We start from the raw sequence: 46895 nt of genomic DNA, 5'->3' as shown, positions 1-46895 counted from the left end.
GGAAAAGCAAATCTGTAGCGCCGCAGATTTAATCATTCAGGCAACTGAAGCAATGCAGCCTATGGCACAGCAGCACGGCATAACTCTGATCGCACAGCCCGAATCAATTGAGATTTGTGTAGATCCCGACTATATCGTGCAAGCACTCACAAATCTCATCAGTAATGCGATCAAGTTTTCATTGCCTAGCGGTAAGGTCTGGTTGACGGTGGAGTCGCTGTCATCTTCAGAAGTTTTATTCCGCGTTCGCGATCGGGGACAGGGTATTCCTGCCGATAAACTCGAAAGCATTTTTGAACGGTTCTATCAGGTTGACTCGTCCGATTCGCGCAAGAAAGGCGGAACTGGGCTAGGGCTTGCGATCTGTCGCAAAATTATCGAGCAACATGAGGGTAAAATCTGGGCAGAAAGTACTCTTGGCAAAGGCAGTACTTTCTCGTTTACGTTGCCAGGTTGACCCATTAAGAGGCATATTTGCATGTCTAGCAAGCGAGTTTTAATTATTGACGACGAAGAAAGCATTCAAACAGTCGTGCAATTTGGCATTCGCATGGCAGCAGGCTGGGATGTACTGGTAGCTAGTTCTGGACCTCAGGGTATTCAAACTGCTCAAACTGAACGACCTGATGTGATTTTGTTGGATGTGATGATGCCTGATATGGATGGCATTGCTACGTTTAAGATATTGCAATCCGACCCGGTCACAGAGCAAATTCCCGTGATCTTTCTCACGGCTAAGGCTCAGACATCCGAGAAGCGGCAATTTCAAGACTTAGGCGTTAGTGGCGTGATTACTAAGCCATTTAATGCATTAGAGCTACCCGAGCAAATTACCAAGATTCTACACTGGTGAGCTTCACGCAGCGACATAATCGAACAGCATGGTAGTCATGTAGCGTTCTGTCCATTCTGGCCCAAAGGATTTTTCCAGAACTCGCCGAGTTTTATCGTTTTGCTGCTGTTTAGTGCAGTAATATTGATGCCCTGCCATCACATTGGCAATCTCCAGATGTGAGGTTAGAGGCTCTGTGCTGGTGGCAATCTGGCAATGGACGGTGAGAAATTCCCGCACGCGCTGGACGAAGGCATTTTCTTCTTCGGCATTGCTGGGGCGCACGAACACGCAAAATTCTGAAAAGATATCGCCCCATTCTGGCAAATCGCGCGTCTGCGAGAAATCCGGCAACGGCAGATCGGCTAAAGCGTCCCAATATTTTTTCGGCAGCGATCGCTCTCGGTTGGCAGGCGATAGGTCGGCGATCGCGGCGCTAATACCACCGCGTCCTCCCACCAGATCCGCGCCAAAAATTGGGATGGCATAGGCGGGATTGGGGAACATGACGCAGTGCAGAATATCGAGCGCAGTGCCGACTTGTGCCAGTTCCAGGTGGAGCTTGCGAAATTGGGGTGTTTGATAGCAGCGATTTTCAATGGTGAGGCGTTCCCCTTCCAACGCGCCTTCGATATAGCCCAGATCCTCTGGCACCTGATAGGGAGACAGATCCAGGTACTCCTGCCAAATCCCTTCAATGCAGTCAGCTAGTTTGTGAATGAGTGGGTGCTGCTGCGATCGCAGTGAAGTTTGTGTGGAATGATTCATGGCCATGCCATTCAGGGTAAGGGACTAATTACCAGTTTGGCTCATCAAGTGTGCAAAATCCGTGCAGGAAGCTTGTGGGGGGGAGCGATCTCGATTATCGAGCCGTTTCTAGCTGTCTTTCGAGATCGAATAAAAAGCCGTGAATGTATTCTTCAGTCCATTCAGAGCCGTAGAAGCGGGTAAACATGCCCCGTGCCGGATCTTTCTCAGCGCGATAACGGAGGTAGCGCAACTGTGCTTGCTCGATCTCTGCTAATGACTGAGAGGCTGTGACGGGAGTAGCAGCATCCACAAAATCTAGATAGGCATTGAGATAATCTTTAAATGCGGCAAATACGCGAGTCTCAACTGCTTCATTTTCCTTGGGACGAGTCCAGAGAAATGCGGGAGAGAAGAAGGGACGAGCCTCTTCTGGGAAATCACCACCCCAGGGGAGATGCTGCTGATATGACTCAAAAATGGGCAGAATGGGCTGAGTATATTTTGCCTGGTAAACCGGATCGTCGCGGAACAGGGGCTGCATGTCCAGAGCAATCAGGTGTCCTCCTGGCAGCGTGACTAAATCCGCCCCAAAAAAAGGCAGGTCGTAGTTGAGGTGTGGAAAAATGACGAAATTTAACACCTGGAGGGCATCGCCACCCTGCACGTGGGCAGCGCGAATTTGCCGCAGTTTGGCAGACTGGTAGGCATGGCTAGTCGTCAAGACCTCTGACTGATTCTTGCCTTTACCCACGATCGCCGATTTAGACTCAAAGCCTGCCGGAATTGGGTAAGGTTGCAAGTCCAGGCGTTCGTGCAAGCGGGCGATCGCATAGTCTAAAAAAGGTTGATATAAAGTCATAGGGATTAACCTGGGCTTACCTCATCGCTTTTCCAGTGGCTAGCGGTACGGCATCGGAAAATAGAAATTCGTATAAAAAGCGCTCTGCCCATGCATGTCCAAAGTAGCTGCTGAATAAACCCGAGGCGGGGTCGCGATCGGCACTGTACTGATCGTAATTCTTTTGGGCTTTGACAATCCGTCGCACGTCCTCTGGATCGCTAGATGGAGTGGCGGTATCCAACATGCGCCAGTAGAGAGTGAGATAATCCTTAAAGGCATCGAATACTCGCGTTTTCACGGTTTCCGAGTCGGTTTTGGCAAATAACAAATATTTGGAGAAGTACTGGTTGGCATCGTAAAACTTCATTTCCAAGTCCTGAGCCAGGTCTGGATATTTATCGTGCAATTCCTTGAGGGGGCGAATGTATTTGTTTAGGTAGGATTCGTCTTGGAATAATGGCTGAAAGTCCATCACGATCAGGTTTTTGACCTGTCCGAACGAAAGAAAATCTATGCCCAGTAGAGGCAATTCATAGTGATGGCTGGGATAAATGACGCTATTAAAGATCTGGGCACTGGCACCCGCATCAATGTAGGTGTAGCGAATTTTCCGCAGTTCGGGACAGCGGTAGTGCCAACTGCGAATAGTTGCGGGATTCTTGCCGCGATCGCTCACCTGGTGCTCTAATCCTGCCGGAATTGGACAGGTCTGTAAATCAAATTTTTGGAATAGCGATTGTTCCAGATGCTCGAGAAACGGCTTATACATAAATTATTTTTTATAACGGATATGGAAATTCCCATCCTCTAGACCTTGAGAATAGGAAATTCCCAGCCAGATGTAACGAATATAAAAAAGTAAGCAACAATCCTTAATGTTAGTGCTAGCCTTCTGCACGTGCTAAGTTATTTTTCAGCATTTGTGCAAGCATCGACTCGGAGATGCAGCGCCGCTCCGAACAATAGGTCATGAGGTACACCCCATTCATCATGCGTACGGTGCTGACCCGCACGCGAAAATCATCGGTAATAAACCAGCACCGCTCCTGACCCTGGTTTTTGTCATATTCCGTATCGATGGTTAGAATGCCGTCTTGCCCAAACCAATAGCGGCTCACCACTGGAATTTTTTCGACATAACCCCGATCGCGCAGTAGCTTTCCCGATCGCCCCGTCTCGTCATCGGGCAAATCGATCAATACCGCTGCATTGTCGGGGTTGGGCGTTTCCGTATCTTCGTTAGCTTGCCACATAAAACTTGCGCCCCCCATTGCCCTGGCTGGGTCGATGCCCTGTTGCTCGCACACTGCTTTTGTGCGCGGATCGTCTTTCGCCACCACAGATACAAACAGGTTAGATTCGCCCGACTCGTCCCCCGCAGAGTCGAAGTGGTGAACCGATCGCTGCGTAAACCAGACCCCCTCACTCTTGCGAAAGAAGTCCATCATAGTTGTGGGGAAGGTAGCGTGCATTCAGTGTTTAACAGAGAAATAATTTAGAGAAATAATTTGGACAACTTATAGTTCGGGCGTAATGAAGCGATCTGCTCGGTCGAACAGCATGGTAGTCATGTAACGTTCCGTCCATTCCGAGCCAAAGGACTTTTCCAACACTCGGCGGGTTTTGTCGTTCTGTTGTTGCTTCGTGCAGTAGTATTCTTGCCCTGCTAAAACTCTGTCAATTTCCACCTGCGAAGTTAAAGGTGTAGCTGTACTGGCAATTTGACAATGCAGGGTTAAAAATTCCTTGACGCGATCGAGAAATGCATTTTCTTCTGCCGGACTGGCTGGGCGCACAAACAGGCAGAATTCCGAAAAGATATCGCCCCATTCCGGCAAAGCGCGAGGATGCGAAAACTCTGGCATGGGTAAATCCTGCAAATATGCTTGATATTGGCTGGGCAGCGATCGATCTCGATTGATGGGTGACAGATCGACAACTGCGGCACTGATACCGCTGCGCCCTCCCACCAGATCCGTCCCAAAAATTGGCAGGGCGTAGTCGGGATTCGGAAACATGACGCAGTGGAGGATATCGAGCGATTTCCCGATCTGAGCCAGTTCCAGGTGCAATTTGCGAAATTGGGGCGTTTGGTAGCAATGATTTTCAATTGCGAGCCTTTCCCCTTCAAGAGAGCCTTCCACGTAACCTAAATCTTCTGGTACCTGGTAGGGAGACAAATCCAAATATTCTTGCCAAACCGCTTCAATGCAGTTCGCTAGTTGGCGAACTAAAGGATACTGCTGTTCTCGTAATGATGTTTGCATCGACTGCATCGCGATCTACCTTTGTTTCATACTATTCACCTGTTCCAATCGCGATAGAGCGCTAACTGCCGTTTCTCGTACGTAGGGATCGGCAGATTCGTCGTCGATCAATCCGGTGAGGGTTGCAGCGGCGCGATCGCCGCCAATAGAGGCCAGAGCGTTGGCGATCGATACGGCTAATGCTACATTATCAGTGGTTTGGAGTGAATCGAGCAATATATCGAGCGCAGGTTCGCCAATCTCGCCCAATGCCATCACGGCGGCGATATGCACGACGGGGTTCAGGTCATCGAGAGCGGTTTTTAAGCCCTGCATTCCCACAGCGGGAAACGGACCTTCGGGATAGTTGAGCGCCACCTGTGCCAATGCCTTCGCCGCACTACCGCGCACCGTGACATTATCGCTGTTGAGCAAGGCATCCACTAAGGGCGGTACGGTATCTGCACCAATTACGCCCAGGGCTTTTACGGCTGCTCTTCGATAGACAACATCTTCGTCGCCCAAAACGCTCATCAAATTGGGAATAGTCGTGTCGTCGCGATTTTCCGCAATTTCCACCATCGCCCGTTCCCGCATGTAAGGGTTGGGATGCTTGAGTTGTTGAAATAGTTCGTTTTGAGACATAGAGTTCTATCTTTGATGTATTAGATTACGATTTAATCGCCTTTATCTTTTCTCGTACAAGCCAATCGCTATCCTCTGCTATGCGATCGCGATCGCTCGTATCGCCCAATTTCTCTAATGCTAATAGTGCCGCATATTGCAAATCCCAGATTCTGGTATCCAAACAAGCTTTAATCTGAGGAATCGCACGCTCATCGCCGATCTCTGCCAGGGCGATCGCAGCGGCAGCGCGGGATTTTTGATACTGGGGCTGCGGATTGTGTAGAGCTTCGATCAGGAGGTCGTAAGCGGGGGCATGTTTGAGCCAGCCGAATAGTTTCACTACGTGAAAATGCGCGCCATAGTCGTTGCATGCTTCCGCTGCATAGGTATCAAATAGGGCGGCTGGAGCCTCATCAGCATAGTATTCCAGGATGGTTTTGGTTGCCAAATAGCAGCGCCCAAAGTCGGTCTCGTACAGTTCCCTCATGAGAAATGGCAGATCCGGCGGTAGATCGTAGGCATGTACTAAATCCAGATCCTCGGGACGATCGCGCAATGACTGCTCTAAATACGGTTGCACTTCAGCAAAGCTCAGTTCTCCAGATGGAATACCTGATTCTGCCAGCAGTCGAATTCCTCGCAATCGAAATACCAGCGATACGGGACAGCGGGCGATTGCCGGAATCGCTCGATAATATTTCGCATCGATCAAATCCTGGATCGATAGCCGTCGCGTAAACACCTCGCGGTGTTGCAACATTGCCACCACTTTATCCATCTGGCTGTAGTCTCGGGCAAATCGACAGACCGCCGCGATCGCCGCACTAGCGATCGGCCCATCCGTGCTATCGACAAATCGCCGAATCCGATCTAGCGCTGGCTGGTAATCCAGTTTAGTTAAGGTATGGATGATGACGCGGTAGGTTTGGCCGGGTTTATCGAGCAACTGGGCGACTTCTTCTAGTAAATCCCCATCCTGCGTGCCAATTTCCCCGATCGCCCACACCGCATTTTCCACCGTGTAGCAGTCCTCTTCGGCCAAACAACTGCGAATTAAGGGGAGAGCCTGCTTTGCTTCTAGCCGACCTAGAGTTTCCACCGCCTTGCGGCGCACAATGCGATTATCGAGGGCTGGGTCAGTTTGTTGTATCGCTCGCATTAAAGCTGCGATCGACTTCTCGGTCGGGAAATTCACCAGATGGGAAGCTGCAATGTATCGAGAATCATCTTCGCTCACTCGATCTGGCGGTGTATCTAAGATTGCGATCGCTTCATCCTCAGTGAGATTGAAGAAATTGAAAAAGCGCTTATCCATAGTTTGAAACAAATGGTCCCACAAACTAGCCCACAAACAAAGGGACTCTAGAAATGTACTTAACCTATCTCAGGCAAAGCAACAACCTAGAATCCCTATTGAGAACGGATTTTATTCAGCCACTAATTACTGTGTTACTGATACGCTCTACGACAGCGAGTTAATCGCATAGTCCAACAGCGCGTTGTATTCCACCAATGCCTGTGCTGACATATCCCGAGGCGAGCAGCCGCGATTGCGGGCAAATGATAGCGCTTCTACATACGGAGCCGTAGGCAAGCCCAAGGCACGATAGACTTCGCGCTGCCCTGCAATGCCCCACTCGTCAAGAGGGCCAGTGCCGCCCACAACCAGGCTGTACTGGATCAAGCGCAGGTAGTGCTTGATGTCGCGCGCGCACTTCGCCTTGTACGTGTCGGTGGAGTTGGCTTCGCCAGCGTTGTTCAGGTAGGGATACTTCTTGATGCAAGCATCATAAGCTTCTCTAGCCACGTTGTCGATGTTGTTGGCAAGCTTCTCTGCTGCTTCTAAACGGGCGGCGGCGCGTTGGATGCTACCTTGCACTGATTCCAGATCAGAGCTGCTGGGGAAACGGCCAGCCGCATCTGCTGCCGAAATTACCGTTGTTACTACTGATTTCATGCTTCTTTCTCCGATGGGATTTTCTTAGAACGTCTTTTACGATCTGTTTGGAATGGTTTAATTTAAAAGTTCTCAATCTTGACAATCGTGTCTGAAGACTGCAGCACGCGCTAGCTCAGCGCTGCGATCACGCGGTCGAAGTAGCTCGATGCTTCTGCTACCAAGCTGGCACATCTGTCTTCTACTACTGGCGAACCCATCTTGCGCAGCTTCGCTCCGGCTCTGGCTTCGCTTGGCGTGTCTTGAATGTGTGCTGCTGCTTGTGCCTTCATGATTTGCACGGCACGCACGGTTGAGGTCGTCGGTACGCCCAAGGCGGCATAGGTCTCTTTCAAACCGTTCAAGCAGCGATCGTCTAATACGGATGAATCTCCAGCTAGCAGAGCGTAGGTAACATAGCGCAGGATGATTTCGGCATCTCTCAAGCAAGCGGCCATGCGGCGGTTGGGATAGCAGTTGCCACCGGCTTGGATCAAGCCCTGGTTTTCGCAAATCATACCGGCGACGGCATCAGAAACCATGCAGCTAGCATTGCTGGCGATCGCGTTGACAGCATCCAGACGACGGTTGCCGGATGCCACGAAGGCCTTGAGCGCGTTGATATCGCTTACGGGTGACGTGCTGGCATCGGCTGCGACTACAGCTCTAGAAAAAGCATCAAGCATCGAGCTCTCCTTATTCTTCTTAAACTTTTTATTCTCTAAATATTGGCTGTGCTTGGGAATTAATTACCCTCGCTCAAGCTGTTTTTGAACATAGAAGATGACGGGGACGGTCGTCCCACTTTTGGAAAACTAAGTAACAATCCTTAATATTTGTGCGCCTGGTTTCTTTAAGTTGTGTAATTTTTTATTAGACTAATCCGAATGATGCATCCATTGCCTACTATGATTAAGGATATTTTGTAAGATTTCTTAAGAAAAGGGAGTTTCTCTAGGCATGGCTATTCCTCTTTTACAATATGCCCCATCTAGCCGCAATCATCGCGTAACTGGCTACGAAATTCCTGGCGACGATCGCCCCAGGATCTTTTCCACTGATAACTTGTTGTCAGGAACTGACATGACCGATCTGATCGAAGCAGCTTATCGTCAGATTTTTTTCCATGCGTTTGCACGCGATCGCGAAGTATTTTTGGAATCTCAATTGCGTAGCGGTCAAATTACGGTACGCGACTTCATTCGAGGTCTTTTACTTTCTGATACTTACAGACGCAGTTTCTACGACCTCAACAGCAACTATCGCTTTGTCGAACAGACCGTACAACGGGTTCTCGGTCGCGATGTCTATAGCGATCGAGAAAAAATTGCCTGGTCGATTGTAGTGGCGACGAAGGGCATTCAAGGCTTTATTGACGAGCTACTCAACAGCGACGAATACCTCGAAGCATTTGGTTACAGTACCGTGCCTTATCAACGGCGGCGCGTTCTACCCGGTCGCGAAGCTGGCGAAATCCCGTTTAATATTCTCTCGCCGCGCTACAACGAGTACTATCGCGCTAAGCTGGGCTTCCCTCAAGTTGCTTGGCAAGCTAACGCACGCAGGTACTCCGCAGCTAACATGAGAGTTGGCGATCCTGCCGAGTTCCTCAACATGGCTCGCAGTATTGGTGCTAGAGGTAATGCACCTCAACGCATCTCTGCTTTGAATATTAATATCCAGGCTTCTCTTCCTCGTAGATAAAGCTTGTGAGGGTGATTTCAGCAGTTTAAACCTCAAATCCGAGCTATTAATAGCTCGGATTTGAGCTAAGCGCCGACAGCCCCACGCCGTCCTCAAAGGCGGCGATGAGAGGATGTGGCGTTTTGCGATTGTATAGCCGACAGATCTGTTAGGACAGCGAGTGTGGGGGCTGCGCCCCCACGCAGGGGTTTTACCCCTGCACCCCGACCTAAGCCTGTTGGCTATAGATATCAGTCGATCTGCAAATATTTTTTTGGTACGAGCTTTTGCACAAAGAAATTACAGAATTTTAGGAATCTCATATGTCCGACAACTCAGAACTTAACTCGCCACCCCAAGACACTCCCGAAGAATTAGCGGAGGTGATTGCGGAGCTAGAGCAATATCGCGAGCGGCTGGTAAATGACACGACGACCATGGCACAAAAAGCCAAGATTCTAAAGGCTAAGATGATGGCTAACCTCGACCCCGACCTCCAAAAAATTGATGCGGCGTTGCAAGAACTGCGCGATCGCTATGCTGCCGTAACCGCCAAGAATTAAACTGTCTTTCCTGCTATAGCAATCCGAAATGATTCGTGCAAGTTAGCGGTCAGCGATCGGCGAAGAAATTTTACAACTCAGATAGGAGTGCTATATGACTGACTCAACTACGTCTAGCGACGATCGCCTGCTGGCGGCTCAAGCCGAGACGGATGCACTGATGGCAATGGTAACCGATCGCATCACGCTCGAAACCTTTGACCCCAACGATCGGCAACTAATGCGACGCATGGTGTTTGAGGGGTTGGGCGATGCGCGAGGACTGGTCAGACTCCGATTTGCCGAGACCTTAGGTGAAATTGGGGAAGTAGCAACCCCAATACTGCTAGAAGCCTTAGCAGATAAATCAAACGTAGTCCTGCGTCGCGCTGCTACCAAGACATTAACGATTATTGCCGACCCCAGAGCCGTGCCAGCTTTATTAGATGCCTTCTTGCACGATGAGGATACTGTGGTGAATGGATCGGCGGCTGGTGCGCTTGCCAGGACGGGCGAGACCGCCGTACCAGCCCTGCTCGATATCCTGGCATCACCGGAATATGCCGAAAGCACTAAAGGTCATGCGGCGTGGGCATTAGCGTTCATTGGTGCCGAAGCTGCCGAACACCTGTACAAAGCTATGGGCTCTGACTCTGTGGACGTTCGTTGCGCCGCGATCGCCGCGATCGCTCAGGTAGCTCAAACCAACTCGGACGAGCGAGCCTGCAACATCTTGATCGCCGCCCTCACCGATGCCGCCGTTGCGATTCGCAATGAAGCCGCCGCCACGCTGGGACAGGTCAACTACCCTCCCGCCATACCGCATCTGATTTTGGCGCTGCGAGATAGCGATGTGGACGTGCGTAAAGCTGCCGTCAGTTCATTGGGCAAGGTAGGCGATACAACCGCACTAGAACCACTGCGAGCCGCTCTCGATGACGAAGAAGAACCCATTCGCCTCCTGGCTAAACTGGCGATCTCTAAACTAGAACGCCGCCTGGCAGAAGGCGATGACGAGTGACATCCTCCCCGCTGCAAGCGGACGGGGCATCCTAACCTCACGATTAGACATTTCTGCCCAACGCCACTGATCTAGAGCCGCCTCATGACGTACTCCCCGACAGACCGACTTGACAGACTGTTTCCCTTCCCCAGAGTCCCTGGGTACAATACAATTCCCGAACTTTGGAGGTTCCGGCAATGCCTGACTTTCACTCTCAATCGGTGGGCTGCGAACCACAACAATTTTATCACGCCCCAAGGGGCGGGGAATTCGACCCTTAGCGATTAAAACTCCCCAGCAGTAAGAAATATGGAATTGAGCGCAAAAGTTAGAGATTTAATTCAAAAAGCTCGAATTGTCAGTTTTTCTACCTGGCAAAATACGCATCCCTCTGCATCGATCGCGCTATTGCAAGCAGCCGACGATGGGGGGCGCTACCTTAGCGATGGAGATTTGCAGCAGATTCAGGCACTCGCCCCAGCATCCACGGCTTTGATACCCGTAGCGACGATGCTGCGCGATCGCGCCACCGACATTGTCGATGCAGCCAGATCCGAAGTGCTGGCAAAATTTCCCGCAATTACAGAGCCTGGTGGCGGTTTGCATCCGCCCGCACGAGCCGAAGCCTGCTGGCGGGATTTCTGGCACTTTCTGCGTTGTATTACCTACGGTATTGTGGGACAGCATACCGACTACACCAGCGCTGAAGGTTTGCACTACATGCAACTGCTCTATCAAGAGTTGCATGTTCCTTTAGATGCAATGGTAGTAGGACTGGAAGGAGTTAAAGCTGCCAGTCTCAAGCACGTAGAACCAGATCGGCAAGCCGCGATCGCCCCTTATTTCGATCGCCTGATCGATGAGTTAAAAAAATTCCGCTAATCCTCCAATATGCAAAGGGAGTGGCGATCGCCACTCCCTTTGAGGAGATTCAAGATGTTACTTGACTAGCTGAGAGCGTTGATGGCGTAGTCGATGTAGGAGTTGGCTTCTGCTGCTCCGTCGCCACTCAAACCATGATTGGCTTTGATGTGCTTCAAGGCTTCAACAAACCAGCTGGGAGACAAATCGAACGTGCGATTGATTTCAGCAATTCCGCTCAATAGATAGTCATCCAATGGACCGGTGCCGCCTACGATTAGGCAGTAGGTCACCATGCGCAGGTAGTAGCCGATGTCTCTGACGCACTTGTCTTTGCCGGTTGGCGTAGAGGCATAGTTAGGGCCACTCATGGTAGTGGTGTAGGGGAACTTTTGGTATACGGCATTAGCTGCTGCGTTAGCCAGACTAGAAGCATTGGCGCTTAATGACTTAGCTGCTTGCAAGCCGGATGATGCTTGACGGAAACGACCGAATGCTACTTGCAGCTCGGTAGAGCTGAGGAAGCGTCCTTGAGAATCGGCGGCGGCGACTGCTTCGGTTAAAGGAGTTTTCATACTGGTAAATTTACCTCTTTAATAGTTTTGTAAAGTTGAGTCAATTACTTCGATGTAGCGATTAGCCAACTGCAGCGGCAGCTCTGTCAAAGTAGCCACCCAATTCTGAAATTAAGCTGGAGCAGTCACCACGGGTTATACCATTCGGATCGTTAGCAATCGCGATCGCGGCATCCTTCATCTTGCCGATACCTACTGCAACGGAAGCACCTGGTGTACCCAAAGCCAGATAGGTTTCGCGCAGTCCATTCAAGCAGCGATCGTCTAGCGCGCTGGAGTCACCTGAGAAGATGGCATAGGTGATGTAGCGCAGGACGATTTCCATGTCGCGCAAGCAGGCGGCCATCCGACGGCTGGTGTAGGCATTGCCACCAGGAGCGGTCAATTGGGGCTGCTCTGCAAACAAAGAGCGTGCAGCATTTGCCACGATTGTAGAAGAGTTGCTCGTAATGCGGTTGACGATATCAATACGCTTGTTGCCATCAGCTACCATTGCGCTAAGGGCATCAATTTGGTCGCCGCTTAGGTATTGGCCCCGTGCGTCAGCTTGAGAGACCACCTTTGCAAATGCGTCTAACATAAACTCAATCTCCTATATTGTTGTTTTGATTAGGATTTAAGGTCAAAAAAAATTTGTTTAAGTTTTGTGCAATCCCTGCACAACCGCAAAGACAACCAAAGTAACAGACAAGCCTGTACGGAACTCTTTGCTTTACTGTACTTTTTTATACTATGTCGTTGGATCGTTATTTGTTACGAATTGTCAACAAAATCTCAACAAACTCCAAAATCTTACTGTCGCGCCAGCAATGAAGCAGCCATTACCAGAAGTTTTAGATGCCCTTAAATCAGGAATTGCCCTTAGTCGGGATTGGTATAAATTTGACCTGCACAAATTGGATTTGCAGAATGTCAACCTCAGCCACGCTCAGTTAATAGGTGCAAATTTGAGCGATACGAACTGCAGTCGTGCAAGTTTACAAAACGCTGACTTGCGAGGGGCGAATTTAAGCGATGCTAACCTGGATGGGGCTAATTTGGAGTCAGCCTGCTTATACCGAGCTGACCTGCGCGGGCTGAACCTGCATGGAGCCAATTTAACAGATGCCAAACTTCAGAGGGCGCTCTTCGACGATCGCACAATTTGGCCAGAAGGATTTGCTTACAAATCGGTGGGAGCGATCGGCCCTGGCGCTAATCTCAACGGTGCCGACCTGAATACGGCAAACCTGCGCTATGTCGATTTACGAGGTGCCAATTTGCTTGGAGCTTACCTGGGCGGAGCAGATCTCACCGGAGCTAACTTACAGGGCGTGCGGCTCAGTAGTGCCGATCTGCGCAGGGCTTATTTAACAGGCGCATCCTTGCGGAAAGCTCGTTTGAATGGGGTAAATTTGGCAGGTGCCGATCTGCGCGCAGCGGACTTAACTGATGTTGAGTTCGATCGCTTTGAAAGTATTGCTGGTGCAGATTTTTCCCACGTACAGGGGCTGACCGCAGCACAGCGATCGCAACTGCTAGGTCACTCCAGTCAAGAATTAGACACCTGGAACTCATTCACGCGACGCACCACGCGGGCGAGCTTAGAAAATGCTAGGGCAGTAAATCTTCCATAGCGGCTCCCACAACTCTGAGATCTGAGTCTTGCCGTAGTTGCAGCATGGCAGCTTTGGCTTCAGGCTCGTCAAAGTGCTTAAGGGCATAGGCCGCCTGTACGCGCAGGCGCGGTGACTCAGCATCCTTAAAACTCAAAAGTTTAGATAAGCTAGCCGTATGTTGAGGCGAGTTGGCAAGACTCCCCAGGGCATTGACAGCAGCTTCTCGCAATGGCTCGTCTTCTCCAATTAAAGCCAGCATGCAGATCTCAAACAACTCGGCGTGGCACTCCAAATCCATAAGTGCCGTCATAATACTGCGCCGCACCAGCCAGTGATCGTCAGTGGTAAATATCTGCACTAAATGCGACGCAGAGATTTTGCCAAACATGGAAATCGAGTTAGCTGCTTCCGCCCTCACGTTGGGCGTACTATCCAATTTCACGATCTGTAGCAAGGCCGCAAAAGATTCCTGCGTGCGATGATTGCCCAATTCCCTTGCCACAAAAGTGCGTACCAGAAATTCTGGATCCTGGGTATGCTGGCTCAGCAGTGGTATAGCTACCTCGGACGGATAATCTTTGAGTGCCGCGATCGCTTTGAGGCGATATTGAAAATCCTGTTGTTGCAGGTCGGTTTCGATTTGATGCAGTTCCATGAGCAAAATTTCAAGCGTTCTATAGCTATAGCCAATAGCCTTAGGACGGGGTGCAGGGGTTCCACCCCTGCGTGGGGGCGCAGCCCCCACACCCCCTGTCCTAAGAGATCTGTCTACGGCTATAACATTAAATTAAACTGAATCCGTGCGGCGATCGCGAGACAAAATTTTGCCTCGATCGTACAGAACAAGGATTACCGAAATATTATTTAGTTTTAGAATTAGAAACTAAAGAAATTAGGTTGCTAATAAACTTAATTAATTTTTGCGAGTATTGAGGTGGAAGTAGTCTTAAGATCGTTATTTTTATAAATAAGCGATGCGTTGTTGTTTGCAATAAAATTTTTGGATATATCTTGACTGCTTGTATCAGTTTTTGATTGGCTTGTTTGAGATCCTCTTTACTAGTTAAATTATTTAAGAAATACAAGTCGCTTAAATACTGATAAGTGATTCCCAAGCTGAGATTTTTGAGAGATTGAAGGTGCTCTGGAGCTGATGCAAAGGAGCGATTGAGGACAGTTAAGATACTCTTTTCCATTAACTCAATATTAGATGACATCGCTTGAGATGACTTGCGATAAAGAACTTGATATTGAGGTACTAGAGCAAAATGACATCGCGCCGCTAGGCGAAGATAATAGTCCCAATCTGCAGTCGCATTTACAGCAGGGTCAAACTCACCGACCAAATCGATATAGTGCCGACGCACCATGATATTTGAGCCACTAGAAATAAAGTTGCTAACTAGAAGGTGGGGATACACATCTCCTTCCAAGTACACGGGAGGTTGCAAAAATAGTAGGTTACTATGCTCGTCGATAAACTGAGTCCAGCTATAAACTACGCCAGCATCGGGATTTTTTTGTAATGCGGCAACTTGTAACTCCAATTTATCTTGTGTCCATAGATCGTCAGCATCTAAAAAACTAATGAATTCTCCAATGGCATTGCTTATGCCTCGATTGCGAGCGACAGATAACCCCCCATTTTCATACGAAAAAACTTTTAAACGAGGATCTGAGATTGTAGAGAGCAAACTTAAAGTATTATCTCGCGAACCATCATTAATGACAATTATTTCAAAATTAGAAACAGTTTGATTAAGAACTGAATGAATAGTTTCTAAAATAGTTTTTTGAGCATTATAAGCAGGAATCACCACAGAAATAAGTGGAAGCATAATCGTTATTTAAAAATGCACAAAGCAGGTGTTCAGATGCTACTACACGTCTGAACACCTGCCTTTTGCGGGATGCTAACTTTATCTGCGAGGCAAAGAAGCTTCGATATTAATGTTGGCAGTAGAAACGCGCGGCGGAGTTCCAGCACCAGACTTGATGCTGCGCGCCATCTTGAGGAATTGGACAGGGTCACCAGTCTTGGGTTTCCTGTCAACGGCAACATAGGAGCCGACCACTGACTGCCAAATGGTTTGCGGGAAGCCGAGCAGATCGCGATGGTACGCATCGTAACGAGGAGATTTGATATTAAAGCGCACCTCGCCTTCAGAACGACCGGCAGTTATGCGTCTTCTTTGATAAGGCACGACATTGTAGCCAAAAGCATCGAGGTATTCGTCGCTATTGAGCAATTCGTTCACAAACCCTGCCACGCCTTTGGTCATAACTACGGCAGACCAGGCAATCTTCTCGCGCTCGCTGTAAACGCGACGACCGAGGGCTTTTTCAATGCAGTGCTCGACAAAGCGATAGTTACTATTTTTGTCGTAGAAGCTTTCGATAAAAGTTTTAGACAGCATTAAGCCGCGCACAAAGTCGCGCACGGTAATTTGGCCGTTGCGCAGTTGCGATTCCAGCACGCGCTCGCGATTGCAGTCAAAGGCATGGAAGAAAATCTGACGATAGGCAGCATCGATGAGGTTGCCCATGTCGTTGTCTGAGAGGATGTTGTCGGTGGAAAAGACTCTGAATTGCTCGTCACCAGGAATATCAAAGTCAACAACGCGCGGGTTTTGACTAGAGGGGGGATATTGTAAAAGAGGAATGGCCATGCTTAAAAAAGCTCCGTTTTCTTAAGAAATCTTGCAAAATACTTTTAATGATAGTAGGCAATGGAGGTATTATTCGCTTTAGTCTAATAAAAATTACATAACTTAAAACATAGGGCGATCCGAAATGATTTGTTTAAGTTATAGCGGTTTTCAGATCGGAAAGAGTAGGGGGGTGGGGGCAACGCCCTCATGACGGGGTAGAATCCCTTCACCCCGTCAATAAAACCTGTTCTCAATTGAAAAACGCTATAGCGATCGACAGTCAGCAGTCAGCGAAGAAATTTTACAATTCAGATAGGGGTGCTACAGATCTACTCGGATGCGCGTACAAAGCATCCGAACAGGTTCACAACTGACTATTTAGCAAGTTACTCAGAAAGTATACTTGTTACAAGCGGTAACTTCTTATTTAAATTGCTAGAGCGCGGCTGAACAGGTAGGTTTTCAAGTCTGGAACCAAAGTCCTGGGTTGGTAAGTTAATTTCCCATCTCCACTTATGAAAATACTGCTTGTAGAAGATGACGAAGCATTAATTACGGTTCTGACTAAGAGCCTGACCACCCGTCATAATTGCATCGTCGATGTGGTCAAAGATGGCGAAGCGGGCTGGAACTATGGCTCAACCTTTGAGTACGACCTCATCTTGCTAGATATCCAGTTGCCTAAGTTAGATGGTATTAGTTTGTGTCAGCGCTTGCGTAGTGAGGGCTACACTACACCGATCGTTTTACTTACAACCCAAAATACAAGTACTGCAAAAGTGCAGGGCCTGGATGCTGGTGCCGATGATTATGTGGTCAAGCCGTTTGATGTGGCAGAATTGAGCGCCCGCATCCGCGCTCTGTTGCGCCGCAGCAGCGGTACTCCTTTTCCTTTAATGTCTTGGGGCGACTTACTGCTCAATCCCAGCACCTGTGATGTTAGTTATAACAGCAAGCACATCACGCTTACAACCAAAGAATATCGCTTGTTAGAAATTTTGCTGTCTGACAGCCAGCACGTGTTTAGTACCGAAGAAATCCTCGATCGCCTGTGGTCGTCTGAGGATTTTCCAGCCGAGTCAACGGTGCGATCGCATATCCGCCGCCTGCGTCATAAGCTTATGGAGGCGGGTGCGCCTGCCGATTTTATTGCCACCATCCACGGTAGAGGCTATTACCTGAAGGCTCCGGATCGCGATGCTGTAGAGGTACGCTACCGTAATATGCCGCTTGAGAAGCCGACTGCGCGGTTAGAGAGCACTTTAGGACTAGGGCAAAGCATTACAGAGAAAACTGACCGGGCAATAGAACAGCAAGCAGCATATTTGGCCTTCCTGAACGAGACCTGGGTTGCTAGCAAGCCTCAGAGTTTGGAGCAGTTGGTCGTATTTTCTCAAGTAGTGCAAGCATTACAGTCGGGTACTCTGACAGAGCAATTGCAGACGCAGGCAAACCAGACAGCGCACAAATTAGCAGGCACTCTAGGTACATTTGGACTCAACCAGGGTATGCAACTGGCGCGGCAATTAGAGAGTTTACTAGATGGCTCTCTTAATTTGGGATTTCAAAATATACCGCTGTTGAAAACTCTCGTGCTCGATTTGCAACAGGAAATTCAAAATACTATCTCAATTGAAAATTTCCCGTTAACTTCACAGGACTTGCCTGTTATATCGTTCGATCGCTCGCAAGATTTACATAACTTACCACTGCTGTTGGTAATTTCTGGGGATTCGCAATTTGCACAAGCTTTAGAACGGGCAGCGCTCAGTAGTGGACTGCGTACTGCGATCGCACCAACTCGAGAAATTGCCCAAGCATGGCTGGATTCTAAGTCCTTTCCCGGTAAGAGCGATCGACTACCCAGAGCCATTTTGTGGCAGATTACCTCCGAGCGCGCTCGCGATTTAGAGCCGATGAATTGGTTGCAAACACTGGCGCTGTCTTACCCTGACCTGCCGATCCTGGTCATCGGCGATCGCAACGAATTGACCGTTCGTTTGGAAGTAGTGCGTCGGGGCGGCACGGTTTTTCTAGAACCGTTCACCTCGCCAGAGCAGGCGATCGATGCCGTCAGGCACCTACTGAGTCAGAGCCACGGTCGCAACGATCCAGAACTGAAGGTGATGATTGTCGATGACGATCGCGACTGGTTGCGGATTTTGCCGACCTCGCTCGCCCCCTGGGGGTTAAAAGTGACGACTCTGGAATATCCACAGGAGTTCTGGACGATCCTGCAAGCCGTCATGCCCGATGTCCTGGTGCTGGATGTCAACATGCCTGAAATTGATGGCTTTGAACTCTGCCAGGTGGTACGCAGCGACCCGCGCTGGCAAAAGTTACCCATTCTATTTCTGAGCGGACTGAGCGATCGTCAGACCCAGAATCGCGCCTTTACCGTCGGTGCCGACGACTATTTATGCAAGCCCGTCGTAGGTGCAGATCTAGCCCATCGCATTCTCAATCGCATGCAGCGCTTGTCAGTTGCATGCAGCGCTTGAGAGCTTGGACACATGCTAGGGAGAAATAAGTTCGCACTTTGAGCGGTTAATTCAGGATTAACTCCTGGACTCGGATTTCTTTGGACTCTTTAATTGTTAGGGCGATCGCATTCAGTAAAAGTTGACATACTCACCGTCCTAAAGGAGCGGTGATTCTTGACGCTTCACTGACTGACGCTACCGAGGTAGTCTTACTCTGTCTCTGCATCCGTTTAGAGTCGTGGCAATGCCCTGTCCCGACTTGGTTTATATTCTTGGCTGCGTTCTCGTCTCGGTCGTGCTCAGCGTTGCAATTCAAGCATTGAACCGTCCGAATTTTTAGATCGAGTTTGCCCCACTTGAAACCGCAATCTGAGCAAACTTGGCTAGTGGGTTCCCATCGATTAATGACGTGAAACTCTCGACCAAACTTCTCAGATTTAGCCTCACACAGCATTCTAAACTCTCTCCAACCTTGCAAACTGATCGATCTAGCCAGCTTGCGATTCTTTACCATTCCCGACACATTCAAGTCTTCTAAAACGATAGCTTGGTTTTCACTCACGATTTTGGTAGACAATTTGTGCAAGAAATCCTTGCGAGTGTCCGCAATTTGATTGTGCAGTTTGGCAATTTGGAGACGAGTTTTGCGCCTGCGATTTGAGCCTTTTTGCTGCCGTGCCAACTGCTTCTGAAGCTTGCGAATTTTACGATCTTGCTTTGAGTAGCTAGGACTCTCAACCTTAGACCCATCAGACATCACAGCAAAAGTTTTAATTCCCAAATCAATCCCGATACTTTGGTTTTCAGCATCGACTTGAACAGGTTCAACTTCTACCACAAAGCTCAGAAAATAGCGGTTAGCTGCATCCTTGATCGCCGTGACAGATGACGGTGCGGCAGGAAGCTCTCTAGACCAAATCGGCTTTAAGCCTCCAATCTTAGCCAGATAAACAATTCCATCAAAAACCTTAAAAGCTGTGCTTGCAAAAGTTGCAGACTGCTGATTCGATTTCTTTTTGAAGGTAGGAGAACCCATCTTTTTACCTTTTCTTTTTCCATTTCTGGAGTTGAAAAAGTTCTTGTAGGCAACGTCTAACTGCCTTAGTGCTTGCTGCAACGGAACCGACGAAACAGAACCTAACCATTCTCTAGCTTCAGTCTTCTTGGCTTGGGTCAACATTGCAGAAAGCTGGTTATACCCTGGAAGCGCTTCAGACTGCTTGCAAATTGCCAAGGCATCATTCCAAACGACCCGCACACAACCAAACAACTGAGCTAAACTCTGTCGCTGTTGGTCAGTTGGGTAGAAACGGTATGAGTATCTTGCTTTCATTGCTTGTGCTAAAATTGGTCTGCAAATGTATTCTAACTTGGTCTGCAAGAAATGACAAGCCAATTACGCAAAGAAAGACACAGTATTTCTAGCCTTAAAATACATTTGGTCTGCGTTACAAAATACCGTAGGGCTGTATTCACTGCTGAAAGTCTTGAACTAATTGAAAAATCGTTCAAGGAAGTCGCTAAAAAGATGGATTTTCAAATTCTCGAATTCAATGGAGAGTCTGACCATATTCACGCGCTGATTGAGTATCCGCCTAAGCTTTCAATCTCTCAGATGGTCAACGCTCTAAAAGGAGTGTCTAGCCGTCGATATGGTCAAGCTGGACACCCAAAACCTTACGGGAAAGATGCTCTCTGGAGTCCTAGCTACTTTGTTAGCTCTGTTGGCGGCGCACCGATTGAAGTGCTGAAGCAGTACATTCGCGAACAAGAAAAGCCGTCCTAGAAGGACGGGGTTTTAGACCCATTCTTCTGATAAAGCCCAAAATGCACGCAATCCCCTGATTTATGCCCAGACTTGCATCAAGCGCGATGAAGATGGTTCTCTAAGAGCAGAGTACGAGAAATGGTTGGAAATGCGCAAAGATACTGTTTATTCGCCCTATAAACCTGAAAAAGTTGTTTTGCCACCACCAGAAGAACGTCCTCGCATTGTAGCTAAAGCAAGAGAATTTTTGCGATCGCGAGGCATCAAGGTCTGAAGTCTCCTGCCTGCGACAATCATAGCGATCGCTCCGCCGCATACTTTGTGACATCTTCATAACATCAATTTAATATTATTATGAGTCTGTTTTGATGTCATAACTGCGATTGGGTTAGCAATTGTCGTCTGGCGATCGCTGCGGCAATGAAGGTCGAGATACTTTTGAGATGGCTGCGTTTTAATACAGATAATATGGTCTTATCTGTATTTCACGCGATAGAACTCCAAAATGTCTGTTAAAATTAATTTTGTCAGTCATTTTGAGTTTCTGCTCATGAATGTCAGTAAAGTTGGACGACGCGGACAAATTGCTATTCCTCGCACAATTCGTCAGGATTTAGATCTAAAAGTAGGCGATCGCCTTGCCTTTGTGCGTAGAGGTAATGAAATAGTCTTACAACCGCTTAAAGCTACCCTGTCAGATTTTCGCGGCAGTATTCCTGTTTCTGAGCCGCAAGACTTTGAAACCATTCGCCAGCAGGTGCTGGATAATCGCGCTTACCGAACAGAAAGCAATGACAATTGAACGAGCTTTTGTCGATACGAATCTTTTTTTGCGCTATCTGACCAATGACATTGCCGTACAAGCCGATCTGGTGGAAGCACTACTGCAACGAGCAGCAGCCGGAGAAATCATCTTAGTGACAACTACTCTGGTAATTGCAGAAATTGTCTGGACATTGGCTTCCTTCTATAAGTTGTCGCGCGAACAAATCCGCGATCGCATTCTGGCAATCCTGAATACACCAGGACTGGAGGTTGCTGAATCCGATCTGTTAATTGAGGCAGCCACCAACTACGCTGCCAAGAATGTAGATTTTATCGATGCCTACAATGCTGCCTGGATCGCACAGCAACGGATCGATGCGGCATACACCTTCGATCGCAAGCATTTTGCTCGGTTTGAAAATATTAACGTAAAAGCGCCAGGCGATCTTTAACATCAAAATAGTATCTGTATCAAATCTTATTGATGTTATATTTAACTCGCTTAAATGCTTTACAGATATCTTAATGATGTCATGGAGATATTAAAATGATCCTTGTGTTTGGAGGCATTAAGGGTGGAGTTGGTAAAACTACCCTGGCAACGAATATAGCTATTCTGCGATCGCAGCAAGGCAAAGATGTCCTCCTCGTGGACGCGGACGACCAGGGGACGGCAAGCGACTTTACCGCCGTGCGCAATGAAACCTTTACCGATCGCGGTGGTGCGGGCTATACCTCGGTAAAACTGCATGGTGCTGCCGTGCGATCGGAAGTACTGCGGTTGACGACAAAATACGATGACATTGCGATCGATGTGGGCGGTCGCGATACGGCAGGACAGCGGGCGGCTTTGTCGGTGGCAGATATATATGTCGTGCCGTTTTTACCTGGCAGCTTTGACGTGTGGACTTTAGATACTGTGGGCGACCTGGTTGAAGAAGCCCGTGCTTTTAACGACAAGCTGAAAGCCATATGCATAATTAATCGCGCCGATGCTAAAGGTGCTGATAATGCGGAAGCAGCAGCGATCGCCTCGGAAACCCCCAACCTCACATATATAGATGCGCCATTGGGTAATCGCAAAGCCTTCCGTAGCGCGGCGGCGCAGGGATTAGCCGTAAATGAGGTAAAGCCGACCGATCCTAAAGCGATCGCAGAGATTGAAAAACTATTTGAATGTCTTTTTGATGTGTAAGTGATATCATCTAGACATTAAAATTAAATCCTATTTATTCTAATCTGAGTCTATTAAGAGGTCGGAATGGTAGTCAAACGGAAGCCAGTCAACGTTGAGGAATTTATTCAAGAGGGCGGCTCAGAAGCGCAGCTTGCCGCGTCGCCCATTACAGTTCCAGAGATAGCAGACGACGAAGTAAAAGGGCTGAAGTTGAGGCTATCCGTGCAGTTGCTGGCCGAAATCGATGCCGCCGTCAAGCGCCGCCGACCTGCGCCCAGCCGCCATCAGTGGATTCTGGAGGCTATTTATGAAAAGTTATCTAGGGGAACGCCTGAGGGTTAAAACTGGAGTTTAGACTAAAAGGCAACAAGAAGCATCTCGCTAGATAGAAACTAGCGAGAGAGAGGATAAAAGGGAAGAAGTTGAGCTAAGCAGTTGCAGCGGAAGCTTTTTTGAGGGGCTTGGCATAGCGTTTTTTGACAGTAGGATAACGAATCCGTTGGGTTCGTTTTTCCCAAGAGGCCAACCTGGAGACTTACCGCGAGGTTTAGGGTCAGGGGAAGGAGAGCCAATCCTGACCAAAACTAAAGCAAAAGCATTTGCAACTCGACCAGGAGACAATTTAGTCATCGGTTTCTGCCAAGGCAGAGGAGAGTCTTGGACAAGTTCACGAGCGAGCCACAATTGCCAAGTAAGTAAAGGCATCAAGTCCGACCAAGTCTCCATCTGAGCAGGGGTAGAAAGCTGAGGGATTGTCCAATGGAGACGTTGACGCACCAAGCGATACCAATGCTCAATGGCAAATCTGCGCAGATATTTTTGCCATACCTCACTCAAGATTGGCTCGTCTTTAGCGACCCAAATCAACCACAGGGGTTTCGATTCAGGCATATCAAGACGTTCGACCAGAATGAGTGTAAAGGGATGGTCTGCGGCTTGCTTTAAGTGCAGGTTTGGCCATCGACGAATTTGCAATCGTCCCAGTTTAGGCTCTGCAATTGTGATGTCTGCTTGGGGAATAGACCAAGTGTCAGAGTCTTTGAGGCTAAATTTCTCTCCATGCTTATGGGGTCGCCCATGCCCCTCGTAATCCTTTGGGGCATGATACAGAACCCGGTTGGGGCGTAGCCTGAGCAGCTTGATACACGGGATGTCTGCTGTTTGCTGCAAAAATGGTGCGCACCCATACTCGCCATCCCCCAGGAAAAGCACAGTCCCAGGAATTTCCGCACAAACCAAGCGTAACTGACTAGCGGCTTTCTGAATCGGGTTCTCGAAACTGGTGATCCGCTCATGCCGCAACGGTAAGGCAAAACTCCCTTCTGACTCTGGAATCCAGGCAATTGTGCTGTATCCTTGCCCCACCGTAACAGGTTTGCTTCCTACTCCCGGTTGAGGTTGATGTTCGTAGGTGCGTTCTTGTAATGTCACCGCATAGGGACGCGACCAGGCTGTATGGTCGCCCGCCAATATCGTCACCTCTGCTGCCGGCATTTGCTGTATGTATTGCTTCATCAAGTCTTCACGTGGAGATGACTATCTTGCAGTGCTTCATAGATACTCGACCACTCCCTCCGAAATAATGGGCTTAACGAAAGTTCCACAAACGATGAAACACTCCGACTCGTCAGTACCGCATCCATCAAGTCGAACAGCGCATCTCTCCCGTTCCCTATAATTTCGTACGTGTACTTGCGAAATTGCTCAAGTTTATCCAAACTAATCATGATGAAGCTGTTGATTTTATAGTCTTTTCAGCTTCCATCATCAAGCGGTCAGTCTGCAATGGCTGGCTGCTTTTTACCACTTTTTAGTCTAAACTCCAGTTAAAAAGGAAAAAGGAAAAGTTAAAATCTTCTTGAAAAGTTGGTAGCTGCTTCTCGCAGTTTTTCTAGCGGGTATTGCTTTTTATAGGTTTCCCACAGCACCCATTCTCCGGCAGTGGTAAAGACGCACTGCACGCCTGAAGGCTGTCCAGTCAAATCGGGCTTATCCGAAGCCGCCACGACCAAATTCAGTTTGTAAGCAAGGTTATACCATTCACTAAATTTTTCTGGCACTTTGCGTTGGACTGGCTGCCACTGTTCATTTAGTGCCTGCCGGAACGTTCCTACAGGATTGGCGAGTTCTTTGCCTTTGGCTTTTTGATGAGTTTTGTATTCCTTCACGGCAGCGATCGCATCTTTGACTACCTGCACGCCAACCTTAGCGATCGCTTCCAGTACCAGAGCGCGAATCTGGGGGTTGATTTTACCGGGTTCGATCAGTTCTTTAATTTCTTGAAAAATTTCAGTTTCATCGGCGGCGGCGGAAGAGCGATCCTCATCTGTTTCTTTTGTTTGTGATGAGTGAGTTTGGTTGTGAGTTTGGGCTTTTTGAGTTTGGTTAGGTTGAGAAATTTTTGAGAGATCTGGATCTGTGAAATTTCCCTGAAAAGTTTCTGGAGGTGTGTTGAGATCTGGGTCTATTTGTAAAGGAAAAATTTCATCCACAACAACAGGGTGGTGGGTGGGTGTTGTTTGTTTATTAAAGTCTTTATGAGTATGAACAGTTCCGAAATCTTTATCCAGTAGGGCTTCTAGCCGTTGTTTGTCTCGCGCATGCAAATCCGATCTCAAAGGTGCGATTATTGTCTCATTTTTGAGACTGGAGTCTCGTTCGCGGTACAAAGTCATAGGCTTACCTTTTACTCTGTCCACACCTGGCGTGTACTCAATCATGCCTAGTTCTTGTAAACGGGCGATCGCGCGGTAATAGGTAGCACGGCTGATGTCTAGCTGCTCGATGACCACGGCGGGGCGGATCTCTACGGTGCGATCGCAAAATGGGTTGAGGGTCTCGATATATTGGAAAATCAAAATTTCGGCGCGGGTTAATTTTTTGCGTGCCATGTCGATTATGTCAGTGGTAACAAGCCTTAGGTGGATCGGGTAGTCAGTTTTAGTAGCCGTGCGCATATTTTTTCCTTTGGTTTTATGTGACGGATTGCCAAAGGAGTGCTACCCTAGAGTTGTCAGGCTCCTGGGGTAGCTGACCTTTGGTCAACCTCAAATTATTTAAACCAGTGTAGAGCAGTTAAGTACTTGCTCCGCACTGGTTTAAAAATTTATAAACTATCTCAACCTATGGTGTATTCACCATCGTTTGTAATAAAGCAAAGTGTCCAGCCATGAATCGAGACATAGCCAATGTCTTCGCATCTATTTTTAATTGCACTATACGATACGGGTATTTTTTGGGCAGGAATATGATCGAAAAATACAGCTAGACAATCTTCTAAAGTTCCGTACTGCCCTCCACGCTGATTTTGCACTAACCACTGCGGAACATCTGGGTCAAAAATGCCCATCTCACCTTAAAAACGCTACATCATAAGTTTATTAAATTTAGTGGTAATCTGTCATCAACAAAACACTGCCAGTGATGAATCAGAGAGGGTTAACGGAGCTTTGATTCTAAGTTCTAATTTAAGTAACATCATTATGATATCAAACAGAGTCTATAGTGATATTAAATGGAGCTAATTTCTTGTCAGTTGTCAAACATTTATTGGGCGATCGCGGCTTACGTTTCATTCAGCGATCGCGCATTTGCCGCAATCCATTTAGACAAGTTTGCCTGCTCTGCTTCAGGTGAGTTGGCTGGCGAGGCAGCTAAATCCAGAAAAAATGCCGCTGCTTCTGCCTCATCTGCCACCAGTTCAAACTCATTCAATTGCAGAAATATATCTACGGCAGTAAGCGCAACTCGCTTGTTGTCATCTACAAAGCAATGATTCTTGATAAACCCATAACCATAGGAAGCCGCCAGGTCAAACACCGTAACATCTCGACCGTAGTGAAATAAATTTTTAGGTTTAGCTAGCGTGGATGCCAGCGAACCTGCATCGAGAATGCCGTAGGAACCACCATGTTCGCGGATCAAAGCATCGTGTATAAGTCGAATTGCACCTTCGGGTATCCACCTGGGTTCGTTCACTGCGCTAGTTGCCGCAAAGCGTTACGGTACTTCTTGCGCGTGACTTCAAAAGCTTGCATTGCCGCTTCAAAGTCTGGGTTATAGGGAGTTAGACAAATACCATCATGGGTTTCGGTCACAAATAACATGTCCCCCTCAGCCAGATTGAGTTTGCTGACTATTTCCTTAGGGAAGGTCGTCCCCAAAGAATTTCCTACTTTGCGAATTTTGAGTTTATCCATACGCTTACTCAATGTTATGTTATTACAGTCGTGTCAACATTGTGATGTTTTCCCAACACGATCGCAATAGCGCCTTAAAGTATTAAAGAGCTTTACCATTTGCCGACATGGATCTGGATCTAATCAAAACCGAGCTGCAAAAGCAGGATTTTTACTATCGCCTCCAGGCGATCGTGGCACTCAAAGATTATCCTGCTGAGGTAGCTCTGCCCCTACTCAAGAACCACTTTCAAGATCCAGAGTTTGTGGTGCGATCGTTTGTAGCCAGACAGTTGGGTATCTACCACACCCCAGAATCGTCCGCAATTCTGATACAGCTTCTAAAAGATAATAACCCCAACGTGCGGGCAGAAGCGGCTAACTCCATTTCCTTGTTTGGCGACAGTACGGCTCCCGATCTGGTCAAAATATTTTTGAGCGACAAGCACTGGCTGGTGCGCATCAGCGTTATGGCAGCGCTGATCGATATGGCACGTCATGCTGAAGTGCTTGAAGTCTGCATTCACGGGGTAGCCGATGAAGACGAAACCGTCCAGGAGACTTCTGTCGATGGGTTTATTAGTCTGGTCGGTTCCCATCAACGTACGGCGGCGCTATCTCAACTCCTGACCTTGAAGGACTCGGAGTTGCCGCACATTCGCATACGGGTGGCTCGCGCCCTCAAACACTTTGACGAGCCTGAAGCCAAAGCCGCCATACTGCAACTACGGCAAGACCCAGATCACCGAGTTGTAGGGGCAGCCATGGAAGATTTATTGCCTTAGCATTACTATATAGCTTAAGTATATTTACTTAAAATTGCGTATCAATATTGACAGAAGTACACAGCCATGCTGCGAGAATGGGACGAACTCGATTAGTTGTGTGGTTGAGGAGAACAGTTATGAATAACATTGCAAAGCTGCCGATTAGGGGGCAAATGCTCTGGAAAGCGGATGGCACGACAACCTATCGCGTCTTATACCTGCGCCATCATTCCTTCGAGCCGTGGCGGCACTATCAAGATTTTCCCCAATATGTCTTACCCGATCCGCCAGGTTTTTCTAAGGGTTATGCCACATTTGTGGACTTGCTCAAAAAGGGCTGGCTGGCTGAACCTTTAGCTCGTTCCTAAACCAACTCTAATGGAGCAGTAGAGTCACTAATGAAACCCCATCCTCAACAGGGATGGGGTTCTCAATTCAAAAATATGTCAAAAGTTTTTATAGCTATAGCCAATAGGCTCAGGACGGGGTGCAGGGGTGAACCCCCTGTGTGGGGGCGCAGCCCCCACACCCCCTGTCCTAACAGATCTGTCTACGGCTATATTAGTTAGCAGCACTAGCAGCAGAGGCGGGTTTGCTCTTTGAGCTTCCTTGTCCGACAGTGCTAATATTGACAATTCTGCCGCCCAAACGAGTAATGCGACGCATCTCTTCATTCATGCGGCTGCGAGGCACGGAAATAAAAACACTACTGCTACTGCGAATAGAATAGCTGTTATTTTCAGTACGGTCGTTCTGCCGCAAGCCTTCTACTTCATAAACAAACGTGCTGGCATCTGCGGTTGTCGAGATGGGACTCGTCATTGATGGTGCTTGTTCTAACATAGCTGTAATATTCCCTAAAAAATTTTGATAAAAGATAGCCCTGCAATATAGATTCAGGACTTACGCAAAGATCCCTCCGGTAATCTCTGAGCAGAGAAATTTAGAGGGATCTTGAAATGCTTGTCAGTGTGGATTGCAAAATCCCGCATTTTATTGCGCGACTGTCACGCTCGAAATCCGACCGCCCTGCTTGCTGATCTGCTCGATCGCGTTGAATAGCTGGTCAAAAGGAACGATGTATTCCTGGTTGCTGCGGCGGATTCTAGGATATCTACCCAGTCTGGCACCTGCTACTTCGATGCGATACAGGCGATCGGTGCTTCCAAATGAAGGACGACCGAAGACGCGACTTGGCATAGTTCCCTTGCTGGAAGGTTGATATGCCCAGCCGTCGCTACCGCCTGAAGGAGCGATAATCGCGGAGACGCTGTTTTTGCCGAGTTCGCTAGCCAGACGAGGGGCAGAGCCGCCTAATTGGGAGCGATCGCTAGTAGCATAGCCGCGATAGAGGCGGAACATGCGGGTAAAACCAGCCGTTTTTTGGCCTACTCCCGTAGTTTCGAGTTCGCGATAGTAAGGTACGGTCGAATCGCCAAAATAGGCATCGTATTCAGCAGAGTCGATATAAGAGTCGATATCTGCTTCAAATCCCTCATTTTGATAGCGATTGAGGTGCTCGGTGATTTCAGCCTCATCGTAGGGAGGGCGGCCTAGCAAGTGCTTAAAGTTCAACTCGATTACCCGGGTTTGGAAATGCGGATAAAGGAATTTTTCTTTGTACAACTCTGTTTTGGCGAGCGCGCGGACAAATTCCCGCACCGTGATTTGACCGTTGTTAAGCAAAGACTCAAGCGCAGGCAGTCGCTCCGATGCCATCAAATGGGCATTGCCAAAGACTTGCCGGTAAGCTGCGTTAATTACGTTACGAGCATCCTCGGATGTCCAGTTGGGCCGGAGTTCAGTGGGGGCTGTGCTAAAGGCGGTAGTTCCCAAACGGGAAGCCGCAGTTGTAATCGCCACGTTTTATTCTCCTTATACGTTTGACTGTTTGACATATCCCCGTCCGCGTGCGAACGGAGATTCCTGCTGATGCCAGCGATCAGGCAGGAGAAATATTGACTACTCGACTGCCACGCTGGCTTAAGCGCTGGAGAGTGGGTGAAAGCTGATCGTAGCTGACTAAGATCTCAGTAGTACCGCGCCGAATTTGGGTAGTACGACCGCTAGCTGCTTGCGTTACAGTTACCCGGTAAAAGTCTCCGCGTCCTCCACTGACAGAAGAACCACCTAAACCTCGTCCGAAACTGGGCGTCCGCACTGGAGTTGCCAAGTTTTGGGCGAGGTCGCGAGTTAGCGAGCCTGATTTATTTCTGCCTTGGGCGCGATCGCTGTTAGCGTAGCCGTTGTACAGATGCAACATGCGGTTGAAATCTACCGTCTTAGTACCCCGTTGAGTTGAAAAACCTCGGTAATACGGAACGATAGAATCGCCAAAATTTTCTTGATATTCCAGAGAGTCAATATAAGAATTTATCTCTGCTTCAAAGCCTTTCTCAACATAGAGATTGACATGATATGAAATCTCTGCTTCGTCAGCAGGCGCGCGACCTAGCAAATGCTTGTAGTTCAATTCAATAAAGCGAACCTGTGGAGTTGAGTAGAAAAACTTATCTCTATACAGTTCGGATTGTGCCAAAGTACGGACAAACTCGCGCACCGAAATATTGCCCTTACGCAGCATAGACTCAGCACCGACTAACCGATCTGATTGCAGTAGGTGGTCGTTGCCAAATACTTGCCGATAAGCCGCTGTAATTACAGCTTGTACGTCATCAGCTAATGCATGCGGCCGCAGCTCCACTGGAGAGTTGGCTGCAAACGGCTCGAACCCTAACTGCCTAGCAGACATGGAACTCGTCATATCTGGGCTCCTTAATAAATTAAAAATATTATTTTTGAAAAAATATGCCCAGAACACTAGACTACGGCTCATGCCACCAGCGAAGAGGCACCAACTGTATTCCATTGTTCTGGGCGAAAGGAAAGCCTTTAGCTCAGGGCATTGATGGCATAGTCAATGTAGGAGTTGGCTTCTAAGCCAGCATCTCCGGTGATACCATGATTGGCCTTGATGTACTTGAGGGCTTCAACATACCAGCTAGGAGCGAGATCGAAGGTTCTGTTGATTTCGGTCAAGCCAGCAATTAGATAGTCATCGATTGGGCCGGTGCCACCAGCAACCAAGCAGTAGCTGATCATGCGGACATAGTAGCCGATGTCGCGAGAGCACTTTGCCTTACCTCTAGGGGTAGAAGCATAGTTGTTGCCTTGCATTTGGGTGGTGTAAGGGAACTTTTGATATACAGCGTTTGCTGCACCTTCAGCCAAGCTGTTGGCCTTACCAGCCAAAGCGCGAGCGGCATCAAGGCTAGCAGCAGCGGTACGATAGCGGCCAAATGCGGTTTGCATTTCAGCGGCGCTCAGAAAGCGTCCTTGAGAATCGGCGGCGGCGACTGCTTCGGTTAAAGGAGTTTTCATACTTGTAAATTTGCCTCTTAATAATTTTGCAAAGTCGTTGTCAGTTTGTTATTGGGTTTTGAAGTCAACTTCCATGCAGGAAGTCTATTCGGGTGTAGCGACTAACCCACTGCAGCGGCAGCGCGATCGAAGTAGCCAGCTAGCTCAGCCATCAAAGAGTTGCAATCACCACGGGTGATGCCGTTGGGATCGTTAGCGATCGCAATGGCAGCATCCTTCATTTTGTTAACGCCAGCAGCAACGGAAGCACCGGGAACGCCTAGAGCTGAATAGGTTTCGCGCAGACCGTTCAAGCAGCGATCGTCTAAAGCGCTAGAATCGCCAGCGAACACGGCATAGGTAACATAGCGGAGGATGATTTCCATATCGCGCAAGCAAGCAGCCATACGACGGTGGGTGTAAGCATTACCACCAGGGGCGATCAGTTGGGGTTGCTCTTCAAACAAAGCACGGCCAGCGTTAGCGACGATCGTGGATGCGTTAGCAGTGATGCGGTTAACGACATCCATGCGCTTGGCACCTTCTGCAACTAAGGACTTCAGGGCATCGATCTGAGAATCGCTAAGATATTCGCCTCTGGTATCTGCTTGAGAAACCACCTTGGTAAAAGCGTCTAGCATCAAAAATCTCCTATTTTGACGTGATGTTATAAGTTCAAAAAAAAGTATTCGCAAAAACCTATTCCCAAACCTGCATCAGGTTAGGCAAACAAATGCCATAAAATGAGATAAGCTTTAGGAATTCCTGAATCCTTGACTCTGTAAGCCAAAGGGTTCAGCGGTCTTTGAACAACTTCATTAAAACAATCTATTTGTGCAGAAAATGTGCAAATTTCTTCTCTTTGACCCCGAAGTAGGTTAAGAAATAATACAAGATTAATCGATCGCGTATAAACTTTCTCGTGCTTAGAGCCTGAAACCCTTGATATATATACATGGATCGCTTAGTTAATCAATAAATTGCGATCGCGATCGATTAATCGAATGTCATCTGTTGTCTATGGCACAGACTGAGAAAGAATTATTCTTTCTATCGTATATGAGTAAAATTACTTACGGAAATTGGAAACTCACTCGCCTAGAGCAAGCCTTGATAGGTGCCACACCATCTGCTCATGACCTATGGTTGCATCTCCATTTTTCTTGTGTTGAAGGGGAATTCGAGTAAGTTAATATCTACAACCTGAGCCTTGGCTCTAAGCGAGACACAGAAAAGTATAAGGGTCGCCCGTATTCGCGCGAAACTATGCGAAATGCTTTAAATCAGTTAGTCGATCGCGGTTTGGTGATCGTCGATCGCAAGTTTCGAGATGGTACCGTGCGGCTCACCATACAGTACCCCCCTGAAGACGACGACAATTCCGAGTCAACTGAAGTTTAACAATGACATCAAAATGGTAATTCACCCAAAACTTAGCCAGACTCGATCGCTCGGAGCCTGACATCTGCAATAATTGGTTAAATCAAATAATAAATTAGGGACAGAAAAAAGAGACTCTATCCTCATCAAAGCCGGATCTACCAAATCTTTTGTGCTTTGAAGGGATACGAAAACTATTCTTTATTCAGGCTTTTAACCGCCCCATGCTCATAATTGTAGCGTGTATTTGGGCGTTGTGAAAGCCCTATGTCCCTGCCATTTTGTAAAAATAAGGCAGGATACTTATGCAATCGACTACTTGGTTCAAACCCGCTCCCGCAAGATTTGCTCACGTCTCAGAAATCCTTGCAGATGCCTATGAAGGACTCTCGAATGCGGCTATCGCTCTAGCCAATTACCTATTTAGAGAAGTTATTGATGGTAAATACGAAGTAATTGCGCTTTACGAATTATCAATTGGCGTTAAACGTAAAACGCCAAAGAATCAGGGGCGTAAATACACTCAGGAAACAATGCGCTCTGCCCTTCAGCAACTGGTTGACTGTGGCCTGGTGATCGTTAAAGACATGTATCGTGGTGGGATCGTGCGTCTTACCGTCAGACATCCTGGCGAAAGAGTGCCCTTTAATAATTCCAAAAAAGTTTTCGGTAATTCAAATAACTTTTCGGCAAATCACGACAAGATTCGGCAAACGCCACTCCCAAACCCGCATTCCTCCGTTATAAATACAGAGGATATTCAAAAAACAACAGACACTCCCCCCCTCCAGTTCGATTGTATGGGTGGGGCATCTCCGTCAAGGGGAGTTACTCATGATGCCTTCCCCTTGACAGAGCCTCTGCCCCACCCTAAAGACGAATTTTTGGGAGGGGGGGAGAAGAATGGTACTTCTGTTTCTGTTGAGCCACTCGTTGAAACACCTCAGGTTGTTATTCCCGCGCCCGCGCCCGAAGCCACACCCGAACCCGTTACGGCTATAGCCAATGCAACTGACCCGCGCCTTGAAGCTGTTGCTAAAGTAGCTGAACTGAACCCGCAGTTACGCGCTGCTGTGATGAATTTCACTCTGGAGCAGGTCTTACAGGCGATCGCCGTACTCAAAGAGCGTCAAGGCAAAGTTGATAACCCCGAAGGCTTTCTGGTCAAAGCGTTACGTGAAGGTTGGAAACCGAAAGCCCCGCGTAGCAATTCTGCCCCGCAAGGCTTTTTAGAGTGGTATAAGCTGGCTCACGAACTCGATATTGTCAGGGCTTCTACCCTTGAAAATGGGGTTTTGCTTGTTTACACCAACGATTCCTCTTGGGTACCTTGGGAGGCAGCTAAAACGATTTACCCCCTTGAGGATTTGATCGAGGCTAGGAAATATAAATTTTTATGAAGTATCTAAGCAAAGCTCAAAGTAACTAGTTGAACTAAGAATTCCCAGTGCGAACACGCGGGAATCGTCTTTTTACAACAAGTCGTCCATCAGTGTCATCACTTTGACTGCTCCTTCTGATAAATGGGGCAGAGGTGTTTCATCTAATTGCCTTTCCAATAAGCCTTTGAGTGAGATCAGCTTCAGACTATTTTCGGCGAGGGTCTGGGCGATCGCTTCGGCAGCGGGTAAGTAACCTATGGCACCCAGATCCGACAATACGGATCGCCGTTGTTGTAGATCGTCATTGCTCAGTTCGCGAATCAGGCGATCGCCGTATTGTGCCGCTTGCTGTGGGTCGGATGTCAGTTGGTACATTGCCCGTGCTGCGGCATATTGAATCCGAGGTGTGAACCGATCCAGAAATGGCTCGATCAGGGGAATAGCGTCGGTTGCCCCCAGAGTTCCCAGTGCTTCCAGGATGGCATCAAAAGGCTGGGGCAGGTGAGGCGGTTCCGGTGCGGGTTGCGTACCGGGAACGTTATCTTGCAGTAAATCTACTAGCAACGAAAGGCAAGACACGTCGCCCAACATCTCCAGCGACTGCGCCGCCGCTTCTCGCACGTAAAAATCCGAACAGGACAAGGCTCGCATCAAAGGCGGTACGGCACGGCGATCGCCTAATTTCCCTAAAGCCCGAGCGGCGTTGCGCCGCAAAGGATAGCCGCCCGCATCCGTGCGATCGTCTTCATCTTCTAAAGCTCTAATCAAGACATCTATTGCCTCTGGCGCATCGACGCGGAAGCGCCCCAACCACCAGGCAGCATATACGCGCAATCCCAAATCCTCACCCTGGAGGTTAGCGATCGCCTGCTCCACGGTTAATTGATTGTCGTCTTGGATGCGAGCGGATTGATTTTCCATGCTAATTTTTAGGTTTTTTAAGTTATGTAATTTTTATTAGACTAAAGCGAATAATAAACCCGTTGCCTACTATGATTAAACATATTTTGTAAAATTTCTTAAGAGAACGGAGATTTTTTCAGCATGGCACTTCCTCTTTTACAATACGCCCCCTCCAGTCAAAACCAACGGGTAGCCGACTTTGATATTGCCGGCGACGAGCAACCCAGAATCTTTTCCACCGATAATATCCTCTCAGATACTGACATGGGCAATCTGATTAATGCTGCCTATCGTCAGATTTTCTTCCATGCTTTCGACAGCGATCGCGAGGTTGTTTTAGAGTCGCAACTGCGTAACGGTCAAGTTACTGTGCGCGATTTCATTCGTGGGTTGCTGCTATCCAGAACCTTTATCGAAAGCTTCTACGACAAAAACAGTAACTATCGCTTCGTCGAACACTGTGTCGAGAAGGTCTTGGGTCGCCGAGTTTACAGCCAACAAGAGAAGATCGCCTGGTCTGCCGAGATCATGACTAAGGGCGTAGCGGGGTTTGTCGATCAGTTGCTCAACAGCGATGAATACCTAGATGCTTTTGGCTATAACACGGTTCCCTATCAAAGAAGACGGGTACTTGCCGGTCGTGCTGAGGGCGAGTTGCCATTCAATATCAAGTCTCCCCGTTACGATGCCTACCATCGCGCTCAAATTGGCTTCCCACAAGTGGTTTGGCAAGCTACCGCGCGCAAGTACACTGCGGCCAGCATGAAAGTTGGCGATCCTGCTCAGTTCCTCAATATGGCTCGCAGCATCAGCCCTGCGGTTAATGCGCCTCAACGCATCTCTGCTTTAAACATTAATATCGACGCTTCTATCCCCCGTAGATAAGATTCTGCATCAATCCAGGCATCTCAGACTCAGAGCTAAGGGCGATCGCTCTTAGCTTTGCGCTTTTGGCATGTTTACAGTCAACATTTGACTGGGGCGGAATCCCAGTTCTGTTAGAGCTTTACGAATTTGCGCCCTCGAAGGTGGTTGGGTGGGTGCAACTAGCCTCATTTCTCGGGCTGCTTCAAATATTTCCCGCATCAGCATATCTACGGAGTAGGTGCCTGCATCGTCTGACGGGCTATCGATCCTGCCCTCATAGGCAAGCGTGTACAACTCCAGGTGATGCTTGTCCATCACTCGCGCTAATTTTCTCAAAGTTTCCGGTGTGGGGCAGGTGCCTTTGAAACAGGCACCCCTGAGGCGCGGCTGGGGGATGCCGGACAGTTCTGCCAGATGATTCATGCTAATGCCCTGATCTTCGAGGTATTGCAAAATTAGCCGACCCAAAGGGGAGCAGTCTTCAACTTTTATTTGCAATCTGGCTGGCATTGTTTAGATTTAGACGAATACTCTTCTAGGATACCTGCTGCAAATCGATCGTTAGTTTATACTATTCCCCCCAGCTAGCGATCGCCTGTCTAAGGTCACAATTATCAGAAAATTGGGTCTAAAACCCCGTGCTTCTAGCACGGCTTTTTGGTAAGATGTAGCTAGTCGCCATAGGGCATTGGGAGACTCTAAACGGACGTGGAGCGATGGTAAGACTACTTCGGTAGCGCGTAGCTGTGAAGCGTCAAGAATCACCGTTGCTTTAGCTCGGTGAGTATGTCAATCCTTCTCTGAGGCGATCGCCACTGCCAGATCTCGATAGCGGCGCGGGTCGCCTTCGAGGATCGCTGCCGTGCGTTCTTCGCCCCGCCGATCGTATAGCTTGGCCATGATGCTCTGCCAGTCAATTTCTGGTGGTGTAGATGCGATCGCGGGCTTGGCGAACGGACTGGTATCGGTTTGAATTTGCCGGAGCGCCCAGCTAGCACGGGCGCGTACCGCACCAGAACCATCTTGCTCTACCATCTGCCGCAATTGGGATTGGATCTGCGATCGCCAATCTTTGTAAGTACTTGGGATGGCTACCGCCAATGACTGCAAGCCGACTACAGAAGAATAACGCACCACCCACTCATCGTCCTGCTGCGCCACAAACAGCAAAGCTTCCAGAGCCTCCTCTTGGGCAATTTCGAGCAGATCGGGAGGAAACCATTGCCATTGCATCGATCCCAGTCCTCTAGCGGCGGCGCGCCGGACGCTCAGGGCAAAATCAGCCGTTGCCGCTCCCAACAAAGTCACCAACCCTCTGGGGTCGCCAATGCCTGCCAGGGCACGGATTGCCCAAGCTCTCGCCGTATAGTTGTGTTGGTCTAACAACTCGATGAGGGCGTTGACGGCAGGCTCCCCAATTTGGATCAAGCCATCTACCGCTGCCACTGCCGCGCCTGGATTGTTGTAGCTCAGCGCCTCAATTAAGGCTGGGACTGCACTTTCTAGCCGAGCATCAGCCAGATTTTGCACTGCTTCTAAGAGTTTGCTAGAAGAGTCCGCCGTTTCTATGGCACGGATGAGTGAGGGGAGGGAGTCAGACATGATGGTGGAGGAGCATCTTAAGTTCTACGTTCTATATTCGCACTCTTGTAGGCTTAGTTAGAGGGATTCCGTAAAAGTTTGTCGTCTATGCAAAATCCGCGTACACAAAACGATTAAATCGCAGGTTAGGTTACGCTTATTTCTGTTGTTACACTTATTACAGTTATACTGAGATTAATACCTGATGCCGAAAGATGTTGCTCTCTATATGAATACATCAGTAGAACTGCCTGATTCCGTCTTCGCTCCAGAGCCAGACACTAAAACAATCCAACGCTTAGAGGTAATGCTAGAGAAGGCTCATCCTAAGCTTGTTGGCATGGATGGTGAGGAAATCCCACTACCTGATTCAATTTATCAGGCTCTCCGCCAAGTAATTCACATGATGGCGGCAGGACAAACGATTTCACTAGTCCCTTACGATCTTTATTTAAGCAGTCAGGAAGCGGCTGACTTACTCAATGTTTCCCGCCCCTACTTATACACACTATTGGATCTAGGTCATATTCCTTACATTAGGGTTGGCACTCATCGACGCATCCAGTTTGAAGATTTAATCAAATACAAGCAGCAGAGAGATAGTCAACGCCGCCAAGCTTTAAGCGAACTTGCTTTAATGAGTCAGGAGTTGGGATTTTATACAGCAGAAGATAACTGCTCGATCGAGGGTAATCCTTAGTATCAATGGCTGTATTTCCAGTTATCCTTGACTCCTGCGTGCTTTATCCGATGTACCTGAGAGATACTCTGTTGTGTGCCGCTGAGGCTGGATTGTATCGCGTGCATTGGTCGCAAGAAATTTTAGATGGAGCGCTGCGTAATTTGGTGGTAAATCAAGTAATCACAAAGGAGCAGGGAAATCGTCTGGAAAGACAAATGAATCTGGCTTTTCCCGAAGCTATGCTTGAGGTGACAGAGAGATTGATTCCTTGTATGGACAATCACGAGGGCGATCGCCATGTTTTAGCGGCAGCTTTGATTGCCAAGGCGCATGTCATTGTGACGGATAATCTTAAACACTTTCCGTCTATCTCTCTGAGCCAATTTCGGATTGAGGCTCAAGGTGCGGATAGTTTTTTGACTCACCTCTACGATTTGTTCCCCGAACTTATGGCTAACGTTATCCAGACACAGGCAAGCGTTTTGAGAAACCCACCCATGTCTGTTTCAGAATTACTCAATCTTCTGGGAAAATCCGTACCAACTTTTGTAAGTCGATTCTAGGCAGAACACAGCTAGGTTACCGCATAGCTAAAGCCATGAAACAGTTTGATGCAATTTTAATGCTTCAATATTTTTAATGCGGCTCTTGCTACTGGAGTTTAGACTAAAAGGCAACAAGAAGCATCTCGCTAGATAGAAACTAGCGAGAGAGAGGATAAAAGGGAAGAAGTTGAGCTAAGCAGTTGCAGCGGAAGCTTTTTTGAGGGGCTTGGCATAGCGTTTTTTGACAGTAGGATAACGAATCCGTTGGGTTCGTTTTTTCCCAAGAGGCCAACCTGGAGACTTACCGCGAGGTTTAGGGTCAGGGGAAGGAGAGCCAATCCTGACCAAAACTAAAGCAAAAGCATTTGCAACTCGACCAGGAGACAATTTAGTCATCGGTTTCTGCCAAGGCAGAGGAGAGTCTTGGACAAGTTCACGAGCGAGCCACAATTGCCAAGTAAGTAAAGGCATCAAGTCCGACCAAGTCTCCATCTGAGCAGGGGTAGAAAGCTGAGGGATTGTCCAATGGAGACGTTGACGCACCAAGCGATACCAATGCTCAATGGCAAATCTGCGCAGATATTTTTGCCATACCTCACTCAAGATTGGCTCGTCTTTAGCGACCCAAATCAACCACAGGGGTTTCGATTCAGGCATATCAAGACGTTCGACCAGAATGAGTGTAAAGGGATGGTCTGCGGCTTGCTTTAAGTGCAGGTTTGGCCATCGACGAATTTGCAATCGTCCCAGTTTAGGCTCTGCAATTGTGATGTCTGCTTGGGGAATAGACCAAGTGTCAGAGTCTTTGAGGCTAAATTTCTCTCCATGCTTATGGGGTCGCCCATGCCCCTCGTAATCCTTTGGGGCATGATACAGAACCCGGTTGGGGCGTAGCCTGAGCAGCTTGATACACGGGATGTCTGCTGTTTGCTGCAAAAATGGTGCGCACCCATACTCGCCATCCCCCAGGAAAAGCACAGTCCCAGGAATTTCCGCACAAACCAAGCGTAACTGACTAGCGGCTTTCTGAATCGGGTTCTCGAAACTGGTGATCCGCTCATGCCGCAACGGTAAGGCAAAACTCCCTTCTGACTCTGGAATCCAGGCAATTGTGCTGTATCCTTGCCCCACCGTAACAGGTTTGCTTCCTACTCCCGGTTGAGGTTGATGTTCGTAGGTGCGTTCTTGTAATGTCACCGCATAGGGACGCGACCAGGCTGTATGGTCGCCCGCCAATATCGTCACCTCTGCTGCCGGCATTTGCTGTATGTATTGCTTCATCAAGTCTTCACGTGGAGGATGACTATCTTGCAGTGCTTCATAGATACTCGACCACTCCCTCCGAAATAATGGGCTTAACGAAAGTTCCACAAACGATGAAACACTCCGACTCGTCAGTACCGCATCCATCAAGTCGAACAGCGCATCTCTCCCGTTCCCTATAATTTCGTACGTGTACTTGCGAAATTGCTCAAGTTTATCCAAACTAATCATGATGAAGCTGTTGATTTTATAGTCTTTTCAGCTTCCATCATCAAGCGGTCAGTCTGCAATGGCTGGCTGCTTTTTACCACTTTTTAGTCTAAACTCCAGTTGCTACTTTTCCGAGGAGTAGCAAAAGCCTGACCAATCCATTGACACAAGCAAAGGACGGCTATAAATGAATATCACACGAGTAGAGCGCGATGGCGTTGAGTTTTTTACGATCGATGCCACAGGTGAATCGGGAATGTCAGAGTCAGGATTGGCTCGACTTTGTGGAGTGGCTCAGCAAACTGTCAACGAGTTATTACAAAATTGGGTTACAGGCAAAGCACGTCCAGAATGGCTGAAACCATTTACTGGCAATGACTTTAGATCGCAGGCTAGGCTACAGGCTAGAGGTTTAAATCACGTTACTGTGGTTAGGGCGGAAGTTTGTGCAGCAGTTATTGAATATTACGCTTTCGAGTCAAAGTACAAAACCAAAGAAGCGCTGTTTGCATTTCGCAAGTTTGCGGCAATGGGGATTCAAACCTGGATTCAGGGGATTACAGGTTGGCAGCAACCAGAACCACCGGAGGAATTGCCTCCCCGCCGCGTTGTCCGCACGCAAATCAGCGCCAGCCGCAACGATCGCCCCAAGGAGTCGCAACTAGTACCTCAAGTACCGCCACCCGATGCGATCGAACTCGATACTCCAACTTTCGCGCTAATCGCTGCTATGATGCTGTTCTATAGAGTAGTTCCTCTCTGCGTTTTGCCAGATATGCGTAATAGTCAGCCATTGATTCAAATTCTAGGTAAAGCGGTTGCGGTCTAATTTGACTGCGTTGATATTCCTGCCACAAAACCAGGGCTTCATCGCGCTTCAGACAAGTCGTGGGCGAGGTCTGCACCTACAACAGGCTTGCATAAATAGTCGTCGGCACCAACGGTAAAGGCGCGATTCTGGGTCTGGCGATCGCTCTTGAGTTGAAAAAGAATTCGAGTACAAATCAGGAATTATAGCCATAGACAGATCTGTTAGGACAGGGGGTGTGGGGGCACAGCCCCCACGCAGGGGTGAAACCCCTGCACCCCATCCTAAGCCTGTTGACTATAGCTATAGTTTTAACTTTGCCGACCATTGGGGAGTCGGATAAAAGTGTTGAGTTTTTGTGCAAAATTTACAAATCTTGATGTTTGCGATCGCAACGTTGTACGAAGATTGATCATAACAAACCGTATAAAACTCTCTAATGCTTGCAGTTATTGCAGGCCACAGAAAGATCGATTGTTAAAACAACTTTTATTAAACTCTGTCGTTAACTAGGGAGATACTGTTAATGGCTTTTGGACCAGCCTCAAGATTGGGTGTAAGCCTTTTTGATGAAACCCCGCCAGTGGAGTGGGTGCCCGGACGTTCCGGTGAAGAAGCAGAAACTATTATTCGGGCAGTTTACAGGCAAGTCCTGGGCAATGCCTACGTGATGGAAAGCGAACGGCTTAGCGTGCCGGAGTCGCAGTTTAAGCGTGGCGAACTTAGCGTCCGCGAATTTGTGCGGGCAGTTGCCAAGTCCGACCTGTATCAATCTCGTTTCTTTACTAGCTGCGCTCGCTATCGTGCGATCGAGCTGAATTTCAGACATTTGCTCGGTCGTCCTCCGCTCGATCTCGAAGAAATGCGCGCGCACAGCACGATCCTGGACAACCAGGGATTCGGTGCCGATATTGATTCCTACATTGATAGCGACGAATATCAAACTACATTTGGTGAAAACATCGTGCCTTACATCCGTGGTTACAAAACGGAAGCATGTCAGAGCATGGTGCAGTTTACCCATACCTTCCAATTGGTACGCGGTGCTTCAAGCAGCAGCTTGAAGGGCGATTTTGCTGGGAAGAGACCCAAGCTCAATTCATTGGTAATCAACCCTACACCTACAGCTGTGATTTCACCTGGTAGCGCTGGTGCAAGCTTCCGCAATCCACCTTTGGGTTCTCGTTCTCGTCTTGGTGTGGGTGCCAGCTCTAACGGCAAAGTTTATCGCATTGAAGTTACTGGCTATCGCGCTAAGTCTGTCAAAAATATCTCTCAGTTCCGTCGTGCTAACCAGGTCTTTTTGGTGCCCTACGACAAGCTATCTCAAGAGTACCAACGGATTCACAGCCAGGGTGGTGTAATCGCAAGTATTACAGCCATCTAAAGCTAAACTTCTCAAGCATCGATAGATTGCTTTGGTTGGTAATCGGCAAACCTGTAACTAGCGATAGGATTGCTAGTTGCTTGCTAGGTATCGACCTCTAAGGTATACAAACTCGAAGACTCAATTGAGTTGAAAATCATTTTAGGAGATTGATTTTAATGGCATCCCCTATGACTATTGAATTATGGCCCTCTGGTAGTGTGGAAGAGGTTCAAACTGTAGTTCGTGCTGTTTACAAACAGGTATTAGGCAATCCTCATGTGATGGACAGCGAGCGCCTGGCAACGGCTGAGTCGCAGTTGTGCGATCGCTCGATTAGCGTGCGCGACTTTGTCCGCGCTGTAGCTAAGTCAGATTTTTATCGCTCTCGCTATTTTGAATCCTGCGCTCCCTATCGCTTTGTAGAGCTGAATTTCCTGCATCTTCTCGGTCGTGCGCCTCAGGATCAAAGAGAGGTATCCGAGCACATCGTCCGCTGTGTAGCTGAAGGATATGACGCAGAAATCGATTCTTACGTCGATAGCGAAGAATACCAAGCAGCTTTTGGCGAAAACGTCGTACCTTACTATCGCGGCAGAATGAGTGCGGCTAACTCTAAGCAAGTTGGCTATAACCGCATGTTTGCGATCGAGCGCGGACCCGCCCAAATTGACAGCGCCGTGAAAGCTTCGCAACTCGTGTTTGCAGTGGCGACAAACTCTAGCAACGCGATCGCACCATCTTCGGCAACGGTAATTGGCTCTGGTACCGAGAAGCGCTTCAAGATTTTGGTCTCTGGCTCTAAGTTTGACAGTCCTCGTCGCATTAGCTCGACCGAGTACATCGTACCTGCCAGCAAGATGACTCCGCAAATTCAACGGATCAATCGTACCTCTGGCAAGATCGTCAGTATCACTGAAATCGTCTAGCACCTAGGGTGGGCAACGCCCACCCTACTTAATTTTTAAAATTTTTATAAATCCAAAATACTAATCAAGTAGGAGATCTCGATATGACACTCTGGATTGAAACAGATTCTATCGAACTGCGTCCTAATTCCTCAGAAGAAGATATACAGACTGTAATTCGGGCAGTATATCGCCAGGTTTTGGGTAACGCTCATGTGATGGATAACCAAAGGCTAACCACTGCGGAATCTCAGCTTCGCAATGGCGATATCACGGTTAGGGGCTTTGTGAGTGCTGTAGCGCGCTCCGATCTATATCGTTCGCTGTTTTTTGAGACTTCTTCTCCCTATCGTTTTATCGAACTGAATTTTAAACATTTTTTAGGTCGCGCACCTCAAGATCAGTCTGAGATCGCCGAGCACGTGCAAATCTATAACAACCAGGGCTATGAAGCAGAGATTAACTCTTACATCGAAAGCGAGGAGTATTCTGCCAATTTTGGCGAGAATGCAGTACCTAACGCCCGTGGCAGCGCCACTCAGACTGGTATCAAGAATGTGAGCTTTAATCGCACGTTCGCTCTCACGCGCGGGTTCGCTGCTAATGATGTGGGCAAGTCAGCAAAACTGATCGGCGATTTGGGCGGTAATTTACCTACTAAGATTGTCGCACCTGCGGCTGGTTCTGGCTCTTACAGCAATACTGGCAAGCGTTTTCGCATTGCTGTCTCTAAATCTAGTTTTGGTTCTCGCGTGACGCAGAGCGTCACGACCTTTGAGGTGGGCTACAGCCAGATGTCCCAGAAGATTCAAAATATCCAAAAATCTGGCGGCAAGATTCTCAGTATTACTGAGGTTGCTTAAGCCAATTTAAACATATAAGTTGTGCGTCCCTGATGGATATTACCGAGTTTGTGGAGCGTTCGATTGGGTGCTGGCGATCGCAACGCAGCGCCCATCATTTGGCTTTCAGCCATTTTGAAGCCGTAGAGTCGATTATTGATATTGTGACGGTCGCTCCAGACGATCCGGAAGTTATAGCGCTTTGTAAAGACTATGATGTTGACCCCCAAGCGGCGGTTTCTCCGTTTCGCATGAGTTGGGAAGGTCAGTCAGACTGGGATGACAAAGAAATCAAAGGTACTTGCGTACTGGTACCGCTCCCCGATCCATTACAACCGAATCGCGGCAAATTACTGCGCGATCGCGGCTACGCCGAGACAATTCCGTCGGCAGGAGAATATCACATCACTGAAGACGGAACTTTTGTACTCGTGACGAGTTACGAGCGTGCTGCTGCCGAAGAGAAAATCTGGTTTGTGAATCCCAACGTCCGTTGTCGAGTTTCATTGATTAAAACAAGTGCTGGCAGTGGTGTGGTGACGGCCTCGTTTTCCTCGGAAATTCGCCAGGATATGAAAGTATGATGGCTACTTCAATTAATCCTGCTAATGCTCAATCGAACGATCTAGTAACTCTGGCGCGATGGATGGCAGGGGATTTCAGCAATGCCAAGCAGTGCTTTGCAAATCCCAAGGATTACGCCCATATCCACGTTCTATTTCGACCCTTGCCGTTTGAGTTTTTTAATGGAATTGGGTTTTATTCCGAGCAGGTCTACGACTACGATCTGTGGAATCCATATCGGCAGGGCGTACATCGTTTGGTAGATCTTGGCGATCGCATTTACATCGAAAACTACGCTCTGAAAGATGCCTTCAGGTATGCAGGGGCAGCGCGGGAGTTATCGATTCTGAGGACGATTGCGCCAGATTCTCTAGAGCGAAGGCAGCACTGCTCCATGATATTCAGGCGCGAAGGGATTTTATTCCGAGGCGAAGTCGAGCCTGGTAATAGCTGTTTAATTGAGAAGCAAGGTCGGCAGACCTATCTCGTGAGTGAGGTAGAGATATCGGAAAGTACGTGGGTCAGTTTAGATCGGGGCATAGACATCAATACGCACGAGCAGGTCTGGGGATCGGAGTTTGGTTCCCTACGATTTGAAAAACGGGAGAGCTTTGCCAATGAAGTCGCAGATATCCTATGACACGCCCATTACGAATCTAGAGCAACGCGACACGAAAATGCTACCGCCAGAAGCTGAAAAGAAAATGCAGTGCTGGATTCGGAGCCGTCACTTAATTTGTTCGGGTAATTTCTTTATTTTTGAGACGGTAGATTACAGCGCGATCGAGCGCTTTTCTAACTGTGTAGCAGCACTGGGTGGTACCGTGGTGTCAGTTGAGCCGATTGACAAAATCTGGATGGGCGACCATCGTCAAGTGTTCTTATATCAGGCCAGAGCCAGTCTTCACACACCTTGCCACAAACTAAAGCAATACTGGATCAAGTACGGCGGCTTTCGCACCCGCTTTAACGTCCAGTTGTGACATCCCTTTCACATCTTTATGACATCTTTCTGATGTGGCATTAGTCTCGATCGTGCGTACGTTGCAACCCTCCTTCGTAATGCGTATATCAGTTGATATACGCCGTTGTGAAGGCTATAAAGCTTGCTATGACTAGCCTTTAGCTAGATTAACAATCTTTAAAAATTCGTTACATTACTTTACATCAAGTAAAGGAAAGGAACTAAGCAAATGAACAGCGGTTACACGATTAACAACGAAGGGGTGCTCAACAACTATGCGATCGAGCCTCGCATGTATATTGATGAAACTAACCGAGCTGGATTCACAGAATTTGCCGAAAAATTAAACGGTCGCCTTGCCATGATTGGCTTCGTCTCTCTACTAGCCACCGAAGCAATCACGGGACATGGATTGATCTGGTGGTTGACCAACATCTAGTTTAGTCGCCAGTCACCAATTAGATTTAGGGAATATCTTAACCTCGCCTAATGGCGGGGTTTTTTTAGCTTTAAATCGCTGTCATAGAGAGGGTCAGTAACGCAGTAACTACCCAGGATCCCTTTGTTTTGGCATGATATAGCTAGTTGCATCGATTTTTTAGCCGTTCGACACCATTACCAGTTGCCATGCCCAAGCGCTCATCTGCCAAGCGATCGCCACGCAAACATAACCGCAAACCCACTGCGAGTAAGAAACCTGTGGTTAACGATTCAGGATGGCAGCGTCAGTGGGTAGAACTGTTTTCGGAAGTAACGCTCAAGATCAGACAGTCATTGCAATTAAAGGAAATTCTGCGGGCTACGGTGACGGAAGTACAGCGCATTTTGCACGCGGATCGGGTACTGATTTACCAGGTTTTTCCTGACGGTAGTGGCAAAGCTATTAGCGAGGCTGTTTTGCCCGACTACCCCACTATCCTCGATCTGGAATTTCCCGAAGAAGTATTTCCACTTGAATACCAAAAGCTGTACGCACAGGGCAGAGTCATGGCGATCGCCAACGTTCGCGATCCAAAATCGGGGTTGGCGGCTTGTCTGGTCGAATTTGTCGAGCAATTCGGGATTAAATCTAAGTTAATCGTGCCGATCCTGCAAAACTTGAGTTCGCATCACAATAATTGCCAAGCAGGTAATTCACCCTCGCAAAATCAGTTATGGGGCTTGTTAATTGCCCATCACTGTCGTTGCCCCCGCCAGTGGGTGGATGTTGAACTGGAACTGATGCAACAGTTGGCAGATCAAATTAGCATTGCCTTAGCACAAGCGGAATTACTCGAAAATCTCGAAGAGATTGTCGAGGTACGCACTGCCGAATTGAAGGATGTTAACCGCAACTTGCAACAGGAAATTAACGATCGGATGCAGGCAGAAGCGGCTTTAAGGCGCAGTGAAGAACAATTGCGTTCGATCACCAATGCACTGCCCGTATTAATTGCCTATGTTGACGATCGGCAAATGTATCGCTTTAACAATAAAGCCTATGAAGAGTGGCTGGGTCAGTTGCCAGGCAATATTTACGGACACCATTTGCAGGATGTGTGGGGAGAGGAGTGCTATATGCGCATGTATCCCTACGTGCAGGCTACCCTATCCGGTTGCACGGTCACCTATGAAAATGAAATCGTCCTGGGCGATGGCAATTCTCGTTCGGTTAACGTTACTTATATTCCCCATATCGATGAGGAAAGAAATGTCAAAGGCTTTTTCTCTCTTGCCAGCGATATCAGCGATCGCAAAGCGATCGAACGCATGAAAGATGAATTTATTTCGGTTGTCAGCCATGAATTGCGCACTCCCCTCACCTCACTTCACAGTGCTTTGAAAATCTTGAGCACGGGGCGACTCGGCAATCTTTCCACCGACGGTAGGCAAATGCTAGAAATTGCCGATGAAAATACCGAACGTTTGGTACGTCTGGTTAACAACGTGCTGGACTTGCAGCGAATTGAGTCGAGCAAAGTCACGATGGAAAAGCAAATCTGTAGCG

Annotated in this window: 58 protein-coding genes and 1 pseudogene; 30 read left to right on the top strand and 29 right to left on the bottom strand. The window is 48.2% G+C overall.

What is annotated here, in order from left to right:
• Both PSE6802_RS0105175 and PSE6802_RS0105170 read left to right on the top strand, forming a co-directional pair.
• On the top strand, positions 1-457 hold a 457-nt coding region (locus PSE6802_RS0105175; protein WP_026103075.1), incomplete at its 5' end, for a sensor histidine kinase.
• Between the two features lie 21 nt (positions 458-478).
• On the top strand, positions 479-853 hold the full coding sequence (locus PSE6802_RS0105170; protein ID WP_019498997.1) for a response regulator: 375 nt from the start codon (positions 479-481) through the stop codon (positions 851-853).
• Positions 854-856: 3 nt separating this feature from the next.
• Here the strand turns inward: PSE6802_RS0105170 and PSE6802_RS0105165 are convergent, their stop codons facing one another.
• From PSE6802_RS0105165 to cpeB, 9 genes are all read right to left on the bottom strand, one after another.
• Entirely contained in the window at positions 857-1600 is a 744-nt protein-coding gene (locus PSE6802_RS0105165; RefSeq protein ID WP_026103074.1) for a phycocyanobilin:ferredoxin oxidoreductase, read from the bottom strand.
• Between the two features lie 94 nt (positions 1601-1694).
• The gene (locus PSE6802_RS0105160; RefSeq protein WP_019498995.1) at positions 1695-2441 is read right to left on the bottom strand and encodes a phycoerythrobilin:ferredoxin oxidoreductase; all 747 of its coding nucleotides are present in this window, start codon (positions 2439-2441) and stop codon (positions 1695-1697) included.
• Positions 2442-2457: 16 nt separating this feature from the next.
• Positions 2458-3192 carry a 15,16-dihydrobiliverdin:ferredoxin oxidoreductase gene (locus tag PSE6802_RS0105155; RefSeq protein ID WP_019498994.1) on the bottom strand — a complete coding sequence of 245 codons (735 nt, stop codon included), beginning with the start codon at positions 3190-3192 and terminating at the stop codon, positions 2458-2460.
• A gap of 115 nt (positions 3193-3307) precedes the next feature.
• Positions 3308-3895, bottom strand: a complete 588-nt coding sequence (locus PSE6802_RS0105150; RefSeq protein ID WP_026103073.1) for a phycobiliprotein lyase — start codon at positions 3893-3895, stop codon at positions 3308-3310.
• Between the two features lie 45 nt (positions 3896-3940).
• A complete protein-coding gene (locus tag PSE6802_RS0105145; RefSeq protein WP_019498992.1) occupies positions 3941-4699 on the bottom strand; it encodes a phycocyanobilin:ferredoxin oxidoreductase in 759 nt (252 codons plus the stop codon).
• A 6-nt stretch (positions 4700-4705) separates the two neighbouring features.
• Entirely contained in the window at positions 4706-5314 is a 609-nt protein-coding gene (locus PSE6802_RS0105140; RefSeq protein ID WP_019498991.1) for a HEAT repeat domain-containing protein, read from the bottom strand.
• 25 nt (positions 5315-5339) lie between these two features.
• Positions 5340-6611, bottom strand: a complete 1272-nt coding sequence (locus PSE6802_RS0105135) for a HEAT repeat domain-containing protein (protein ID WP_019498990.1) — start codon at positions 6609-6611, stop codon at positions 5340-5342.
• 147 nt (positions 6612-6758) lie between these two features.
• Positions 6759-7253: a C-phycoerythrin subunit alpha gene (gene cpeA, locus PSE6802_RS0105130; RefSeq protein ID WP_019498989.1), complete on the bottom strand. Its 495-nt coding sequence runs from the start codon at positions 7251-7253 to the stop codon at positions 6759-6761.
• A 110-nt stretch (positions 7254-7363) separates the two neighbouring features.
• Complete coding sequence (gene cpeB / locus PSE6802_RS0105125; RefSeq protein ID WP_019498988.1) at positions 7364-7918, bottom strand: C-phycoerythrin subunit beta; 555 nt, start codon at positions 7916-7918, stop codon at positions 7364-7366.
• Positions 7919-8192: 274 nt separating this feature from the next.
• On the opposite strand from cpeB, the gene PSE6802_RS0105120 reads away from it, so the two are divergent.
• From PSE6802_RS0105120 to PSE6802_RS0105105, 4 genes are all read left to right on the top strand, one after another.
• Complete coding sequence (locus tag PSE6802_RS0105120; RefSeq protein WP_019498987.1) at positions 8193-8936, top strand: phycobilisome rod-core linker polypeptide; 744 nt, start codon at positions 8193-8195, stop codon at positions 8934-8936.
• Positions 8937-9238: 302 nt separating this feature from the next.
• The gene (locus PSE6802_RS0105115; protein WP_019498986.1) at positions 9239-9478 is read left to right on the top strand and encodes a hypothetical protein; all 240 of its coding nucleotides are present in this window, start codon (positions 9239-9241) and stop codon (positions 9476-9478) included.
• A gap of 94 nt (positions 9479-9572) precedes the next feature.
• Positions 9573-10478, top strand: a complete 906-nt coding sequence (locus tag PSE6802_RS0105110) for a HEAT repeat domain-containing protein (protein ID WP_019498985.1) — start codon at positions 9573-9575, stop codon at positions 10476-10478.
• Positions 10479-10769: 291 nt separating this feature from the next.
• Positions 10770-11342: a globin family protein gene (locus PSE6802_RS0105105; RefSeq protein WP_019498984.1), complete on the top strand. Its 573-nt coding sequence runs from the start codon at positions 10770-10772 to the stop codon at positions 11340-11342.
• Positions 11343-11407: 65 nt separating this feature from the next.
• On the opposite strand, the gene cpcA (PSE6802_RS0105100) is transcribed toward PSE6802_RS0105105, so the two are convergent.
• Together cpcA (PSE6802_RS0105100) and PSE6802_RS0105095 are read right to left on the bottom strand one after the other, a co-directional pair.
• Entirely contained in the window at positions 11408-11896 is a 489-nt protein-coding gene (cpcA, locus tag PSE6802_RS0105100) for a phycocyanin subunit alpha (protein WP_019498983.1), read from the bottom strand.
• A 61-nt stretch (positions 11897-11957) separates the two neighbouring features.
• Complete coding sequence (locus PSE6802_RS0105095; protein WP_019498982.1) at positions 11958-12476, bottom strand: phycocyanin subunit beta; 519 nt, start codon at positions 12474-12476, stop codon at positions 11958-11960.
• A 229-nt stretch (positions 12477-12705) separates the two neighbouring features.
• Between PSE6802_RS0105095 and PSE6802_RS27840 the strand changes: the two genes are divergently transcribed.
• Positions 12706-13512: a pentapeptide repeat-containing protein gene (locus tag PSE6802_RS27840; RefSeq protein ID WP_019498981.1), complete on the top strand. Its 807-nt coding sequence runs from the start codon at positions 12706-12708 to the stop codon at positions 13510-13512.
• On the opposite strand, the gene PSE6802_RS0105085 is transcribed toward PSE6802_RS27840, so the two are convergent.
• The 3 genes from PSE6802_RS0105085 to PSE6802_RS0105075 all read right to left on the bottom strand — a co-directional run bounded on the left by PSE6802_RS0105085 (position 13490) and on the right by PSE6802_RS0105075 (position 16163).
• Entirely contained in the window at positions 13490-14149 is a 660-nt protein-coding gene (locus tag PSE6802_RS0105085; RefSeq protein ID WP_019498980.1) for a HEAT repeat domain-containing protein, read from the bottom strand. The two genes, PSE6802_RS27840 and PSE6802_RS0105085, sit on opposite strands and share 23 nt — an antisense overlap.
• A gap of 205 nt (positions 14150-14354) precedes the next feature.
• The gene (locus tag PSE6802_RS0105080) at positions 14355-15332 is read right to left on the bottom strand and encodes a glycosyltransferase family 2 protein (protein WP_019498979.1); all 978 of its coding nucleotides are present in this window, start codon (positions 15330-15332) and stop codon (positions 14355-14357) included.
• Positions 15333-15413: 81 nt separating this feature from the next.
• A complete protein-coding gene (locus PSE6802_RS0105075) occupies positions 15414-16163 on the bottom strand; it encodes a phycobilisome rod-core linker polypeptide (protein WP_019498978.1) in 750 nt (249 codons plus the stop codon).
• 497 nt (positions 16164-16660) lie between these two features.
• Here PSE6802_RS0105075 and PSE6802_RS0105070 point away from each other — a divergent pair, with 497 nt between their 5' ends.
• Positions 16661-18646 (top strand): response regulator, encoded by a 1986-nt coding sequence (locus PSE6802_RS0105070; protein ID WP_019498977.1) that lies wholly within the window; start codon positions 16661-16663, stop codon positions 18644-18646.
• Positions 18647-18776: 130 nt separating this feature from the next.
• On the opposite strand, the gene PSE6802_RS0105065 is transcribed toward PSE6802_RS0105070, so the two are convergent.
• Positions 18777-19961, bottom strand: a complete 1185-nt coding sequence (locus tag PSE6802_RS0105065) for an RNA-guided endonuclease InsQ/TnpB family protein (RefSeq protein WP_019498976.1) — start codon at positions 19959-19961, stop codon at positions 18777-18779.
• 51 nt (positions 19962-20012) lie between these two features.
• On the opposite strand from PSE6802_RS0105065, the gene tnpA reads away from it, so the two are divergent.
• The 6 genes from tnpA to PSE6802_RS0105035 all read left to right on the top strand — a co-directional run bounded on the left by tnpA (position 20013) and on the right by PSE6802_RS0105035 (position 22680).
• Entirely contained in the window at positions 20013-20414 is a 402-nt protein-coding gene (tnpA, locus tag PSE6802_RS0105060) for an IS200/IS605 family transposase (RefSeq protein ID WP_019498975.1), read from the top strand.
• 130 nt (positions 20415-20544) lie between these two features.
• A complete protein-coding gene (locus PSE6802_RS35205; RefSeq protein WP_019498974.1) occupies positions 20545-20670 on the top strand; it encodes a hypothetical protein in 126 nt (41 codons plus the stop codon).
• 231 nt (positions 20671-20901) lie between these two features.
• Positions 20902-21198 carry an AbrB/MazE/SpoVT family DNA-binding domain-containing protein gene (locus PSE6802_RS27835; RefSeq protein WP_019498973.1) on the top strand — a complete coding sequence of 99 codons (297 nt, stop codon included), beginning with the start codon at positions 20902-20904 and terminating at the stop codon, positions 21196-21198.
• Positions 21188-21613: a PIN domain-containing protein gene (locus PSE6802_RS0105045; RefSeq protein WP_019498972.1), complete on the top strand. Its 426-nt coding sequence runs from the start codon at positions 21188-21190 to the stop codon at positions 21611-21613. The genes PSE6802_RS27835 and PSE6802_RS0105045 overlap by 11 nt, the downstream gene beginning before the upstream one ends.
• A 95-nt stretch (positions 21614-21708) precedes the next feature.
• Entirely contained in the window at positions 21709-22356 is a 648-nt protein-coding gene (locus tag PSE6802_RS0105040) for a nucleotide-binding protein (RefSeq protein ID WP_019498971.1), read from the top strand.
• 66 nt (positions 22357-22422) lie between these two features.
• Positions 22423-22680 carry a hypothetical protein gene (locus PSE6802_RS0105035; protein ID WP_019498970.1) on the top strand — a complete coding sequence of 86 codons (258 nt, stop codon included), beginning with the start codon at positions 22423-22425 and terminating at the stop codon, positions 22678-22680.
• Between the two features lie 85 nt (positions 22681-22765).
• Here PSE6802_RS0105035 and PSE6802_RS27830 read toward each other — a convergent pair.
• From PSE6802_RS27830 to PSE6802_RS0105005, 5 genes and pseudogenes are all read right to left on the bottom strand, one after another.
• Positions 22766-24065 (bottom strand): annotated as a pseudogene (locus tag PSE6802_RS27830) (NF041680 family putative transposase).
• Positions 24066-24185: 120 nt separating this feature from the next.
• A complete protein-coding gene (locus tag PSE6802_RS0105020) occupies positions 24186-25295 on the bottom strand; it encodes a helix-turn-helix domain-containing protein (protein ID WP_019498969.1) in 1110 nt (369 codons plus the stop codon).
• 161 nt (positions 25296-25456) lie between these two features.
• Positions 25457-25687, bottom strand: a complete 231-nt coding sequence (locus PSE6802_RS0105015) for a hypothetical protein (RefSeq protein ID WP_019498968.1) — start codon at positions 25685-25687, stop codon at positions 25457-25459.
• 215 nt (positions 25688-25902) lie between these two features.
• Positions 25903-26316, bottom strand: coding sequence for a type II toxin-antitoxin system death-on-curing family toxin (locus PSE6802_RS0105010; RefSeq protein ID WP_019498967.1), 414 nt, complete (start codon positions 26314-26316; stop codon positions 25903-25905).
• The gene (locus PSE6802_RS0105005; protein WP_019498966.1) at positions 26313-26537 is read right to left on the bottom strand and encodes an AbrB/MazE/SpoVT family DNA-binding domain-containing protein; all 225 of its coding nucleotides are present in this window, start codon (positions 26535-26537) and stop codon (positions 26313-26315) included. Before PSE6802_RS0105005 ends, PSE6802_RS0105010 begins: the two co-directional genes overlap by 4 nt.
• 107 nt (positions 26538-26644) lie before the next feature.
• Between PSE6802_RS0105005 and PSE6802_RS0105000 the strand changes: the two genes are divergently transcribed.
• Positions 26645-27301, top strand: a complete 657-nt coding sequence (locus tag PSE6802_RS0105000) for a HEAT repeat domain-containing protein (protein ID WP_019498965.1) — start codon at positions 26645-26647, stop codon at positions 27299-27301.
• Between the two features lie 119 nt (positions 27302-27420).
• Entirely contained in the window at positions 27421-27651 is a 231-nt protein-coding gene (locus PSE6802_RS0104995) for a hypothetical protein (RefSeq protein ID WP_019498964.1), read from the top strand.
• A gap of 193 nt (positions 27652-27844) precedes the next feature.
• Here PSE6802_RS0104995 and PSE6802_RS0104990 read toward each other — a convergent pair whose 3' ends face one another.
• The 5 genes from PSE6802_RS0104990 to PSE6802_RS0104970 all read right to left on the bottom strand — a co-directional run bounded on the left by PSE6802_RS0104990 (position 27845) and on the right by PSE6802_RS0104970 (position 31284).
• Positions 27845-28126, bottom strand: a complete 282-nt coding sequence (locus tag PSE6802_RS0104990) for a phycobilisome linker polypeptide (protein WP_019498963.1) — start codon at positions 28124-28126, stop codon at positions 27845-27847.
• A 150-nt stretch (positions 28127-28276) separates the two neighbouring features.
• A complete protein-coding gene (locus PSE6802_RS0104985) occupies positions 28277-29146 on the bottom strand; it encodes a phycobilisome linker polypeptide (protein WP_019498962.1) in 870 nt (289 codons plus the stop codon).
• A 79-nt stretch (positions 29147-29225) separates the two neighbouring features.
• On the bottom strand, positions 29226-30047 hold the full coding sequence (locus PSE6802_RS0104980) for a phycobilisome linker polypeptide (RefSeq protein ID WP_026103067.1): 822 nt from the start codon (positions 30045-30047) through the stop codon (positions 29226-29228).
• 128 nt (positions 30048-30175) lie between these two features.
• Complete coding sequence (cpcA, locus tag PSE6802_RS0104975) at positions 30176-30664, bottom strand: phycocyanin subunit alpha (protein ID WP_019498959.1); 489 nt, start codon at positions 30662-30664, stop codon at positions 30176-30178.
• A gap of 101 nt (positions 30665-30765) precedes the next feature.
• Positions 30766-31284 carry a phycocyanin subunit beta gene (locus PSE6802_RS0104970; RefSeq protein WP_019498958.1) on the bottom strand — a complete coding sequence of 173 codons (519 nt, stop codon included), beginning with the start codon at positions 31282-31284 and terminating at the stop codon, positions 30766-30768.
• Between the two features lie 625 nt (positions 31285-31909).
• Between PSE6802_RS0104970 and PSE6802_RS35195 the strand changes: the two genes are divergently transcribed.
• The gene (locus PSE6802_RS35195; protein ID WP_019498957.1) at positions 31910-32044 is read left to right on the top strand and encodes a hypothetical protein; all 135 of its coding nucleotides are present in this window, start codon (positions 31910-31912) and stop codon (positions 32042-32044) included.
• A 284-nt stretch (positions 32045-32328) separates the two neighbouring features.
• Positions 32329-33423 (top strand): hypothetical protein, encoded by a 1095-nt coding sequence (locus PSE6802_RS0104960; RefSeq protein WP_019498956.1) that lies wholly within the window; start codon positions 32329-32331, stop codon positions 33421-33423.
• 72 nt (positions 33424-33495) lie between these two features.
• Here the strand turns inward: PSE6802_RS0104960 and PSE6802_RS0104955 are convergent, their stop codons facing one another.
• Positions 33496-34326 (bottom strand): HEAT repeat domain-containing protein, encoded by an 831-nt coding sequence (locus PSE6802_RS0104955; protein ID WP_019498955.1) that lies wholly within the window; start codon positions 34324-34326, stop codon positions 33496-33498.
• Positions 34327-34449: 123 nt separating this feature from the next.
• Between PSE6802_RS0104955 and PSE6802_RS0104950 the strand changes: the two genes are divergently transcribed.
• Positions 34450-35193: a phycobilisome rod-core linker polypeptide gene (locus tag PSE6802_RS0104950; RefSeq protein ID WP_019498954.1), complete on the top strand. Its 744-nt coding sequence runs from the start codon at positions 34450-34452 to the stop codon at positions 35191-35193.
• Between the two features lie 51 nt (positions 35194-35244).
• On the opposite strand, the gene PSE6802_RS0104945 is transcribed toward PSE6802_RS0104950, so the two are convergent.
• Together PSE6802_RS0104945 and PSE6802_RS0104940 are read right to left on the bottom strand one after the other, a co-directional pair.
• Positions 35245-35685, bottom strand: a complete 441-nt coding sequence (locus PSE6802_RS0104945) for a helix-turn-helix domain-containing protein (protein WP_019498953.1) — start codon at positions 35683-35685, stop codon at positions 35245-35247.
• A 279-nt stretch (positions 35686-35964) separates the two neighbouring features.
• Positions 35965-36777 carry a HEAT repeat domain-containing protein gene (locus tag PSE6802_RS0104940; protein WP_026103066.1) on the bottom strand — a complete coding sequence of 271 codons (813 nt, stop codon included), beginning with the start codon at positions 36775-36777 and terminating at the stop codon, positions 35965-35967.
• Positions 36778-36961: 184 nt separating this feature from the next.
• Here PSE6802_RS0104940 and PSE6802_RS0104935 point away from each other — a divergent pair, with 184 nt between their 5' ends.
• Both PSE6802_RS0104935 and PSE6802_RS0104930 read left to right on the top strand, forming a co-directional pair.
• The gene (locus tag PSE6802_RS0104935; RefSeq protein WP_019498951.1) at positions 36962-37456 is read left to right on the top strand and encodes a helix-turn-helix domain-containing protein; all 495 of its coding nucleotides are present in this window, start codon (positions 36962-36964) and stop codon (positions 37454-37456) included.
• A 5-nt stretch (positions 37457-37461) separates the two neighbouring features.
• On the top strand, positions 37462-38001 hold the full coding sequence (locus PSE6802_RS0104930; RefSeq protein ID WP_071592265.1) for a PIN domain-containing protein: 540 nt from the start codon (positions 37462-37464) through the stop codon (positions 37999-38001).
• A 174-nt stretch (positions 38002-38175) separates the two neighbouring features.
• Here PSE6802_RS0104930 and PSE6802_RS0104925 read toward each other — a convergent pair whose 3' ends face one another.
• Positions 38176-39477: an NF041680 family putative transposase gene (locus PSE6802_RS0104925; RefSeq protein ID WP_019498766.1), complete on the bottom strand. Its 1302-nt coding sequence runs from the start codon at positions 39475-39477 to the stop codon at positions 38176-38178.
• A gap of 166 nt (positions 39478-39643) precedes the next feature.
• Between PSE6802_RS0104925 and PSE6802_RS30795 the strand changes: the two genes are divergently transcribed.
• From PSE6802_RS30795 to PSE6802_RS27820, 9 genes are all read left to right on the top strand, one after another.
• Positions 39644-40285 (top strand): hypothetical protein, encoded by a 642-nt coding sequence (locus PSE6802_RS30795; protein ID WP_019498949.1) that lies wholly within the window; start codon positions 39644-39646, stop codon positions 40283-40285.
• A gap of 505 nt (positions 40286-40790) precedes the next feature.
• The gene (locus PSE6802_RS0104915) at positions 40791-41651 is read left to right on the top strand and encodes a phycobilisome linker polypeptide (protein WP_019498948.1); all 861 of its coding nucleotides are present in this window, start codon (positions 40791-40793) and stop codon (positions 41649-41651) included.
• Positions 41652-41809: 158 nt separating this feature from the next.
• The gene (locus PSE6802_RS0104910) at positions 41810-42559 is read left to right on the top strand and encodes a phycobilisome rod-core linker polypeptide (RefSeq protein ID WP_026103065.1); all 750 of its coding nucleotides are present in this window, start codon (positions 41810-41812) and stop codon (positions 42557-42559) included.
• Between the two features lie 83 nt (positions 42560-42642).
• Entirely contained in the window at positions 42643-43401 is a 759-nt protein-coding gene (locus tag PSE6802_RS0104905; protein WP_019498946.1) for a phycobilisome rod-core linker polypeptide, read from the top strand.
• Positions 43402-43433: 32 nt separating this feature from the next.
• Positions 43434-43964: a phycobiliprotein lyase gene (locus tag PSE6802_RS0104900; RefSeq protein WP_019498945.1), complete on the top strand. Its 531-nt coding sequence runs from the start codon at positions 43434-43436 to the stop codon at positions 43962-43964.
• Positions 43961-44584 (top strand): chromophore lyase CpcT/CpeT, encoded by a 624-nt coding sequence (locus tag PSE6802_RS0104895; RefSeq protein WP_019498944.1) that lies wholly within the window; start codon positions 43961-43963, stop codon positions 44582-44584. The genes PSE6802_RS0104900 and PSE6802_RS0104895 overlap by 4 nt, the downstream gene beginning before the upstream one ends.
• The gene (locus PSE6802_RS0104890) at positions 44562-44927 is read left to right on the top strand and encodes a hypothetical protein (RefSeq protein WP_019498943.1); all 366 of its coding nucleotides are present in this window, start codon (positions 44562-44564) and stop codon (positions 44925-44927) included. Before PSE6802_RS0104895 ends, PSE6802_RS0104890 begins: the two co-directional genes overlap by 23 nt.
• Before the next feature lie 210 nt (positions 44928-45137).
• Positions 45138-45347 carry a high light inducible protein gene (locus PSE6802_RS0104885; protein ID WP_019498942.1) on the top strand — a complete coding sequence of 70 codons (210 nt, stop codon included), beginning with the start codon at positions 45138-45140 and terminating at the stop codon, positions 45345-45347.
• 188 nt (positions 45348-45535) lie between these two features.
• A partial coding sequence (locus PSE6802_RS27820; RefSeq protein ID WP_019498941.1) for a GAF domain-containing protein occupies positions 45536-46895 on the top strand: 1360 nt, incomplete at its 3' end.

The organism is Pseudanabaena sp. PCC 6802 (genome assembly GCF_000332175.1).
Lineage (GTDB): Bacteria > Cyanobacteriota > Cyanobacteriia > Pseudanabaenales > Pseudanabaenaceae > PCC-6802.
This window is presented reverse-complemented; position numbering and strand designations above follow the sequence as displayed.

Bases quoted from the DNA above. Each gene is read 5' to 3' on its own strand.
- PSE6802_RS0105105 (WP_019498984.1), top strand. From the start codon at position 10,770: ATGGAATTGAGCGCAAAAGTTAGAGATTTAATTCAAAAAGCTCGAATT.
- PSE6802_RS0105120 (WP_019498987.1), top strand. From the start codon at position 8,193: ATGGCTATTCCTCTTTTACAATATGCCCCATCTAGCCGCAATCATCGC.
- PSE6802_RS0105155 (WP_019498994.1), bottom strand. From the start codon at position 3,192: ATGTATAAGCCGTTTCTCGAGCATCTGGAACAATCGCTATTCCAAAAA.
- PSE6802_RS0104900 (WP_019498945.1), top strand. From the start codon at position 43,434: ATGGATATTACCGAGTTTGTGGAGCGTTCGATTGGGTGCTGGCGATCG.
- PSE6802_RS0104955 (WP_019498955.1), bottom strand. From the start codon at position 34,326: ATGGAAAATCAATCCGCTCGCATCCAAGACGACAATCAATTAACCGTG.
- PSE6802_RS0105095 (WP_019498982.1), bottom strand. From the start codon at position 12,476: ATGTTAGACGCATTTGCAAAGGTGGTCTCTCAAGCTGACGCACGGGGC.
- PSE6802_RS0104950 (WP_019498954.1), top strand. From the start codon at position 34,450: ATGGCACTTCCTCTTTTACAATACGCCCCCTCCAGTCAAAACCAACGG.
- PSE6802_RS0105045 (WP_019498972.1), top strand. From the start codon at position 21,188: ATGACAATTGAACGAGCTTTTGTCGATACGAATCTTTTTTTGCGCTAT.
- PSE6802_RS0105080 (WP_019498979.1), bottom strand. From the start codon at position 15,332: ATGCTTCCACTTATTTCTGTGGTGATTCCTGCTTATAATGCTCAAAAA.
- cpcA (WP_019498959.1), bottom strand. From the start codon at position 30,664: ATGAAAACTCCTTTAACCGAAGCAGTCGCCGCCGCCGATTCTCAAGGA.
- PSE6802_RS0104925 (WP_019498766.1), bottom strand. From the start codon at position 39,477: ATGATTAGTTTGGATAAACTTGAGCAATTTCGCAAGTACACGTACGAA.
- PSE6802_RS0104885 (WP_019498942.1), top strand. From the start codon at position 45,138: ATGAACAGCGGTTACACGATTAACAACGAAGGGGTGCTCAACAACTAT.
- PSE6802_RS0105075 (WP_019498978.1), bottom strand. From the start codon at position 16,163: ATGGCCATTCCTCTTTTACAATATCCCCCCTCTAGTCAAAACCCGCGC.
- PSE6802_RS27840 (WP_019498981.1), top strand. From the start codon at position 12,706: ATGAAGCAGCCATTACCAGAAGTTTTAGATGCCCTTAAATCAGGAATT.
- PSE6802_RS0105135 (WP_019498990.1), bottom strand. From the start codon at position 6,611: ATGGATAAGCGCTTTTTCAATTTCTTCAATCTCACTGAGGATGAAGCG.
- PSE6802_RS0105065 (WP_019498976.1), bottom strand. From the start codon at position 19,961: ATGAAAGCAAGATACTCATACCGTTTCTACCCAACTGACCAACAGCGA.
- PSE6802_RS0105150 (WP_026103073.1), bottom strand. From the start codon at position 3,895: ATGCACGCTACCTTCCCCACAACTATGATGGACTTCTTTCGCAAGAGT.
- PSE6802_RS0105085 (WP_019498980.1), bottom strand. From the start codon at position 14,149: ATGGAACTGCATCAAATCGAAACCGACCTGCAACAACAGGATTTTCAA.
- PSE6802_RS0104945 (WP_019498953.1), bottom strand. From the start codon at position 35,685: ATGCCAGCCAGATTGCAAATAAAAGTTGAAGACTGCTCCCCTTTGGGT.
- PSE6802_RS0104940 (WP_026103066.1), bottom strand. From the start codon at position 36,777: ATGTCTGACTCCCTCCCCTCACTCATCCGTGCCATAGAAACGGCGGAC.
- PSE6802_RS0105140 (WP_019498991.1), bottom strand. From the start codon at position 5,314: ATGTCTCAAAACGAACTATTTCAACAACTCAAGCATCCCAACCCTTAC.
- PSE6802_RS27835 (WP_019498973.1), top strand. From the start codon at position 20,902: ATGTCTGTTAAAATTAATTTTGTCAGTCATTTTGAGTTTCTGCTCATG.
- PSE6802_RS0105165 (WP_026103074.1), bottom strand. From the start codon at position 1,600: ATGAATCATTCCACACAAACTTCACTGCGATCGCAGCAGCACCCACTC.
- PSE6802_RS0105020 (WP_019498969.1), bottom strand. From the start codon at position 25,295: ATGCGCACGGCTACTAAAACTGACTACCCGATCCACCTAAGGCTTGTT.
- PSE6802_RS30795 (WP_019498949.1), top strand. From the start codon at position 39,644: ATGAATATCACACGAGTAGAGCGCGATGGCGTTGAGTTTTTTACGATC.
- PSE6802_RS0105000 (WP_019498965.1), top strand. From the start codon at position 26,645: ATGGATCTGGATCTAATCAAAACCGAGCTGCAAAAGCAGGATTTTTAC.
- PSE6802_RS0105170 (WP_019498997.1), top strand. From the start codon at position 479: ATGTCTAGCAAGCGAGTTTTAATTATTGACGACGAAGAAAGCATTCAA.
- PSE6802_RS0104995 (WP_019498964.1), top strand. From the start codon at position 27,421: ATGAATAACATTGCAAAGCTGCCGATTAGGGGGCAAATGCTCTGGAAA.
- PSE6802_RS0104930 (WP_071592265.1), top strand. From the start codon at position 37,462: ATGGCTGTATTTCCAGTTATCCTTGACTCCTGCGTGCTTTATCCGATG.
- PSE6802_RS0104990 (WP_019498963.1), bottom strand. From the start codon at position 28,126: ATGTTAGAACAAGCACCATCAATGACGAGTCCCATCTCGACAACCGCA.
- tnpA (WP_019498975.1), top strand. From the start codon at position 20,013: ATGACAAGCCAATTACGCAAAGAAAGACACAGTATTTCTAGCCTTAAA.
- PSE6802_RS0104895 (WP_019498944.1), top strand. From the start codon at position 43,961: ATGATGGCTACTTCAATTAATCCTGCTAATGCTCAATCGAACGATCTA.
- PSE6802_RS0104980 (WP_026103067.1), bottom strand. From the start codon at position 30,047: ATGACGAGTTCCATGTCTGCTAGGCAGTTAGGGTTCGAGCCGTTTGCA.
- PSE6802_RS35205 (WP_019498974.1), top strand. From the start codon at position 20,545: ATGCGCAAAGATACTGTTTATTCGCCCTATAAACCTGAAAAAGTTGTT.
- PSE6802_RS0104890 (WP_019498943.1), top strand. From the start codon at position 44,562: ATGAAGTCGCAGATATCCTATGACACGCCCATTACGAATCTAGAGCAA.
- PSE6802_RS0105015 (WP_019498968.1), bottom strand. From the start codon at position 25,687: ATGGGCATTTTTGACCCAGATGTTCCGCAGTGGTTAGTGCAAAATCAG.
- PSE6802_RS0105035 (WP_019498970.1), top strand. From the start codon at position 22,423: ATGGTAGTCAAACGGAAGCCAGTCAACGTTGAGGAATTTATTCAAGAG.
- cpeB (WP_019498988.1), bottom strand. From the start codon at position 7,918: ATGCTTGATGCTTTTTCTAGAGCTGTAGTCGCAGCCGATGCCAGCACG.
- PSE6802_RS0105110 (WP_019498985.1), top strand. From the start codon at position 9,573: ATGACTGACTCAACTACGTCTAGCGACGATCGCCTGCTGGCGGCTCAA.
- PSE6802_RS0105115 (WP_019498986.1), top strand. From the start codon at position 9,239: ATGTCCGACAACTCAGAACTTAACTCGCCACCCCAAGACACTCCCGAA.
- PSE6802_RS0105005 (WP_019498966.1), bottom strand. From the start codon at position 26,537: ATGGATAAACTCAAAATTCGCAAAGTAGGAAATTCTTTGGGGACGACC.
- PSE6802_RS0104915 (WP_019498948.1), top strand. From the start codon at position 40,791: ATGGCTTTTGGACCAGCCTCAAGATTGGGTGTAAGCCTTTTTGATGAA.
- PSE6802_RS0105040 (WP_019498971.1), top strand. From the start codon at position 21,709: ATGATCCTTGTGTTTGGAGGCATTAAGGGTGGAGTTGGTAAAACTACC.
- cpeA (WP_019498989.1), bottom strand. From the start codon at position 7,253: ATGAAATCAGTAGTAACAACGGTAATTTCGGCAGCAGATGCGGCTGGC.
- PSE6802_RS0104960 (WP_019498956.1), top strand. From the start codon at position 32,329: ATGCAATCGACTACTTGGTTCAAACCCGCTCCCGCAAGATTTGCTCAC.
- PSE6802_RS0104910 (WP_026103065.1), top strand. From the start codon at position 41,810: ATGGCATCCCCTATGACTATTGAATTATGGCCCTCTGGTAGTGTGGAA.
- PSE6802_RS0105160 (WP_019498995.1), bottom strand. From the start codon at position 2,441: ATGACTTTATATCAACCTTTTTTAGACTATGCGATCGCCCGCTTGCAC.
- PSE6802_RS0104905 (WP_019498946.1), top strand. From the start codon at position 42,643: ATGACACTCTGGATTGAAACAGATTCTATCGAACTGCGTCCTAATTCC.
- PSE6802_RS35195 (WP_019498957.1), top strand. From the start codon at position 31,910: ATGCGAAATGCTTTAAATCAGTTAGTCGATCGCGGTTTGGTGATCGTC.
- cpcA (WP_019498983.1), bottom strand. From the start codon at position 11,896: ATGAAAACTCCTTTAACCGAAGCAGTCGCCGCCGCCGATTCTCAAGGA.
- PSE6802_RS0105070 (WP_019498977.1), top strand. From the start codon at position 16,661: ATGAAAATACTGCTTGTAGAAGATGACGAAGCATTAATTACGGTTCTG.
- PSE6802_RS0105145 (WP_019498992.1), bottom strand. From the start codon at position 4,699: ATGCAGTCGATGCAAACATCATTACGAGAACAGCAGTATCCTTTAGTT.
- PSE6802_RS0104935 (WP_019498951.1), top strand. From the start codon at position 36,962: ATGCCGAAAGATGTTGCTCTCTATATGAATACATCAGTAGAACTGCCT.
- PSE6802_RS0104970 (WP_019498958.1), bottom strand. From the start codon at position 31,284: ATGCTAGACGCTTTTACCAAGGTGGTTTCTCAAGCAGATACCAGAGGC.